The organism is Cellulomonas sp. Leaf334 (assembly GCF_001424195.1).
Taxonomy (GTDB): domain Bacteria; phylum Actinomycetota; class Actinomycetes; order Actinomycetales; family Cellulomonadaceae; genus Cellulomonas.
In genome coordinates, this window is sequence record NZ_LMOO01000001.1 from 1,762,669 (window position 1) to 1,818,057 (window position 55,389).

A 55,389-nucleotide genomic window follows, 5' to 3' on the forward strand; every position below is an offset into this window, starting at 1 on the left:
TGCAGCAGCGCCTCGATGATCTGCTCCGGCGTGAGGCCAACGTTCAGGGCCGCGTTGACGTGAACCTCCAGCTGCGGCTCGCAACCGCCGAGGGCGGTCAGCATCCCCAGCGTGACGAGCTGCCGATCGCGCGGCTCGAGGCCGGGGCGGGCGTAGATCTCGCCGAAACCCCAGGCAACCACCTGGTGTCCGAGTTCCGGGGCTACGTCCTGCAGGGCGTCGATCACGTTGGCGCCAGCGGTACCGTCTACGGCGTCCAGGACCTCGCGCCCGCGGTCGTACCGCTCGTCACGGGTCAAGGCTTCGGTCATCGGAATCGCTCCTTCAGTTGATGCACGTGCTACCAGGCGTGTGTGACGACAGGTTTCACCTGCGGTGGTGGCGGTCCATCGAGACCAGACCGTCCGGCAGGCTGCGTCACGGCTCGCACGCGGTCGCTTGTCACCGAGGCTAGGAACTAGAGCGCACTCGAAGTCAAACTCCATCTCGCGGGTCGGCGCGGCTCGAGATCCTCAGAGTCGTTGCGAGACAAAGCTCACGACGTGCCTGGTGAGCTGCACGCGGTGGTCGGAGAGGGAATGGTCGGTGGCGAACAAGGCGTGCTGAAGTCGGATGTGCCCCTGGCTGAACGCCTCGACGAGGGGCAGATGATGAATCCCTGCGCGCGTGACGGGATCACAGCTCGTGCCGATGAGGAGTACATCCCGGTCGGCGAGATCGGCGGCCAGCGCTCGAAGGGACCAGGTCTGTCCCGCGGCTTGCATCTCCCGGGCGAGGGTGGCTCCGTCGGTGCCGGTGAGCACCGGGGTCTCAAGCTCGAAGGCCTCTACATAGTCGTGATGCAGGGCGGGGTCGGCAGCGATCGCCGCTGCGACCGCGCCGAAGTCGAAGCCTGCGATCGACGCGGTCACGCGTACGGCGGGTTCCTGGGCGGCGGCCATGAGCGCGAGGAAGCCCCCCAGGCTGTGTCCGACGACAGCCACCCTCGTGGAGTCCAGCCCCGGCGACGTCTCGAGCTCGCCGCTCAGTAGCTGGGCCAGCACCTCCCGAGTGTCTGCCAGCGCGTTGGCCCATGACCACGTGCCGGGCATGCCCCAGCAACCGCGGTAGTGGAACACGAGCGTGGCAACTCCGGCCCGGCGCAGCGCCTGCGCGATGTCGAAGTTTCGCTCCCACCCCGGAAAGCCGTGCAAGAGCAGTGTGACGGGGTGCGGGCCGTCTCCGGGCGGGAGGTGGAGCACTCCATGAAGTGATTCGCCGGCGCTCGTGAGCACGACATGCTGCGTGGAGGCTGGTGTCCCGCCCGTCGGAGGGGGGTCGTTGCTGAGGTAGTCCGGCATTCCTGCTCCCTAGATGGTACCGATCGGTATCATCAAATCATGTGGAGCAGCAGTTCGGGAGCACAACGACGGTCGTCAGGAGTTAATCCCGAGGGCGTCGTCGAGCATCGCCGCAGCGGCGGCGCGCGCGTCGGCGCCCGCTGTCGAGCGATCGCCTTCGAGGAAAGCGACGGTAGTGGCGCCCTCGATCAGAAGGAGCAGCTGGCGCGACAGGCGGTTCGCCCGGTCCGCCTTCACACCTGCCTCGATGGCGCGACTGCGCAGGAGCTCGCGATAGCGCTGCAGGTGCAGCCGCCCGATCTCGCCGAGCTCGAGCTCACCGTCGCCGCGCGCGTCGGTCACGGCGTTCACGATCGTGCAGCCGCGGTAGCCAGGCTGCGCGTACCACTCCATGAGGAGGTCGAACACGGACAGGACGCGGTCAGCGCCGCCCGGCGCATCCGCGGTCTCGCGACGCAGCCAGTCATGGATCCGCTCGGACCGCTGGCCGACCACGCTGGCAGCCAGGTCGTGCTTGGACGAGAAGTAGCGATACAGGCTCAACTTCGAAGCGCCCGCCTCGGCCGCGATCTCATTGACCCCCACCGCGTGGATCGAGTGCCCAGCGAACAGGCGGTCTGCTGTGTCGAGTAGCCGCTGTCGCGTTTCGGCCGGGTCGATCCGTGCCCCTTTGGCCACGGGCATGGTGTCCTCCTGGGCTGCTCCGACGTGAGTACCGGTCTGTCTCATCATCGCAGCGTCGTGGCACCTGGCCCCGCGCCCACAGCGAAGCTGTGGTTCGTCGTCTTCCTTGCGTACCTGGCGTTGGGCGGCACCGTGCAGCTTCTGCCGGCCTCGCTCGGATCTCGTTTCGGCTCCAGCACGGCGTTCATCGGCCTCGCCGTGGGGATCGCCTTCGGGGCTACCGCGCTGTGCCGACCGATCGCCGGATGGGCGAGCGACGCCGGCGCGGGTAAGCAGGTGGTTGTCCTCGGTGCCGTGCTGACATCCGCTGGCGCCATCGGCCAGGCGCTGGCAGTCGCGGAGTGGCAGGTGCTGGCCGCGAGGATCGTGATGGGCGCGGGCGAGGCCGCGGTGTTCTCCGGTGCCTTGCCGTGGGTGCTCCATCGTGCGCCGAAAGAACGGCGCGGCAGCATCTCGGGAATCTTCGGCATGTCGATGTGGTCGGGTCTCGCTGCAGGACCGCTGATCGTGGGGTTGGCGCTGCACGCCGGGGAGCGGCTCGCTTGGGTCAGCGTCGCATTCCTCGGTCTCGCGAGTGCGGGGGTCGCGATCGCCACTCCCCGGGCGGGTGCGATCGACCTTCCACACCTTCGGATGCGATCCCTGTGGCCGCGCCGCGTCGGCGCCCCTGCCGTGCTGTTCGGCCTTGCCGCCTATGGCTACGGCACGATCTCAGCGGTGTTGGTGCTGTACCTCTCGGAGCGCGTCGGCGGGGCTCACCTCGGTCTGACCGTCTTCGCTGCTGCGTTCCTCGTCGCGCGGGCCGCAGGAAGCCGGGCCGTTGATCGCTATGGTGCCCACGCGGTTGCGGTCGGGACCCTTGTCGTGGAGGCCGCCGGCTTCGCAGTCCTGATCACGGCCAGCGGCGTGGTCGGAGCGCTGACCGGTGTCGCGCTCGTGGGCGCGGGCTGCAGCCTCGCCTTTCCGGCGACGGTCGGCATCACGCTCGCCCGAGCCGGCGATCGCTCGCCGGGTGTGGCGGTTGCGGCCGTCACCTCGTTCTGGGACGCCGGAGTGCTCGCCGCGGGGGTTGCTGGAGGACTGCTGGTGGTGCTGGTCGACTACGAGGCCGCGTTCGTCGCAGCGTTGCTCGCATCCTTGCTCGCCTTGGTAGCTGCGATCGTGCTCCGGCGAGCGAGGAGCGAAGGCTGAGTTGGCGGTGGTCGATCGGCGCGGCGGGTGCGTCCCGGTTCCGAGCACCGCGACGACTACGCCGGCGCCCTGGTGGCTCAGGACGACCGTGCCCGACACGAGCGCACGTGAAGTCCGGAGCGCCGTGACCGTGGGTCAAGTCCTTCCTTCTCACGTAGCCGCCCCGATCGGACCGGCCGATCGGGGCGGCAGAACGTGCTGAATCGTTGACCAGGTCAGCAGACTCCCGCTGCCCCGGCAGAGGCTAGGTCGAGCAACAGCCGCCCCCTACGCGGACGCGACTGCGGCGGCAGGAGCTCGCGGTGCGTCGATGCGGCTGCGGCTGCCGTAGAGCCGGGCGGCCAGCGCGGTCGTCCACGTCAGTGCAATGAGGCCGGTCACGGCGAGCTGGATGCTCGCATAGTCGGGCGAGCTGGGTAGCACCAGGAGGATCGTCGTGATGCCGCTCAGGACGGCGCGCAGAGGGGCGTGAGCGCGGATGGCATGCACCGTGGCAGCGCCGGTCGCGACGGCGAGCCCGAAGAAGGCCATGACAGCGGCTGCGATATGCACCGTGCCATGCCACGACATGGGCCCGATGCCATCCGGTGCGCCTGCCGGAAACCCCTTCGCCGGATCGGTGGGGAACAGCCCGGCGACGACGAAGCCGAGACCGAACACGAGCAGGCCGCTCGCGATGGTCCGGCGGCCGGCGACGCGGCTGCCGGAGTGGAGTACCGCGAGGCCGAGTGCCGCCACACCCAGCCCGGTGGCGACGAACGTGAGCATCTGGACCCAGCCCAGGTCGCCCGTGGACAGCTGGCTGAGGGCGTGCCGGCGTAGGTCGAACCCGTCACGGAGGACGCCTTGGAGGATCGCTGAGGCGAAGAACAGGGGCCCGGCGACCATCCCCGCGATGAGTAGCCGGCGGTCGTTCGAGCGTGCTGTGGTGCGTTCGGCCGTGCCGGTCATGGCTGAGGTCTTCCGTTCTGTCGCAGAGTGATGGGGATGGGAGGGGCGGTGACGCGGCTCGGCTGGTTGCCTGATGTGGCAGTCCCACCCGAGGCGAGTGCAGCTAGGCGCCAGGCGTGTCTCCGTCGAGCTGCTGGTCCCGTGCGGCCTTTCCGTCGAGCCAGAGAGTCTCGGACTCGTCGCGGTGCCCGCCGTCGGTGCCGACGTGCTTGCTGCTGATCGTCGGGCCCTTCTTGATGACGTGGACGAGTGCCATCGCGTGCCCGCGGCCGAGGCCGTAGTCGGTGGCGAGCCACTGGACGATCTCGCCAGCCTTGACCGACGGGCCGTCGAACCCGCGGTTCTTGGCCTCCTCGACGAGCTGGCGGGGCGTCTTTCCGGTCTTGACCTCGATGGTGTCGAGGTACGCCTGGAACGACATGGCGGTGTTCCTTTCTGCGGGGTTGGCCGAGTGCTGGGCAGCGCTCGGTGAGTCCTCTCGGACGATGACGTCCAAGCAGGGATCCAGATGTGGTCCGCGGCCGTCAGCCGGTGCTCGAGACGGCCAGCCCTAGCCGTGCGAGGTGCCAGGGCGGTGGACGGTGAGCTGGACGCCGCGTTCGAGCGTGCGCGACTCGAGGAGCGTGAGGTCGACGCGGGGCCCGGCGTACGTGTCGAACAAGCGTCGTCCTGCGCCGAGGACGACCGGGTGGCTGAGGATGCGGAGCTCGTCGAGCAGGTCGGCTGCGATCAGGGACTCGACGAGCCGGATGCTGCCGGCGACCGTGATGCGACCTTCCCCGCTCTCCTTCAACGCGGCGATCTCGTCGAATCCGACCACCTTCGTGTTGTGCCAGGTCGGTGAGCCGAGCGTGCTCGAGACGACGATCTTCTGCATCGAGTTGAGCTGGCGGGCGAGGGGCACGTCATCGCCGCGGTGGGGCCACGAGTCTGCGAACACCTCGTACGTGCGGCGGCCCAGCAGGAGGGCAGAGGCACCGCCCTGCTCCCGCGCCACCTCGGCGAGCATCTCCCCCCCGACCCAGCCGAAGTGCCACGTCTCGGGAGACTCGACGACCAGATCGAGACTCGCAAACAGCTCGGCCGTGATGGTCCTGGTCATCTCAGGCGCTCACCGCGATCGACCGGAGGACGGGCGCGACGGCGTCGGCCGGAAGCTGGTGGTCCCCGCCGGGGACGACGATCAGCCCTGCTCCGGGCACCATCTCCGCGAACGCCACTGCGCCGGAGCGGATCGACGGGAACGTCGTTTCGCCGACCAGAACCGTGACGGGGACGGAGATCGGCGCGTACCGCTGGAGCGCGTCGGCCCTGCCACCCATGGTGTCGCCCATGATTCGTGCGTCGTAGCGCAGCGTGCCGGCGAACGGCTCGACGGCGGCCATGAACGGCGACGCCATCATCTGGTCGACCATCTCCGCAGGGAGTCCGACGGCTTCGAGCGAGAAGTACCGAAGGGCGCCGAGCCGGTCCCCGTCGGCTGCGAACGCGTCGAGCCGCGCAATGTAGTCCGCGGGGATCGGCGGACGGCGGTCGTCGACGATGAATGGCGGTTCGAAGGCGGCGACCGCTGCGACCGGCACACCCGCGAGGGCAGCTTCGAGCGCGAGGACCGCACCGGAGGACTCGCCGAGCAGGATCGCGCTCCCGCCGAGGTGATCGACGAGTACGGCGATGTCCTCGATCTCGCGCTCGACGGCGTACGTCTCGGCGTCGGCGCTCTCGCCGCGACCGCGCCGGTCGTAGGTGAGTACACGCAGTCCGGTCGCGGCGAGCGCCTCGGCGCTTTGGGAGATGGCGCGGTACGCCGTCGCGCCGTGCACGAGGATCACCACGGGGGCATCCGCCGGCCCGAGATCGTCGAACGCGAGGAGAGTGCCGTCGGCGGTGTAGAGGAACTGGGTCATGAGAGAGATCCCTTCAACGAGGTGATGCGGTGACGTGATGTGCCTGTCACGACAGGGCTGTGCCCTTCTGCGGGGATGAGGGAGCGGGTCAGCGCGGCGGCGGAGATCCCTCCTGGACCATGACGTCCGATGCGTGGATGCAGATCATCCGCAGGGCGCCGCTGCCGGAGTTCACGAAGCTGTGCCACACCCCCGCCGGCACGACTGCGCAGTCGTCGGCCTCTGCGACGAGGTCGTGCCCGTCGATCGTGATGGTCGCCTGGCCCTCGAGAACGACCCACGTCTCGGTGTAGGGGTGGCGGTGCCGACCAGGGCCTTGGCCCGGCTCGTTGTCGATGAGGAAGAACGAGACGCCCGAACCGTGCGCCCGGCCCTCGAATCGAGCGGTCCGCGAGTCCGGCCGACGGAGGTCAGACACATGCACCACCTGCGGGACGGTCCCCCTCGTGTCCCGCAGCACTTCCAGTTCCGGTGAACCGTTCATTCGGCAACTCCTTGAGTCCATCGCTTCCACAGCCAGGCTGTGACGACACGATACGTATCGTGTGGCAGACACTAAGACGGCTGCGCTCGAGGTGTCAACACGACACGTTTCGTATCGTCAACTACACTGGTCCCGTGCCCGCAGCGAAGTCCGTCCCCAACGCGCAGCGTCGAAGCCTGGAGGCCCGGCGCGCGATCTTGGACGCCGCCATCTCCCTCATCAGCGAGCGCGGGTACGCCAACGTGACGATCGAGGCGATCGCGGCAGCTGCGGGCGTGGGGAAGACCACGATCTACCGGTGGTGGCCGTCCAAGGGGGATCTGTCGCTGGAGGCGATCAACGACCGCGTCGGCGAAGCCATCGACTTCCCCGACACCGGCGATGTCGAGGCAGATCTTCGTCATCAGCTGCTCGAGGTTGCCCGGGTGCTCGATGGTGAGATCGGAGTCGTCTTCCGCGGGGTCGTCGCAGAGGCTCAGAGCACGCCGAGCGTCGGCGCCGCGCTGCTGGACTCGATCATCGAACCCAGGACCCAAGCCTGCGAAGCACGGCTCGCCAAGGCGGTCGGCGACGGACAGCTCCGCCCCGACGTCGGCACGCGAATGATGGTCGAGCTGATCTATGCGCCGCTTTACTACCGGCTCTTGTTCCGTGTCGGCCCACTCCGCTCCAAGGACATCGAGCTCCTGCTGGACTACACCCTGTCGGGCCTTCGCCCCGTCCCAGCAGGCCAGTGAGCGTCACCCCGACGCTCTCGGGTCACGCGCCAGGCCCGGGCGGGAGAGCGTCGGGGTGCGGGTCGGTCAGGACCAGGTCATGTTGATCGCTCGCTGGAAGTTGACGTAGCCCGCACGTGCGAAGGCCTGTGCCATCGGGACGTTGCCCAGGTCCGTCGACGCCCGGATCCGCGGGACATCCTGGCCGGCAAGGATCCGCGTACCTTCGCTCAGCAGGTCGTCGATGTAGCCGTGGCCCCGGTGCGCGGGCAGGACGCCGACGTAGGCGATGATCGCGTGGTAGGTGTTCCGGGCCGGGACGACGAAACCGACCGGTTCGCCATCCTCGAGCTCGCCCACCTGCCACCACTCCCGCGGGCTGGAGAACCCGGCGAACTCGTCGTCGAAGTGCTTGGCGGCGACGTCCGCAGGCGACATCATCTCGAGGTCGGCCTGGCTGTGAGCGTCGAGCGTTCCCTGCAGGACCGGCTCCATCAGCGCCACCAGCTCGTCACGATCGCGCACCGACCGGAACCGCAGACGCCCGCTCGGGACCGGAACCGGGGACCCGGCCCGCCACTCCAGGCGAAGACGTTCGACGAGCGGCGTCGCACCGAGTCCCTCGAGGACGGACATGCGCGACTCGACGACGCGGCGCGCGGCTGGGTCGTCGCGCGCGGCCAGCGCGGTCCGCAGGAGGCGCGTGCCGATCTCGATGGCCGCGTCCCGGTCCAGGGTGTCGTCGAGGTCGAAGAAGTCCAGGACGTCCGGCGCCGCTGCTCCCGGTCGACCCCACCACGAGGCGCGGGCAAGGAGGCGGTCGTCGCGAACGGCGACCCACATCCACTCGGGGCGGCGTCGGCCCTCGGTCAGGTCGTCGGCGAGCTCGTCATCGAGGACGTAGGACAGCCGCAGGAACAGGTCGAGCTCGTCAGGGCCAGTGAGGGGTCGGACGACGATGTCGCCGGTCGTGTCGCTGATGTCGTGCTCCTCGGGGTGGTGGGCGTCAGGCGCGGTCGTAGGTCAGGACGCGCAGCCCGGACTCGAGCAGGGTCTCGTCGACCGGACGGAAGAGGTGGGGCTGGAACGGGCCGGCGAACAGCGGGATGCCGGAGCCGATGACGGACCGGTTCTGCTTGAGGACGAGGCGGTCGATCTCGGGGAGCAGCGAGTGCGCGAGCGTGCCGCCGCCGACCAGCCACAGGTCCAGGCCAGGCTCGGCCTTGAGCGCACGGACCCGCTCGAGGGCGCCGGACGCGACGATCTCGACGGCGGGATCCGGGCTCGTGGTCAGGGAGGTGGAGAAGACGAGGTGCCGCAGGTGCGGGTACGCGTCGGTCATGCCAGCGGCCAGCCCGAGCTCGTACGAGGCTCGTCCCTCCAGGACCGTGTCAAAGGCCCGCCCGGGGCTGTCGATGGCCATGGCCGCGCGTGCGGGTCCGGGCAGGGTCTCGGGGTAGTTCTCGATGATGAACTGGATGAGGTCTGGTGTGATCGGGAAGTAGTCCGCCCCGCTGGGGTCGCCTCCGTCCGGTCCGGCGATGTAGCCGTCGAGGGTGGTGGCGACGTAGTACACGAGCTTGCGCATGGAGTCCTCTCTGGGGTCTTTCCGACAGTTGTCGGAAACCCCCGAACGCTAACCGATGCGTCTGTCGTGGAGCGAATCACTTTGTCGCGCAAGCCTTCGCCTCGGCACTCGTCGACGCCAGGACGAAGTCAGCTGCGGCAGGCGGGGCTGGACGGGTCAGCAGCTCCCGCGTCCAGGTGTGGTCGGACGATCTCCACGATCGCGTCGTGCGTGACCACGTCCGCTGCGATGACCAACCCTCGACCCGTGTGCAGGGCGTCGCCCGCCAGATCGCTGACCACACATCCGGCTGACTCGCACAGTGCGACAGCGGCCGCGAAGTGGAGGTTGTCGCGGAAGTGCCCGTCGGAGACATAGGCCGCTCGGCGCCCGGCTGCCACCCACGCCGCGGCCAAGCTCGACGAGATGACGCGGGGCCCGAACCTCGCGCAGAACTGCGGGTCAGCGACGAGCTGTCCGCCGAGGAACGCCTGGTCGATCGGACCATCACAGCTGACGTCGACCAGCATCGAGGTCGAGCTCGGTCCGAGGGCGTGGTCGTGTCCTTCCACGCGGACGTACGACGCTGTCCCGTCGGTCCAGAACAGATCGGCGGCGATAGGGTCGATCACGGCTGCCGCGATGACCTGCCCCTGGTCGCTGAGCGCCACGTTGACGGCGCTCAAGGGTGTGGTGGCGGCGAAGTTGAGGGTTCCGCAGAGCGGGTCGACGAGCCACCGGCGCGTCGTGGACGCACCTACAGATCGTCCGAGCTCTTCGCCGTCGACGCTGTCGTCCGGGCGATGCTCGCGCAGCACGTGGAGGATGGCTCGCTCGGCGTCGATGTCGGTCTGCGTCGCGAAGTCGATTCCGCTCTTGGCGCGGCGCACGTGGCCCGTCCCGTAGTCGCGCTGGACGACGGCGGCACCGGCCTGAGCGGCGGCGATGGCGACTTCGGCGTCGGTGAGGCGCATCGAGCCAGCCTAAGGACCTGAGCGGTCACGCCGGCTGCGGGAGTCTCGTGGTGTGCCGGTCTCGATGGATCTGAAAGCCGTCGGCGTCACGTTCCAGCGCCGCGAGCACGTCGACGGCGTCGAAGGCCTCTCCCGGTGCCTGGGCGCCGGTGCCGTGGTGGCGTCCGTCGAGGAGGCGGATCGCCCCCTCGACGACGATCGGGGCGGTGACGGCGTAGATGTCGCGGCCGACCGCCGTGATGGCGCGAGTCTGCGCACCGCGGCGGACGAGGACGTCGACGACGAACCGCTGGTCCGAGCGTCCGTGCTCGTCGGTCGCGGAGGGCGGGGGTGTCGCCTCGTCGTGGAGGTCGTCCAGCGGAGCGGTGTTCAGGTAGGACCGGAGGTCGCCGACGCGGAGGTGGCGGTCGATCGTGATGGTCTCGGAGAACGGGAGCTCGACGACGGCCTGGGTACCCAGGGGTGCGGAGTAGGACCAGGTGCTGGTCGGTGCGGGGTCGGCCAGCGGGGTCAGCACCCCGTCGCGGATGACCAGCCGGGTCGCGGTGTTGCGGGCGCCGGTGATCCGGGTACCGGTCGTCGGCCACCAGCGATCCAGGCCGATCGCCACCTCGACCGCGTCCGCGTGGTGCTCGCCGTCGAGTGCCGTGGTGAGGAGCAGGTCGGCCAGACCGCCGTAGAACGCCATCGCGGGGACGACCGCCACGCCCGCGGACCGGGCCGGAGTGTCCAGCACGCGGTAGAGCGACTGCACGATCGGCTGCTCGGCCGTGACGTCGAGGTAGTGCGCGCCGACCTCGACGGCCGCCCGGGCGAGCGGGATCGCCGTGTCGAGGAACGGACCGGCGCAGTTGATCACTGCGGCGACCCCGTCGACTGCCCGCCGCAGGAGCTCTGGATCGTCCACCGCCACCTCGCGCCGGTCGAGCGCGGCGTGCCGTTGGGGTGCGGCGTCGAGGCGTTCGGCGCTGCGCCCGGCGAGCACGGGTGTGAGCCCGCGGCGCAGGAGCTCGTCGACGACGAAGCGCCCGGTGTGACCTGCGGCTCCGTAGACAAAGACTCGATCGGTGGTGTTCATGTGAACGATCCTGGGCGCCGCGCCGAGAGACGACGAGTGTCGCGAACGACACCTCACGTACAGTTTCGGACATGCCCCGGATTGCGCTCGTCATGCACCGCTCCTCGATGCTCTACGAGGCCGCGATCGCCGCGGAGATCTTCGGCGTCGACCGCTCCGAGCTCGCGCCCGGTGGTCAGTGGTACGACCTGGTGGTCTGTACCGCTGACGGCCTGCCGCACCCGTGGCTCCCGCACCTGCCGACGGCCTCCTACGCGGAGATCGCCCGGGTCGACTCCGTTGTCGTGCCGTCCTCGGACGACCTGGACGAGAATCCCGACCCCGACCTGATCGCGGTCCTGCGTCAGGCGCACGAACGTGGCGTGCGGATCGCGTCCCTGTGCACCGGGGCGTTCGTGCTCGCGGCAGCCGGGCTGCTCGACGGCAGGGTGGCGACGACGCACTGGATGCACGCCGAGGACCTGGCACGCCGCTACCCGCAGATCGACGTCCGTCCGGACGTGCTCTACGTCGACGACGGCGACGTGCTCACCTCCGCTGGCAAGACCGCGGCGCTCGACCTGTGCATCCACCTCGTGCACATTGACCTCGGCGCGGCCGCCGCGAGCGGGATCGCCCGCCGCCTCGTCGTGCCCGCGCACCGCGGTGGTGGGCAGGCGCAGTTCATCACCCCACCCGCGCCGCCCCGCAGCTCTGGCGGGCTCGCGCCCACGCTCGAGTGGGCGCGCGCCCGGCTCGACCAGCCGCTGACCGTGCGTGACCTAGCCAGCCACGCCAACCTCAGCACCCGTCAGCTTGCCCGACGCATGCTGGCGGAGCTCGAGGTTGGGCCCCTGGAGTGGCTGCACCAGCAGCGCATCGCCCGCGCGCAGGAGCTCCTCGAGCGGACCGACGCAACGGTCGAGCAGATCGCCGCCAGCTGCGGCATGGGCACGGCCACGACGTTGCGCCGACACTTCCACCGCGCTGTCGGCGTCACCCCCACCAGCTACCGGGCCTCATTCCAGCTCGCGTGACCGTCCGAGGCCGGTGTCGCACGCTCCGGCGGGCGCATGCGATCCAGCCGGTCGATACTCGCGACGTGAGCACCGCCGATAACCAGGGCAAGCCGCGCGTGGACTGGCGGGAGGTCGTCGTCGTCCTGCTTCTGTCGGTCACCACGATCCTCACGGCCTGGGTCGGCTTCCAGGCCAGCAAGTGGGGCGGGTCGATGTCGATCTCGTTCAGCCAGGCGTCCACGGCCAGGATCGAGGCAAGCCGCCTCGAGGGAGTCGCCAACCGCAAGCTCGACGTCCAATCTTCGCTGTTCGCCCAGTGGGTCGAGGCGACCGGCTCGCAGCAGGTCCCGGTCGCCGAGTTCCTGCAGACACGGTTCCCCGAACCGCTCGCAACCGCGTTCGACGCATGGATAGCGCTGGAACCCTTGAAGAACGCGGACGCGCCGCTGTCGCCGTTCGACATGCCCGAGTACGCCATCCCGGAGCTTGCACAGTCCGCCGACGCCGACCAGCGCGCAGACGCGAAGTTCGCGCAGGCCCTGGCGGACAACCAGCGCGGCGACAACTACACCGTGCTCACCGTGGCGTTCGCGTCGGTGCTGTTCTTCACCGCGATCTCCGAGCGGATGCGCACACCGCGAGGGCGCATGGTCCTGCTCGGACTCGGACTCGCTCTGTTCGTCGCAGCGACCGCACTGCTGCTGACGTTCCCGAAGCTGATCTGACGTCTGCCGCACGACAGTTCGCCTCTCCGCGACCCGAGCCGCCGATCACGATCCGAGGGTCGCCGGAGCGCGGCCCGTCATCCCCGAAGCGACACGTCGGATCCGCTGTGGGAGGGTCGAGAGGACAGTCGCGGCGACGGAGAGCGGGGGGCACCGCGATGGGGGTTCCGAGCACAAAGGCACCGCGCCGGCGGCGCAGGCGGCACTCGTCGGGTGCACGTTGGGCATCTGCGGCGGCAGCCGCAGTGCTTCTCGCGGTGCCGATGGCGATCGTCCCAGCCCAGACGGCCTCCGCGGCCGAGTGGGGCATCCAAAAGGTCGAGACCAGCGTCGGACCCTATGAGCCCGGCGACCAGGTCGAGTGGATCGTCGAGATCTCCTGCTCCGACCCCAACGCGACCGCCTGCGCGAACGCGGTGCTCACGGATCCACTGCCCGACGGCCTCGAGCTGGTCAGCGCATCGATCCAGAGCGGCCCGCCCGACGGCACCATCGACGTCGACACGGACAGCGACACCGTGACGGCGCAGTGGCCCAGCGTGCCCAACGGTCAGGGCGCGGAGATCCTCGTGACGGCGGAGGTCGACCCCGATCTCCCGTACAGCCAGAGCGGCGAGACCATCACCAACACAGCGACGGTCGTCGCCGATAACGCGGCCCAGGACCAGGCGAGCGACGACATCGCGCCCGTCGTTCCCCTGGTGCTCGACTCCGAGACCACCAAGTCCATCGACCCTGAGGGCGCACTCGCCGAACCGGGGACTCCAGCGACTATGACCCTCGGCTCGACCAACACATCGAACGATCCTGTGGACACGCTCGTCATCCAGGACCCAGTCGACCCGAGCGCCGACCCGAACCCGTTCACCCTGCTCCAGTACACCGGCACGGGGACCATCACCTACCCGCCGAACGCCGACACGGTCACGCAGGAGTATTGGGACGGCGACTCGTGGGAGACGCTTGACGACGCGGTGGACCCGGCCGACGTGCAGGGCGTGCGCTACACGTTCAGCGGCGACATCCAGCCCGGCGCCACCGCGACCGTCCCGGTCGAGGTGCAGCAGAGCGACGCGGTCGAGGACCTGACCGATGCGACGACCGTGACCAACGATGCGTCGTCGTACGTCACCCACGGCGACGACGAGTCGGTCCCGACGACGGCAGCCGACACCTACGTGATCACGCCGCCGAACAACAGCGTCACCGCTGCGAAGTCATTCGATCCGGCCACGGTGAGCGCGGGCGACCCGACCACCGTGACGATCGGCGCCACCAACACGGGCACGCCGGTCGACTCGATGAGCATCACCGAGCCCGCCCCGGGCACCGACAGCCCGTTCGAGGGCGACGACCCGCTGACGTTCACCGGGTTCGGCCCGTCGGGCGACGGGACCGGCGTCCAGTGGCCGGCCGACGCCGACGGCGCGACGGTCACGTTCACGTGCGCGGACGGCTCGACCCCGCAGCAGACGGCGACAGCCCCCGACACCCTGCCCAACCCGCCGACCGGATGCATCGTCGTCGGCTTCACCGTCGAGTTCACCGGCACGATCACGACGGGCGGCGAGGCGTCGATCCCGTTCACGGCGGACACCGACCCCGACCAGACGCCCTCCGACGTCACGCACGGCAACGAGATCGCCGCCGACGTCCCGAACGCGAGTGCGACCGCGTCGGCTGATCTCGTCACGCTGCTCGACCGGCTCGCCACCAACACCGACAAGCTCATCTCGCCGTCGGAGTTCCCCGCGGTGGACGGGCAGAGCGTGGTCGTCCAGCTCCCGTCACAGCTGCTGCCGTTCGGTCCGGACGGCTCGACGACGTCGGCCGACGAGGTCGTGATCCAGGACCCGACCGACCCGTCGAACCCGGGCGAGTTCTGGAGCAACTTCACGGCGACGTCGGTCCGGACCACCGACGTGCCGGCCGGCTCCACGCTGACGATCAACTACTGGGACGGCACCGCGTGGGTCCCCGCCCCGGGCTGCGGCCCTTACACGGGGCCCGCCACCGTCAGCTGTGACCTGCCTCCCGACGCGCAGGGTGTGCAGTTCGTGTACGACGCCGACGAGGGCTTCCCCCCGGGAACCCAGTTCCAGCCAAACTTCACCGCGTCGTACACCGGGCCAGAGGACCGCGACGACCCGATCGAGAACTGCGGAGCCTCGCAGGCCGAGTCCAGCACTGTCAGCCCGACGCCACCGGAAGAAGGGTGCGACACCGTCGACCCGTTCCCGGTGGACGGCGACGGCGACCTCGACTTCATCGACAAGACGTTCCTGGGCGCCCCGCCGGTGAGCGTCCTCGCGCGATCCGACGACCAGGCGACCGCTCAGATCACCTGGTCGACCAACGGCTTCGACGGCGTCGACCCGATGGTGATCACCGACGTCGCCGACCCCGAGACCACCGCGATCGCTGGCTCGTTCTACGACGCGTTCGACCTGGTCCGGGTCGAGGCGATCGACTCGGGCGTGGACCCGCTCCTCCAGTACGACCAGATCAACAGCGTCGAGCTGTTCGTCGACGGCGACTGGGTCGACGCCGCTGGTGACCCGTGCCCCTGCAACGGCTCGTTCCCCGGGTACACCTTGTCGCCCGCCGAGCAGGAGTCGGCCACCTCGGCCCGTCTCGAGTACGTGGAGTCACCCACCCGGGCCGTGACGGCCGACCCGACCCTGCCGCAACCGGGTGACGGGGTTGCGCGCTCGACCCAGGCGTCGGGCCGTCACATCGACCTGACGTTCGAGGTCAGGGACTACAAGCGCAGCAACCCGGCCGTGCCCGTCCTCGGCTCGACCAACGGCACGATCTACAACACGACCGACCCAGGCCTGGTGAATGACACGGCGCGCGGAACGGCGACGTTCCAGGGCGACGACTACACGGACACCGGCGAGGACGACGTCCTCATCATCGACCAGCCGCTCAACGTGTCGGTCGACAAGGAATGGACCGGCGGGCCCCTGTCCGTCCCGCCCGCCGGCACGCCGGCCGAGTTCTATCCGTCGACGAACGTCGTCATCACCGGCACGAACGCATCGGCCGCGAAGGTGGACCAGCTCCGACTGGTCGAGCCCGGCGCCGAGGACTCCGACGACGTCCAGGCGACGGCCGGCGTCCAGCCGTTCAACGCGTTCACGCTGACGCACATCGAGGTCACGCCGCCCCCGGGCGTCGATACGACGACGGTCACGCTGACCAATGCGGCAGGGGCGACCGCGGACTTCGACGAGGCCGAGGCGGAGGCGTTGTCGGCCGGTGACCTCGTCGGCGTCGTCGGCGTCGAGGTGTCCTACGACGGGCTGGTCCCTGCGGGTGCGTCGGGGAGCATGAACCTGACCCTCCAGCTGCGTGAGTTCGATCGCTACACCGACGAGCCGATCACCGTAGCCGCAGACAACCCTGTCCCCGACGTCGCCGTCGCGACCATCGCCGATCCGGGCGGTACGGCGGCCGACACGCGCCGGGCGGCGGACGGCGCCTCCATGGAGCTGCAGGACGCGGGCATAGACCTGCTGGTCGGAAAGGCGTTCGACCCCGTCCAGATCGTCGAGCCGAGCACTGGTCCGGTGACGATGACCCTGACCGGGACGCCCGAAGGTCCCTCTCGTGCGGTGGAGATGGTGCTCACCGACGACGATCCGCAGTTCTGGAACCAGTACGACTTCGTCGACTTCGACGGGGCAACACTCACCGCACCTATCGACCAGGTGCAGGTCGACGCCTTCGTGGGCGCGACCTACAGCGCGGGGCCGGACGGCGTCGTGGTCACCGGGGGCTCGTGGGAGACGGGCGAGCCGTCGGGCAGCTTCGTGCTCCCCGATGGCGTCGACGCGGCCGACGTCCAGGGCCTGCGGTTCACGTTCACCCGGGCGGACGGCGGCATCTGGGAGAACCCGGCCACCCCGACCCAGACCGTGCCGCTCACTGTCGAGCGACGCGAGGACCTCCGCACCGGCGGGCCGGTTCTTCCCGACCTCGCGGCCAACCCCCCGGCGCCGGGCGAGACCGCGCCGGGCGTCGCGAGCAACCAGGTCGACGGGACCGTGACCGGCGGGGACCTCGTGGTGGATCCGGACACCGGCGACCTGGTGCCGGTCTCCGGCGACGACACCACAGCGGCCGACATCACCTACGCACACGCGACGAACGGCGTGCAGATCGTCAAGACGTTCAGCGGGATCGCGACGGGCGGCACCGCGGCGCCCGAGGCCGCGTTGCCGATGGCCATCGAGATCACCAACACGGGCAACCGGGCGATCGTCGACCCCGTCGTCACGGACGACCCGATGCCGACCGACGCCGACGGAGCCCAGCTGCGGCTTGCCGACGTCGACGAGCCGTTCTCCTACGAGCTGGCCGGGGCCGCACCCGATCCGGCGACAGGACCGGCGATGCCGACCGACCCGGACGACGTGACGGTCGACCAGACCGGCGACCTCGAGGCGCTCACGTTCAGCTTCCCGCCCGGCACTGTGCTGGAGCCGGGCCAGGTGTACACGATCACCGTGCAGGTGCAGTTCCGGCTGGGGCTGCCGGCGAACAGCACGGTCGTGAACACGGCGGGCGTCACGGGCGACCGGCCGTGGGACCAGTGCGTGACCCGGCTGAACGCGCAGACCGGCGCGTGCGAGGCCGACGCCGACGTCACGACACGGCCCTCAGCAGTGCTGGCGCAGTCCAAGGCGGTCAAGGCGACCAACGACGACCAGCTCGACGTCATCGTGGACCCGGCCGCGCCCGACCAGTCCGTCCAGTGCACACCCGACGGCAACGGCTTCTACGTCTACCCGTGCACCCCTGTGATCGCGCCGGGACACGACGAAACCTGGCAGATCCGGGTCGAGAACGTGGGCAACCTGCCGCTCGACAAGCTCGTCATCTACGACCGTCTGCCAGCACCGGGTGACGCGGGCTCGTATGCCTCCGGCGAGCGTGGGTCGCAGTTCCGGCCGGTCCCGGACGTCGCCTACCCGCCGGCTCTGGTGAACGCACCGGCGGGAGCCGTCGCGACGTTCTCCTACACGACCGTCCAGGAATACTGCATGGACGACATCGACAACCCGGTGGCCGAACCGGTCTGTCCCACGGACGACCCCGCAACCGGCTGGGTCGAGTTGCCCCCGGGAGCGGACCAGGCGCTCTTCGACTCCATCGTCGCCCTCAAGATCGTCGTGACCTTCCCCGAGGACGCGCTCTTCCAGCCGGCGCAGACCGTGGCCCTCGAGGGCACGACGATGACCCCCGCAGTGCCCCCGGCCGCGGGAGACCGCTCCATCGCCTGGAACTCCGCCGCGGCCTCCGGCGTCGCCGTGACCGTGACGGGCCGGCAGGGCCTCCTGCCCACCGAGGGCACGAAGGTCGGCGTCGCGACGGCCACCGGCCCCCTCCAGGTCGAGAAGACCGTCATCGGCGACGGCGCGCAGTACGCGCCGGACGTGTTCTACCTCGACGTCGCGTGCACCTCGGCCGTGGGCACGTTCCTGGAGACGGCACTACCTCCCATACCGATTCAGATCACGCCCGGCACCCCCGTGACCGTGCCCAACCTGCCCTACGGCGCTCGGTGCACGATCACCGAGAACGCGAGCAACGGCCAGACCCAGCTGATCGTCGGGACGGTCACCATCGGCGAGACCCCGGACGTGACGAACATCGTCGCCATCAACCGGTACGACCTGGCCAGCCTGGTCGTCTCGAAGGAGGTGGTGTCCGACGCCGTGGACCAGGACGGCGACCCGGTCCCGTTCGGCCCGTTCGAGGTGCAGGTCGACTGCACGTTCCTGGGCAACCCGGTCTACGCCACCGGTTACGGGCCCGACGACCCGATGGTCCTGAGCCTCTCCGACGGCGACGAGGTCGAGCTCGACGGCCTGCCGGTCGGCTCGGAGTGCGTCATCACGGAGTCCGACACCGGCGGCGCGACCGAGATCGACGTGACGATCACAGAGGGATCGGCAGCTCCCGAGGTGTTCGACGGTCCGGTGGGCCAGGCCACGCTCGTGGGCGACCTCGCGGGGGGCCCGCGGAACACCGCCGAGATCACCAACACCTTCGACGTCGGCCTTCTCGACCTCTCGAAGGTCCTAGTGGGCGACGGCGTCCAGCGGTACGGCGCCGGACCCTTCCGCCTGCACGTCCTGTGCACCTTCGACGACGACGGCGACGGCGCCAACCCGCCGCGGGTCGTCTACAACAGCCCCGTCGTGCTCGGCGGTGCGGGACCGCTCGACGCCGAGATCTCCAACCTGCCGGTCGGTGCGTCGTGCCTCGTCACCGAGCCTCTCGACGGTGGTGCGACCTCTACGACGATCGATCCCCAGCTCGTCACGATCGACGCCGACGGTCCGGTCGCGGTCGTGGTGACCAACACGTTCGACACTGGTGGCATAACCGTCGACAAGGCCGTGGACGGCGCCGGGGCGGATGACTACGGCACGGGCCCGTTCGAAGTCTCCGTCGCGTGCACCTACGACGGCGAGCCCGTCGCGATCCCTGGCGGCTCGACGCGTCCGCTCGTCCCCGGCCAGCCGGTGGTCTATGACGAGCTGCCGGTCGGTGCGCGGTGCAGCGTGACGGAGACCCAGGACGGCGAGGCGACCGACACCACCATGACGGTCACGACGGCCGGTCAGGCTCCGGTCGAGTCGGACGGGACGTCCGTGGACGTCGTCGTGCCCCCCGTGACGGGCGGCCAGCCGACTGCGGTGTCGGTCCTGGTGACCAACACCTTCGACGACGGCGCGATCACGGTCGACAAGGTCGTCGACGGAGACGGCGTGGACCTGTACGGGGCCGGACCGTTCGAGGTCTCGCTCGCCTGCACGTTCGACGGTGCCGACGTCGACATCCCCGGCGGCGCGGTGCGCGAGCTGGTTCCGGGCACGCCGGTCGTCTACGAGGACCTGCCGGTCGGCGCGGAGTGCGCCGTCACCGAGACGGCGACTGGCGGAGCCACGACGTCCACCGTGTCCACCACGGTCGACGGTGGGCAGCCTGGAGAGGTCGTCGTCCCGGACGGCGACCCGGCGAGCGTCACCGTGACGAACACGTTCAGCGTGGGCGAGGTCCGGGTGGTGAAGTCCTTGGGCGGAGAGGACGCGGCGGCGCACCAGGGAGACATCTTCACGGTCTCGCTCGCCTGCACACAGGTCGTTGACGGCACGATCGTCCCGGTCGTGATCCCCGGCGGCACGACCCGCACCCTGTCGGCGGCGAACAGCTGGGTCGCGGTGTACGAGGACCTGCCGCAGGGCGCCGAGTGCCGGGTCGTCGAGACCGACGCAGGCAGCGCGGACAGTGTCACCATCGTTGTCGACGGGCAGGGCACGACGACCGATCCCCTCGACGGGAACCCCACGTCCGCCTCATTCGCGCTCCCGGTCGGAGACGACGTCTGCGCCCCGGTGGACGTGGTGAACACGTGGTCTACCGACGCGGGCACTGCCGTAGGTGCGTCCGGTATCGGTGCGGCAGCACGGGTCCAGACCGCGGCGCAGGATCCAGCATCGGACTGCGACGACGACGGCGGCGTACTAGCCGCAACAGGAACGGACACCCTGAGGCTGGTGACGTGGATCCTGCTGCTCATCGGAGCCGGCGTGATTCTCGTACAGGCGCGGCGGAGATCGCCTGCCCGGTGACGTCTCGGTAGCGCGTCCTGAGTGCCTCTGGACGCGCTGACCGTGCTCCTCCTGCTGCTCGGTGCCCTCGCTCTCGCGTCTGTGCCCCGGGACGGCTGACGGGGCGCGCGACCTCGTGGCGACGGCATGTCGCGAGCCGCCGACCGGGGGACGCTGCGACGATGCGGAGATGGCATGGAACGTCCTGCGGCGCGTGCTCCCGGACAGCCAGCGTCGAACGAACGACGACCTGACCGCCGACCTGGACATGCTCGCCGGGGACGTGTCGGCGAAGCGCTCGGCCTTCTGGACGATGCTCCTCCTCAGTTCCGTCATCGCGACGGCAGGGGTGCTGGCCGACTCCACCGCCACGGTCATCGGCGCGATGATCATCGCGCCGCTGTCGACACCGATCATGGGCCTGGCCCTGGGACTGGCCCGCGGTGCACCCCGCTCGGCCGTCCGGTCCGCGTGGATCGTGACCCTGGGAGTGGTCCTCGTCGTCGCGGTGGGTGCCCTGTTCTCGGTCGCCCTCCCCACCTCGTTCGACCTGCTGTCGAACGGTCAGATCACCTCGCGCACCTCACCCGGCCTGCTCGACCTCATCGCCGCCGTCGCCACCGGGTTCGCCGGCGCGATCGCGCTGGCCCGCCGGGACGTCGCGGCGGTCCTGCCGGGAGTCGCCATCGCCATCTCGCTCGTCCCGCCGCTCGCCGTGGTCGGGGTGTGCCTCGGCGACGGTGCACCCGGCCTGGCCGGCGGCGCGTTCCTGCTGTTCCTGTCGAACGCGGTAGCCCTCGTCCTCGCCGGCACCTTGGTGTTCGCGATCACCGGGTACGGGGTCGCCACCGTGGGCCAGGAGCAGCCGACCCGGCGCCGCACCTACGCGACGATCGTCGTGGTCCTGGTGATCGTCGCGCTCCCGCTCGTCGGGAACACCGTCTTCACCTACCAGGTCGCCCTGAAGTCCGAGCGGGTGGAGCGAGCGGCCGACGCCTGGCTCGCGGGCGTCGCCGGGGCGAACGTCACCCAGGTGTCGTACAGCGGCTCGCAGGTCGAGATCGACATCCGGACACAGGGTGACCTCCCGGACACCGACGTCCTGATCCGCTCCCTCGAGGACGCGGTGCCACGCGGGACGCCGGTAGTCGTCGTGACCAGCTTCGGCGACCGCCAGGAGGTGGGCCGGGTCGGCCCCGGCTGACCGACCCGGCGCAGTCGTCCGTGGGAGCAGGCGTCAGGGCGTGACTATCGAGAAGTCCTTGTCGCCCGGATCAAGGGTTGCAAGGAGCCGACCGAGAACAGATTCGTCTCCTTCGAGGCGGATCCCTGCGTCCTGGAGGGCGTCGACCGAAAGGCCACCTACGAGCGCCGGAAGAGCACGAACTGTCGTCGTCAGCGTGACGTCGGCGCTCCCGCGCTGAGTTGCGCTGCTGTACGTCAGGACCCCGTTGGCGAGGCGCAGCCTGTAGCGCTCATCCGTGTCGGTGAGCACCACGTCGATGGTGAGCGCCTCATCCCAGGCCCGCGGTCCGTCCACTTGGATCGCGATGGCGTCGAAGAGCATGTCCGGTGTGAGCGCGGAGATGACGTCTGCGGACGCCGAGACGGTGGGGGTGCCGAACTTCCCCTGGCGTAGTTCGGTGGCGCCGGAGAGGTAGATGTTGCGCCACACGCCGTTCTCGGCGCCGTAGCCGAGCTGCTCGAAGGTGTCGGCGAGCAGTTCGCGCGCCGCAGCGTGATCAGGTTCGGCGAAGACCACGTGGCTGAGGATCTCCGCGACCCATCGGAAGTCGCCCACCTCGAACGACGCACGGGCTTTGTCCACCACGGCGTCGGCGCCGCCGCCCAGCTCGACGTACCGCTTGCCCTGCTCTGTGGGTGGGTGCTGCCACAGGTGAGCGGGGTTGCCGTCGTACCAACCCATGTAGCGCTGGTAGATCGCCTTGATGTCGTGGCTGACGGACCCGTAGTAGCCGCGCGCGTGCCAGGCGTTCTCCAGCGCTGGAGGCAGCGCAAGCTCCTCGGCGATCTCGATCCCGGTCCATCCCTTGTTGATCAGGCGCAACGTCTGGTCGTGCAGGTAGGCGTAGAGGTCCCGCTGCTCGGAGATGAAGCGCACGACCCGCTCGTTGCCCCACGTGGGCCAGTGGTGGGAGGCGAACACGACCTCGACGTCGTTCCCGAACAGGTCGATGGTCTCGGTGAGGTACTGAGACCACGCGTGGGCGTCGCGCACCAGTGCCCCGCGCAAAGTGAGCAAGTTGTGCAACGTGTGGGTGGCGTCCTCCGCCGCGCACAGTGCTTTGTGCTCGGGGAAATAGACAAGAAACTCCGCCGGCGCCTCCGTTCCCGGGGCCATCTGGAACACCATCCGGACCCCGTCGACCGTCTCCTCCTGGCCCGTCGCCGTCACGCTCAGGGTCGGTGCGATGAGGGTGATGTTGCCCGTCGCGACTGTCTGCGCCAGGCCGGTACCGACGGCGCCTTGCGGCCCGCGAGCGAGCGCGGCGCCGAACATGTAGGCAGAGCGACGAGCCATCGCGGTCCCGGCGTAGACGTTCTCGGACGCGGCGTGCTCGGTGAACTCCTCGGGGGCGATGATCGGCACCCGGCCCGAGTCCACGTCCTCCTGCGACACCACGCCTCGGACACCTCCGAAGTGGTCCACGTGCGGGTGCGTGTACAGCACGCCGGTGACTTGTCGGTCGCCGCGGGTCTCCCGATAGAGAGCCAGGGCGGCAGCAGCCGTCTCCTCGGTCACCAAAGGGTCCAGCACCAGCACGCCCGTGTCGCCCTCGATGAACGTGACGTTGGACAGGTCGAAGCCACGCACCTGGTAGATGCCCGGAACCACCTCGAACAGGCCCTGGATGGCGTTCAGCCGCGATTGGCGCCACAGGCTCGGGTTCACCGTGTCCGGGGCGTCTCCGTTGAGGAAGTCGTACGTGTCGTTGTCCCACACGACGGTGCCGGACGCGTCGGTGATGGCGTTGGGCGTCCTCGTCGCGAGCAGCCCGCGAGTGGCATCGTCGAAATCCGTCGTGTCTGAGAATGGCAGGCTTGCGAGTAACTTCGCGTGCTGCTCGACGATCCCCTGGGAAGCTGACTTGGTCGAGGCGCCATCGCTGGGCTGGGACATTCGCGCTCATCTCCACGTTGAGGTCGTCAGGCTTTTCCGGACAGGAGGGCACCGCCGAGGTGGACCTGAAGCGCTCGCTTCGTGACCGTGGTGCGAGGGTGACCCGCTCCCAGCCAATCCCGGGACGAAAGCACGCGCAACACCGACCAGCAGGCACTGTTCTCATCGGCTCCTTCCGGCGGGTCGAGATCCGGCGTCTCGCGGTCCGAGTGGCCACTCGTGTCGCCGTCGGTGTCCAGCCGGCCCTCGCGCACGTCGGCGTCGAGGTTCGCCTGCACTTGTAGGGCGGCCCTGGGGCCCGGCCCCGCGGCGTCCCAGCCTTCGCGGTGCGCCACGAAGAGTTCCGGCGCCCCGAGGATCGACGCGACCATGGGGAACGACCGGCTGAGATGCTGTACCCGTGACTGAACTGCAGAGGTGGAGCAGACGGGTCGATCAGTTCTGGGAGACCGCCGATGACGATGACGCCGAGGCCGTTCTCGAGGGCATGAAGGCCCTTGTCGCGGAGCGTCCCGTAGGAGACCCGGCGGCGCTGCTGGAGTGGGCAGGCGCCCACGACTCCGTCGGCTTGGAGGCGGAAGCGGTGCCGCTCTACCGCCAGGCTCTGGCGGCCGGGCTCGACCCCGAGCGGGAAGCGCGAGCGATCGTGCAGCTCGCCAGCTCGCTGCGCAACGTCGGCGACCCGATCGCGGCGGTCGAGCTGCTCCGAGCTGCGCCAGACCACCCTGCCGTCGGGGCCGCACGTGGAGCATTCCTTGCCCTCGCACTCTTCGATGCCGGGCAGCCCGGCGAGGCGCTCGCTACCGCCCTGCATGCGCTGACGCCCACCCTGCCCGGCTACCGGCGTGCCCTGGACTACTACGCCTCCCAGTTGCCCACTTCTGGCACGTCGTCGGGGATGACGTCGGCCAGCTGATACGCCGGCGCCGCCGGTCAGATCACGATCGTCCAGCGAGGACACAGGACGACGAAGCGAGCTGCTCATCTCGATGGACCCCGACCCACGGACCCAAGGGTCGCCGTGTCGGGGCATCGGTCCGCATGAAGTCCTGAAGGGAACAGTTGCCTACGCGACCTGACGTCCGTACGAGTGCGGCGGCGATCTACGACCGCAGGTCGCTGGCCAGCCGTGCGCCGGCGTCGCCCACATCCCGGACCCATTGGCGTCGTTGCTCGGCGCCTACCTCGTTCGCCGACGCCAGGACGTGACGCTCGACGCGGGTCGGGACGTCCGCGGACCCGAGGTAGCTGCCCACGCAGCGCTCCCAGATCAGCGCGAGCGGATCGCCGAAGACCTCCTGCTCCCGGGCGGCGGGGGTGTCGGTGGTGTTCACGACCAGCAGGCGGCGAATCCGCAGCAGGGATTCGGGGTGCCCTCCTGCCGTCGACAGGGTGTACGCGACACCGGGAACCAGGACTCGGTCCAACCACCCGGTCAGGATCGCCGGCGGCATGCCCCACCAGTTCGGATGCACCACGACCAGCGCATCGGCGGCAGCGATCTGCGCACGGTGCTGGGCGAGGAGCGGGTCGCTGGACGCGGCCGCCAGCCTGAGCCCGTGACCGACGACGTACGACTCCTGCGGGGCCAGCAGGGGGTCGAAGCCCTCGGCGTGCAGGTCGTGAAAGTGCACCCGTGCGCCCTCGCACTCCAGTGCTGCCCGCAGCCTGCGTGCGAGGGAGTGGTTGAAGCTGTTTGGACGGGGATGTGCCACGAGGAGCACCACGGTCGGTTCCGTCATGTGGCAGCCGAGTCCGTGCTGAGTAGCTCGCGGGCCTGTTCCGCGGCGCGGACGATGCTCTCGCCGACGAAGTCCAGGAAGCGCGCCATATTCTCCAGCCGGACCCCAGCCGGGCTGTCGCGACCGAGCAGGCTCACGCCCTGCCGCGCGGTCTCGGCGAGCTGAGCGTTGGACCGCGCGGCCGCGATCATCGACTGGTACCAGACGTCCCCGTCGGCCACATACCGCTCCCGGCGGCCCTCTCCACGCTCCCGGACGACGAGGCCCTGGCTCTCCAGCAGCGCGATCGCCTTAGAGATGGAGGCGGGGCTGACCTCGACCCGCTCGGCCAGCTCCGCGGCGGTGAGACTGCCCGAGTCGGTGGTGTAGAGGCAGGTGAGAACCCCGGCGGCGATGCGGGGCAGCCCCGACTGCATGAACAGCGTGGTGAAGGTCTCCTCGTACTCCCGCACCGCGGCGGAGTCGCGTCCGTGACCCCGTGCCGGGGGCGACGCGCGGCCGGGCGCTGGTTGCCGCGGGCGTCGCGCTCGGCGCTCCGTGGCGCGGTGCGCGAGATCCGCGCGGTACCCGCTGGGACCGCCGTTCCGCAGCACCTCGCGGGTGATCGTCGACGTCGGCCGGTCGAGCCGACGCGCGATCTGTGCGTAGGGCAGGTCGTCCGCTAGGCCGAGCGCGATCTGCTGTCGTTCCTGCTGCGTGAGCCTGCCTCCCGGCATCGTCGATCCCCTCCCCGCTCCGCTGTGTCGCCACCTTAGCGTTCACTTCTCGTCCGTTGCAACGGTGCAACTACGGCAGCATTGCGTTAGTTCGTCTCTCGTTGCAACAGTTTGTAGGCGCTGATCTGCTAACATACATGTCCAGTGCAAAACTGAGTGTTGCGTGAGTGGTGAACGCACCGTAGCGTTTGCGATGTCGGAAACACCAAGAACTCACCGCCCAGGAGCTGATCACCGTGTACACGTTCGACACCCCCACCACCATCTCCCTCACCCTCGACGTCCCGGCGGGCGGGGTCCAGCTGATCGCTGCGGACCGTACCGACACGACGGTCGAGGTTCGCCCCGCGGACGCCTCGAAGAGCCGCGACGTCAAGGCCGCCGAGCAGACCGTCGTGGACCTCCGCGACGGTGCTCTGCGGATCAGCACCCCGGTGAAGCACCAGGCCCTCGGCCCCTCGGGGTCCGTCAAGGTCACCATCCAGCTGCCCGCGGGTTCCCGCATCGAGTCCCACGCTGGCGCCGAGCTGCGCGGCGTCGGCCGGCTCGGCGACGTCACGGTCACCAGCTCGTACGGCCCGATCGCGCTCGACGAGGCCGCGACGGTCCACCTCGCCGCCCTCGACGGCGACATCACGGTCGGACGTCTCGCCGGACCGGCCGAGATCAGCACCGCCAAGGGGGACATCCGCGTCGCCGAGGCCGTCCGCGGCACGGTGGTGCTGAGCACGCAGGCCGGGAACATCTCGATCGGCGCGGCCACCGGCGTGACCGCCTCCCTGGACGCCGGCACGTCCTACGGCCGGGTGCGGAACGCGCTGACGAGCACCGGCGGCACGCCGGAACTGCAGATCCACGCCACCACGGCGTACGGAGACATCGCCGCACACACCGTCTGACGCGCGTACTCATCACTCCCATCACACCGAAGGAGCGCCCATGTCCAGCCCCACCGCCGGGCCCGCGATCGAGGTCGCCGGCCTGCGCAAGTCCTACCGGTCCAAGGCCGGCGAACAGCTCGTGCTCGACGGCGTCGACCTCGTCGTCCCCGCCGGTACCGTCACCGCCCTGCTCGGCCCGAACGGCGCCGGCAAGACCACCGCCGTCGGCGTCCTGACCACCCTCCTGGCGGCCGACGCCGGCACCGTCCGCGTCGCCGGGCACGACGTCGCCCGAGACCCGGACGCCGTGCGGGCGTCGATCGGCGTCACCGGCCAGATCACGGCGGTCGACGAGCTGCTCACCGGTGCCGAGAACCTGCGCCTCATGGCCGAGCTGAACCACCTCGGCCGGGTCGCCGGCCGACGGCGCACGGCGGAGCTCCTCGAGCGCTTCGACCTGGCCGAAGCGGGGGCCAAGCCCGTGGCCACCTACTCCGGCGGCATGAAGCGCAAGCTCGACCTCGCCATGACCCTCGTCGGGTCCCCGTCCGTCGTCTTCCTCGACGAGCCGACCACCGGACTCGACCCGCGCAGCCGTCGCACCCTGTGGGACGAGGTGCGCGCCCTCGTCGCCGGCGGCACCACCATCCTGCTCACCACCCAGTACCTGGAAGAGGCCGACCAGCTCGCCGACTCGGTCGCCGTGCTGCACGCCGGCCGGATCGTGGCCGAAGGCACGCCAGCGGAGCTCAAGGCCGTGCACGACGCCGGCTCGCTCGACGACGTCTTCCTCGCACTCACCGAGCCGCCCACCCACGACGACACCGACACCACGAAGGAGACCGTCCGATGACCACCCTCGCCACGCTCGCCCCCGTCACGACGCGCCCGCGCCCGGTGGCGGATGTCCTGACCATGCTGCGCCGCAGCTTGCTTCGTGCGGTGCGCTACCCGGGGCTGACAGTGTTCCTCGTCGCCGGCCCGCTGGTGATGCTGGTGCTGTTCGTGTACGTCTTCGGCGGAGCGTTCGGCGTCGGCGTGGCTCCCGGTGTCACCCCGGGGGCCGACGGCCGTGCGGCCTACCTCGACTACATCACGCCGACGCTGCTGGTCATCACCATCGTCGGAGGTGCCACGTCCGTCGCCACGAGCGCCGCCATGGACGCAGCCGGCGGCATCATGGCGCGGTTCAAGACCATGGCGATCTCCTCGGGCTCCGTGCTGTCCGGCATGGTCCTCGGGTTCGTCGTCCAGGCGCTCGCCGCGCTCGTGCTCGTCCTCGGGGCAGCCGTGGCGATGGGATACCGGCCGGACGCCGACGCCCTGGACTGGGTGGCGCTGCTCGGCCTGTTCATCCTGCTCGGGCTCGCCCTCAACTGGCTGTGCGTCGCCATGGGCCTGAACGCGCGCAGCGTGGAGACAGCCAGCAACGCACCGATGATCCTGCTGCTCCTGCCCTTCCTGGGCAGCGGGTTCGTCCCGGTGGAGACCATGCCGACCGCGGTGCGCTGGTTCGCGGAGCACCAGCCGTTCACGCCCATCATCGAGACCGTCCGCGGCCTGCTCGCCGGCAACCCCGACAACTCGACCGCGATGCTGGCCGTCGGCTGGTGCCTCGTGATCGGCGTTGCCGGCTACGCCTGGGCGCGATCGCTTTACCGCCGCGAGCGGCGCATCTGAGACCTTCCGTCGAGCGCCGGGGGTCGAACCGGGTCAGTTCCGGTTCGATCCCCGTCGTCGAGGGAACCTCTCGTCCCGCTCGAACCTCAGCTCAGACGGCGGAGCAGGAGGCAAAATCGTCGCCCTCGGGGTCGAGGAGCACGTGCCAGGATTCTGACCGCTCTGACCGATGTGTGCAGGGCGCGACGAGCCGCACGAGCCGTTCGAGCTTGGCCTCCTGGTCTCGGTCGGTGGGGCTGATGTCGATGTGCAGTCGGAGCTTCGGTCGTGGGCTTTGACCAGCAGGACCACGAAGATGCAGGTGACAAGTGCCCGATGACCAGGCCGATCCGGGCTCGCCGACGACGCTCGACACTGTCGACCGGGCCCCCGCGGAGCCGTACAGAGGCAGGCGTCCGATGGCTGGAAGGTCGGCGAGGACCGCGGACTACTCTCCGACAGGGAGCCGCACGACGTCGAGGTAGAAGTCGCCGATACGGCGAACCGCCGTAGTGAACTCGTCCCAGTTCAAGGGCTTGGCGACGTAGGCGTTCGCGTGGGCGGCGTACATCCGCGCGACGTCTTCCTCGGCCTCTGACGTGGTCAGGACCACGACAGGGATGGAGGCCAACTCGGGCTCGGTCTTGATGTGCTCGAGCACCTCACGGCCGTTGACCGTAGGCAGGTTCAGGTCCAGCAGGATCAGTGACGGTCGCTTGACCGTGGCCTACGGTCCTCGGCGATAGAGGTAGTCCAGGGCGGCTTCCCCATCCTCGACGCTCGCGAGTGCTTGGGCGAGGCCCTGCTGGTCGAAGACCTCCTGCACGAGCAGCCGGTCGCCGGCGTCGTCTTCGACAAGTAGGACCGAGTCGGGCAAGGCGGCGGGAGCGGGCATGGGCACAGTGCGGGTCATCGCGGTCAGTCCTGTGGTCGGTTCGGGACGCGCAGTGGCATGGCCACAGGTGCAACGTGCCCGGTCAGCGTTCGGCGTCTGGCAGGTCCGCATCGTCGGCGAGGACTCCGGGGGCAAAAGGCGTCGAAAGGACGTGGAGCGGGCATCCGGGAGGTCGGTGCGTTGGGGCCAGAACCGGTCGTCGAAGTAGTCCTCAATGCGTCCGGGCATCGTCGCCCCTCCTTGCTGCGTCCGTGGCGCGGCCCATTCGAGCAGACTGCCCGGACCCGAGCTGGTCGTGGACAACATGCGGGCTGTGCCTGTACTGCCTGGAGCCGGGTCAGCCTGGCGCTGGTGTCCGCCGCCGGGGCGGGATGGATGCCAGGGCCTCACGACTGCGCCGGGAGTGCTCACTCTCTACGTCGACACCTGGAACCGACCTCCGCGGATTGGGCGTCATCGGGCTCGTGAGTCGCCGTCTCCAGCGAACGGTGCTTGGGTGTGGAGTCGGCCGTCCACGGCGAGGTCGACCAGGAGGTCCGCCAGTGCAGCGCGGTGCAGGGTGGTGCTCCGCGGTGGGGTGTGGGCGTCGAGGTCGACCCCTGGGTTGTCGGGCCGTCGACGAGGCGCGGCACGCGCACGAGGGTCCAGGCTCGGTCACTGTTCTGCCAGGCGGTGAACTCGCCGGCCCGATCGCGGGCTGCCCCGCGAGCAAGGGTGCGCACCAGGGCGCCGATCACCTTGTCCCGGTTGCCCTTGTGGTCGCCGGGGACGTCGAGCCCGGCCACGCTGACCCCGATGAACCGGTGCACCCCAGACTCGGTCATGGCGTCGACCAAGGTCGTGGCCACGGTCGTCTGCAGGGTGTGGTCGCGACCGCGAGGGCCGAGCGTGGAGATCACGGCCTGAGCACCCTGCAGCAACTCCGTGAGCGTCTCCCGCGCTCGGGCGTCTCCGATCACGGCGCGGATGTCGGGGCGTCCGGTGAGCTGGGCGCGGTCGCGGGCCAGGGCGTTGACGCTGTGTCCTCGGCGCAAGGCGCTGTCGACAAGGAGGGCGCCGGTGCGGCCGGTGGCGCCGAGGACGGCGATCCTCATCGGTTTCGCCCAGCGGTGGGCTGCCAGACGGCGCGCTCTCGATGGGCGAAGGTGGCGAAGTCGATCGGGTCTCGTCCCAGGACGGTGCGCAGGTCGTCGCTCAGGGAGTCGGCCAGGCCGAGGCGGGCCGTGGTGTAGATCGCGGTGGTGACCGCGACCATGCCCCAGGGCATGCCCAGCTTGCGGTGGGCGTGTCGGGCGTAGCGCAACACTCCTGGCCGGGCGTAGTGGATGGGCCGACCAAGCTCGGTTGTGAGTACGTCGGCGACCTCGGTGTAGGTCAGGGCTTGGTTCCCGGTGATCGTCCACGCCCGGTTCGCGTGAGCGTCGCGGTCGAGCAGGGCCGCGGCGGCGACGGCGCCGACGTCCTCGGCGTCGACGAACGCGGTCGCACCGCGGCCGGCGGGCACGACGATCTCGGCACGGTCGCGCACATCGGTCAGGTGGGTGGTGCTCAGGTTCTGGTGGAAGAACGAGGCCCGCACGAACGTCCAGTCGACACCGGAGGATCGCATCCATCTCTCGACGCTCGCGTGCGGGACCACGGGGTTCTTCTCTGCGCCCTGCAAGGACAGGAAGACCATGTGCCGCACGCCGGTGTCGAGAGCTGCGCCCAGGGCCGGCAGCAGGTCGCGCTTGACGTTGCCCAACGCTGGGGGGCGCACCACGAACATCGCGTCGACGCCGGCGAAGGCCGGCGCCCACGTGGCCTGGTCGGTGAAGTCGAACCGCACCGTGGGCGCACCGGCGATCGAACGGCCACCATGCGTGGCCGCACGCACGTCGGCGTTGCAGGCGAGCAGCTCGCTCAGTACGACGCTGCCCACGTTCCCGGTGGCACCGGTGACGAGCACGGTCATGTCAGTTCCCCCGTCGACGTATGCATCGTACATACACCGTTAAGGTTGGTGCCGTGGGGAGCGCAGAGCGGGATCCCGAGGTGTCCGAGCAGCTGGATCAAGCTCTATTGCGCCTGCGCCGGTTCTTCGAGCCGCCGCGCCAGCTCGAGCCTCAGGCCGGCTGGCAGGAGCACCCCCCGGTCGATCTGTCAACGCTCCTGGTCGTCGAGGCGCTTCTGCGAGGTGGCGACGCGGTTTCGATCGGAAAGATCGCGCGGGATCTGGGCGTCGCGCACTCGACCGCGAGCCGATTCGTCGATCGCGCAGTCAGCACGGGAATGGCGGAACGCACCGCTCGCGATTCCCGTCAGCAGGGCGTCCGACTGACGACGAACGGCGAGACGCTGGCCGAACGCGCACGCATGTTCCGGTGGTCACGCCTCGATGCACTGATCTCGCACTGGGACCGCTCCGACCAGACGGCCTTGGCGACACTGCTCACAAGATTTGCCGACGAAGTCGACGACGCGGCCGCCGGTGTCGATCGCGCTGTCTCTCGGGACGCGTGAGCGACCGCCCGGTAGCGGCCGTGCTATCGGTCAGCGCCGTTACGGTGGCGCTTCTTGGTTGCGGACTCACGTTGCGACAAGTTTCAGCACCGCTCTGTCCCGAGGTGGACTCCGCCCCGGTAGTCAGTGCGCTGTTGGTCGCCAGGTCCTGGTCAGACGTGCGACGGCGGCATGAGCGATGCGGTGCCGGGCGCCTTGAACGCCGCCATGTGTGCCGGCGCCCTGGGGCCGATCCCGGCGATCTCACCCACTGATCGGTCACCCGACCTAGCCGCTCGAGTAGTCCCGGCCCCGCGCGGCCGTGACATCGAGGCGACGCAGGACCAGGAGGGCGATGCCCGCGGACATGAGCTCGCCCGCGGCGAGGCCTACCCAGGTCCCGGTGGGGCCGACGTGGCCGAGGGCGAGCACGAGCGGGACCTTGACGAGCAGGAGGGTCCCGACCGAGAGGACGTAGGACGGTCGTGGTCGGCCGAGAGCCTGGAAGTACGCAGAGACCAGTGGTGTGACACCGGCTGCGGCGAACCCGATCGCCAGGATCCGTAGAGCGTCGACGGACTCGGAGCGCACGGCGGCGTCGTCGACGAAGGCGGCGGCGATGGGCTCGGCGAGCAGCGCGACGGAGCCGGCGGCGGCGGTGCTGTAGACGAGGGTGGCGCGCAGCGACAGGGTCCGGGCGCGCCGGACGCGTGCGGCGAGCCGGCGACCGGCGTTGTACCCGACGATCGGCTGCATCCCCTGGCTGATGCCGAGCTGAGGCATCGCGACGAACGTCTGGATGCGGGAGCAGATCGCGAACGCAGCCAGAGCCGCGGTGGCGACGGCCACCCGGGACAGCGTGGTGTTGACGACCACCACGAGCAGGGTGGCGCCGAAGCCGGCGAGGAACGAGGGGGCGCCGATGCCCACGAGGGTGCGGACCGTCGGGAGGTGAGGACGCAGGTCGGAGCTGCGGATGCGATAGGGCCGGTCCCGCTGGGCGAAGAAGAACCACATGCTCATGGCCGCGGAGACGGCCTGGCCGCCGACCGTGCCCAGCGCGGCTCCACGGACACCAAGGTCCAGCCCGAAGATGAGCAGCGGATCGAGGGTGATCTGGACGGCGACCGGGACGACCCACAGCATCGTGGCGAACCGCATCCGACCCTCGGCGCGCACCAGGCTGGAGAACCCGGTCGAGACGATCGCGCCGGCCAGGATGATCACGGCGTAGTCGCGTGCATAGGCGAGGGTCTCCCCCTGGGCGCCGAGCAACCGCAGGAGCGGCTCGAGCCCGCTCAGCCCGACCACGGTGATCGTCACGGCGGCGGCCCAGAACACGGTGAAGGCGTTCCCGGCGGCACGTGCGGCGGTGCTCGTGTCGCCGGCGCCGAGGTGCCGGGAGACGACCGAGGCTGCTCCGACGCCGAGGGCGGTCGAGACCGCGCCGAGCGCGAGGAGCAACGGGGCGACGAGGTTGACCGCCGCCATCGCGGTCGTCCCGACGCCGCGGGCGACGAACCATGCATTGGTCAGCGCGTAGATCCCGTAGACCCCGACCGCGATGGTGGTCTGGGTGCACGCGTGCCACAGCAGCCGCCCCACGGGCCGTTCACCCAGGGCAGCGGCGTCGAGCGTCCTCCGCGTCGGCGCGCCGGAGTCCCCGGTGCTCACGGTTCGGTGAGCATCCGCATCATCCGATCGATCTGCCCGCGCGCCCAGTCGTACTGGGTGGGTGTGGTGTGTCCGCGATAGACCGTCTCGATCGCCATGATCACGACCAGGTGCAGGCTGTACAGGCGCCGGCGCGTCTGCTCCCTCGGGGTGAGCTCCTCATAGCCATAGCCGCGCATGAACGCGGTCGAGTCGCCGAAGTCGGGCAGGTCGATGGCAGCGAAGCCGGCCTCCATCAGCGGGTCCCCGTACAGGGCGCGTTCGTGGTCGATGATCGTGAGGATCCTGCCGTCGCGGACCATGACGTTGGAGTCCCACAGGTCCCACTCGACGAACCTGGGCTCGGTGACGTCGTCGAGGACGTCGGCGTGCAGGGCGACGATCTTGCGGATGTCGTCGTAGTCCCGGCCGATGTCGACGTTGCGGGCCTCCCCGTCGGCCAGGTTGGCTTCGACGATGCCGGTGAACGCGGTTCGCCAGGACTGGTCGCCTGGGCCGGCGAGCGGTCCGAACCAGTCGCCGCGGATCGAGTTCAGCTCGCGGTTGGCGGCGCCGAGCGCCTCGTTGTACGCGTCGCGCTGCTCGGTGCTCAGGTCCTTGGTGATGATGCCGAAGTTGTCCGCGTCGACGAACGGCATGAAGAAGTAGTCGGCGTCGACCAGCTCCTGGCTCAGGTCGGCGTAATCGACCTGCGGGACCGGGACGTCGGTGCGTGCTGCGATCAGCGCCAGCGAGTCGAGCTCGATGCGCATCGCGCCGCGCTCGGCGGTCAGCACCGGCACGTCCCGCGGCGGCGCGATCTTCACGACCACGGCCCGTCCGTCACGCAGCAGGATCCGGTAGGCGACGTTGAACCAGCCGTGCCCCAGCTCCTCCAGCCACGTGTCAGGGTCGCCCGTGGGCACCTGCTCGGCGCCGTAGGCGCGCTCGACCATCGCCCGCAGCGTCGCCGGCGTCTGGCGGTTCTTGGTGATGCTCTCCATTGAGTCCTCATCCGGGTGCGGGGCTGTCCGGCCCTGAGACGCGCCTCGTCGGAGGCCGAATCGTGCGGCAACTCTAGGTCCGCGTCGGACACCATTCTGGTCACCAGGAGCGCGAGAATCGCGGTGCGGTTGACGCGCAGGAGCGCTCCACCAAATGCGCTGCCCTCGCGATGCGGATCGGGACCGGCCGTGACTCAGGCAACCGGTGCGGGCAGCCGGACGAGCTCGAGGTAGAAGCCCGTGATGTGTTGCACCACGGCGGTGAACTGGTCCCAGTCGATGGGCTTGGAGACGTAGGCGTTCGCGTGGGCGGCGTACATGCGGACGATGTCTTCTTCGGCATCCGACGTGGTGAGCACAACCACGGGGATCGGGGCCAGGGCAGGGTCTGTCTTGATCTGCTCAAGCACTTCGCGTCCGTTGACCTTCGGCAGGTTCAGGTCGAGCAGGATCAGGGCTGGGCGTCTCGCCGAGGTGTGAGCGCCGCGCCGGTAAAGGTAGTCGAGCGCTTCTTCGCCGTCGTCGACCATGACGAGTGCTGCCGCGTGCCCGTGGTGCTCGAAGACTTCACGGACCAGCAGCTGGTCGCCGGGATCGTCTTCGACGAGCAGGACCGAGCCGTCGGGCATGGGGTTCATGGACACATGATGAGGCTTCGAGGCGCTGCCTCGCGGCCACTTGGTCAATGAGTGGCGGCCCGCACGTCGACCCCGCGCTAACTAGCGTGGGCATCCAGTAGAGGTACCACGCTCGCCGTCAGGCAACCTGTTGTGCATCTCGACAGATGGCCCGCACCACCACCGCCGACCTTCCCCACTCGGTCATATGGTGGCAGGGATTTGTTCGGGCTCAGCGAGCCACGAGCGGAGGGAAGTCGTACGTTCCGTCGAGCACTGCGGCTCCTGGGATGTACAGCCGGAAGACCAGCCGGTACTGCTCGGACGGGGCGGGCAGCCAGTTCGCGCGGGCGAGCGCGTCGGTCGGTTCTGCGGCGCTGATGGTGAGGGTGAGCGAGCCGTCGTCGGCGTACCGGATGCCTGGCGTGCGGTCTCCGACGGAGTACCGGTCGATCGAGTTGGCCACGAGGAAGTACCGGGGGATGTCGTACATCGTGATGGACCAGAAGGCGCCGACGGGCGGCGGCGTCGGGAAGGTCAGCGTGGTGGTGGTCGAGCCGAGCAACGGCGACCCGTCCGGCAGGGCGAACGCCTGGGCGTAGACGGCCTCGTAGGCGTGGTTGCCCCACAGGCCGAGCCGGCACGCGACGGCGCGGTCGATGATGCGGGCGGTGGGGTCGGCGATCTTCCACCGGTCCTCGTCGATCGTGCCGAGCCCGAGGGCATGCACGTTGTAGTCGAACAGGTGCAGCCCGACGATCCACCCGTTGACTACTGGTGACGAACCGTGGTGCGTGAGGTACTCGAGCCGCTCGATGCCGGGCGCGATCGGAGCGTCGGCCGCTGCGAGCACGGCGGCGTACGCCGAGTCGTCGTCCGACCCCGGGGGCGGGAACGCGGCAGACCACGCCCGCGCCTCGGACCAGAACCGCGCATCGTCGTCGAGCCCGTGGCCCAGTTCCGCGAACCCGGCGCCCGTCCCCTCGGGCGGAGTGAGGACGAAACCGTCCTGGAGTGCGACCACGGCGGCGATGTCGTCGGGCCCGCCGCAGGCGATACGGCCGACGATGGTCACGACGTTCGTCGACGCCGCGATCTGGGGCACCCCCTCGGGCAGCTCGCTGTCCCAGCCGGGCGGCACGACGACGAAGCGTCCCGCGCTGTTGCCGGTCGCGCGCGTGCCGACGTAGGCGATGTTGTTGGTCCAGGCGTCGACGAACTGCAGCACGTAGTACCGGTCCCCGGTGGCGGGGACGTCCAGCATCACCGGACCGATCGACAGGTCGAGCTGGGCCATCGAGTACACCGTGTCGTTGTTGATCGTCACGAACGTGTCCTGCGGCCCGGCGAGGTTGCGCGAGTGGGAGAACGTGTTGAACGGTGCGGGCGGGTTGGAGCCGACGCCGGTTGTTGTGTACCTGCGGACCTGCCGCAGGTTCTCCACCAGCGGGTAGTAGTAGAGGTACGCCTCGGTCCCCGGCTCGCTCACATCGCTCATACCCCGACGATAAGGGCGCACCGTGCGTCGTGAGATCCGGCGGACGCAACTAGTCAGCGGCTACGAGTGCAGTTCAGGCGCGGCCGTCTAGGGCGATCCGGGTGCACCACAACCTGGGCGCAGGATGACCACGTGGCAGTGCGGCCGCCGCGCGCTGACCGCTACGAGCCAGTAACGTCGCAAGCACCGCCGGGGTGACGCGACGAGCAAGGTGCGCGGTCCGGAGTGATCGGCTCGACCTCCCACCGTCGCGACTCCGCGCCGTCGGCGCGCCCGGTTCGCGTCGTCTCGCCCGCCAGGGGGTTTCATGGACGCGTTCGTTACTCGACACCCAGAAGGCGGCTCGGTGCGAGTGCGTCCCTCGGTGTGGGTCGGGCTGGCCGTGGTCGCGGGCTTCGCGGCATTGGTCGCGCTCGATGACGTCTTGCCAGGAAGCCAGGACGGTGAGATCACTGATCCGACGCTCGCGTTGGTCCGAACACATGTCGTGCCGCTGAGCATCATCGCGGTTCTGATGGTCGTGTTCGTGCGCTGGTCCGGCTGGGGAAGGGCGGTCTCGCGGGAGGACGCTGATCACCGGGTTCCCCGGTGGTGGTGGGTCTTCCCCGTGTGCTACCTCGTCGTGGTGGCCGGCACCATCAGCGGAGTCGACTGGGACCTGTCGGCGAGCTACCTGCTCGTGGGTGTGGCGAGCTTCTTGCTGGTCGGCCTCACGGAGGAGCTGGCGGTCCGTGGCATCTTGCTGGTCGGCGCGCGCGGCTCCATGCCGGAGATCGGCGCGTTCTTCCTCACCTGCGTGGTGTTCGCCCTGCTGCATTCTCTGAACCTGCTGCACGGGGCACCGCTCGGTGGCGTCGTCGTGCAGGCCGCGTTCGCCGGGTTCTTCGGCGCCATCTACTACGCCGTGCGTCGGGCCACCGGGTTCCTGTGGGCGGCCATCGCTGTGCACGCGCTGAACGACTTCGCATTGTTCGCCGCCAACGGTAACGCTGACAGCACAGCCAGTGACATGCCGCCGTGGGCTATTGGCGCTGCCGTCGTCCTCGGCGTCGCCGCAATAGGGCTGGTCGTATCCATTATTCGCGAGAGCCGCAGAGCCCGGACCGCCGCCGCTCCTGTGGCGGGAAGGGCACGAGCCTGAAACTCTGGCGGCACGCAGGGGGAGGAAGTCGAATGGCGTCGGTCGATGCTGGTCAGGTTCGGGTCCCGGTCGAGCACCGCTTCTTCGGGATGGACAGGCGCACCTTCCCGCACGCCCTGTTCGTCGTGGCGGTGTTCCTGATCGCCACGGTCATCATCCCGCGAATCGACGACGCGGTCGCCTGGGACGATCCCATCCAGGCCGGGGACCAGGTGGCGATAGCCGGAGACGTCACGTTCACCCCGACGACGGGGTGGAACCTCGAAGAGGGTGAGCGGGTCGGCGGAACCGTCGGCCAGAGCGGCCAGGTCGTCCTCGTGCACGACTCGGTCACCCTCTCGATCGTGGCGGACTCATTCGACGGCACCCCAGCGGAACTCGTCACCCAGATCGCGAAGGTCACGAGCTCGACCGGCGACCCCACGTTCCGCGTCTCAGGTGACCAGAGCACCATTCCGACGGCGGACGGGCAGGTCGGTGTGACCCAGGCCTACAGCAGCGTGCAAGGCGACGGCGTGGTCGCGGCGTTCGTCATCGACGGGACCGGCGTCGAGGTCACTGCCTACGGACCACCAGCGCAGATGGCCGCTGCTGCCGATGACCTTCACGGCATGATCACCAGCATCGGCACCAGCCAGACCGACGGGAGCGCATCGTGACCACGACCTCCACGCCCCCCGCCGGGCAGGTGGACGACGAGGCGCGTCGACGGCAGGCCGCCGCTCTGGAGATCTCCGGCTGGGGCGAGAAGTTCACGTTCGTCCAGCCGCACAACCTCTGCTTCTGGGTCTACCTGGCCATCACGGCCGTCGGCATCGTCCAGATCTGGTCCTACTTCGGCCCCAACGTCGCCTTCTACGCCGAAGCCCTGGCGATCAGTGCGGCACTCACCTTGATCTTCTTCGCCGCCTGGTGGCTGTGGTTGCGACACATCGACCGCTGGGAGCGGCAGCCCCTGGGCCTGGTCGTCGCCGCTGCCATCTGGGGGGCCATCCCCGCCACGTTCGCGTTCGCCCTGACCGTGAACACCGCGATGCTCAGCCTCTACGCCAAGCTCCAGGGCCAGGAATGGGCCTCGAAATGGGCAGCCGGGCTGACCGCACCCTTCACCGAGGAGTCCGCCAAGCTGTGCGGCTTCATCCTGCTGCTCGGCCTGGCCCCGAGACTGATCCGCACCGCCAACGACGGCCTGGTCATCGGGGCATTCATCGGCCTGGGGTTCGCCGCGTTCGAGGACTTCCTCTACGAGGCGAACTCCTTAGGCACCGAGTTCGGCACCGACCCCCTCGGCCACGCGGTGCAGATGTCCTTCACCCGCTTCGGCGCAGGCTTCGTGTCCCACCCGCTGTTCAGCGCACTGGTCTGTTGCGGCGCCGTCTACCTCATCGGGACCATCGCCCAGCCCCGACGTGTCGGGCGCGGTGTGGCGTTCATCCTGGCCGGCATGTTCCTGCACTTCACCTGGGACGACGCCGGCGCACTGGGGGGCAACGGACCCGGGGTGTTCCTGGTGTGGATCCTGTCCGCCACGGTCGCCTTCGTCCTGCTCGCGGTCGCGTTCCGCCTGGCCGCACCGGCGGAGCACCAGTTCGTCCGCGACATCCTCGGCCCCGAGGTGCGGGACGGTCATGTGACGGCCGACGAGCTCGACGCCGTCGTCGACCGAAAGGCCCGCAAGAGGTTCAAGAAGTCGGCACCGAACCGGCGTGCCAAGCGAGCGCGCAGGCATGTGCGCCGGGCAGTGCTCGACCTCACGCACGACGTCGCCGACGCCGGCGGCGGCGACACACCTAGAGTCGCTCATGCACGCGACGAGGTAGCCCGACTACGCAATGCTGCCCAAGAGTCCGTCGCGGGCCGGTAGGCCCCGCCTACTAGATGCAGGTGTGGTTGCGCTCGGTGCGTTCAGGCTCGCAGAGAGATGAGTCTCCGAGCCCCTGGGCCGTCTCCGATGGCACGGGCCAGCAACGGCCCGGAGTGGCCACCGCGGTGATCGACGCCCAGTGCAAGGACGACGTCGAGTCCGTGCCGTGGCTCGCACAGCTGGAGGCGAACCTGGAAGCGAGTACATCGCGGCGCACGACCATGGACTCCACCGGTGTGCGCTCATCGCCCGGTGCTACGCCATCGGCCCGGTGACGGTCACCGCTTCACCCACGGTCCGGTTCCTGCTCCAGATCCTGGCGATGGACGACTTTCTCGCCAACCCGCAGTAGCGGGATGGCGAGGCGAAACTCCGCGAGTAGCGTCGGTGGACGTCGGCCCCGCACACCACCCCCCCTTCGTGTGCGGGGCCGGACCAGGTCGCCTGCGATTCGCCGGTTGCACTGCCCACCAAGACGTCGGGCTCGTGGCGTGAGCGCGGAGCGGCACCCGAGCCGTCCTACATCTCGACTAATACTGACTAGGACAGGTCGAGCTAGTCGTCGTCCCCGGGTCCGTCCTCCTGCTCGGTCGGGTGCGGTGGGAGCCCGGAGTGCAGCCACTTGATCATCGTCGCCATCGGCTTGCCGCGGCGCGTGATCGTGATCCTCTCGTCGCTCGCGACGACGTGATCGACGAGCGTGCCCAGCACCTTCTTGGCCTCTCGCAGTTCCACGCGTGGGGCAATGAGCAGCAGCCAGTACCGCCTGCCGAGGTCATCGCGGTCGACCTGGTCCACGACAGCGCGGTGGTCACCGCTACCACGGGCATCGCGGACAGTGACGACCTTCCCTATGGGCAACCTTTGCACCGACTCTGGTAGGTCGATCTCGTGGACTCGGACCCACCTGCCGGGTCGGGCGTTTCGCGGCAGCTTTGCCTTGACAGCAATCACTCGGCGTTGTCCTTTCGCGGGCCCCCGGGCGCAACGTCGAGCCGCTCGATCCAGGTGACGGTTCGCTGGACCCACCAGCGATAGGCGTCCGACGAGGCATCTGGATCGGTGAAGTAGCACGGGCGCTCACCGATCCGGATGATTCCGTCGCCCAAGAGTGAATCGACATCGACGAGGGCTACCCACTGGTGGTCGTAAGGACCTGTACTCGATCCTGGGCCCGGCGTTCGGAGGAGGAGTCGCCGATCGAGGTCGAGGTAGTAGACGGTGGTCGACGCGCTGCGGATCGCCCACGTGCCCTGCGCGTGGCGAGTATCGAGGGTCGCTTGAGCGTTGGGCTCGGAGACGGACTCGGGCGTCCTTCCGGCTTGCCCCTCCTCGTTGTTTGCGCGAGCGACAGCCTGCGCAGTCTGTGGCGGATCGACTGCTAGGGCGGGCGGAGTCGACCCGTCGGAAAGCTGACCGCCAGGCGCCTCGTCAGTGTTCACCTGCACCTCGCCCGACACTGGTGTCGTCGACTGACCGGCCCGAGGCTGTGGGGCGTGGGCCGTCCACGAGTGCCGGGTCCCCGGGAGGCCAGTTCTCTTCGATCGTGATGAGCCCCTCCCGCTCGGCTCGCGCGAGGCGTTCACGGAGCCGCCGCTCATCGCCTCTGGTACCACCAGGAATCATGAACAGGCGCGGGTTGAACACCAGCGATCGCGGTTTCCTGTTGTCGGTCGGCTCCGCGACGAGCGGCGCGCACTTGGCTCTGCGGTGCCAGATCATGGCGTCCACGGCTCCACCATGTTGGCGCCACAGAGGGCACAGAAGCGGTCGATCGACGAGTGGGGATGGGTACACGCCTGCTGACGTCGGTACGTGCGGACGACCGACGCCACGAGCCGAAGCGCCAGGCGTGGGCTCAGGTGTCCGTCGTCCCACAGGCTGTGGGACGAACCGGAAGCCAGTTCGAGGGTGACTTGCTCCGGCGGCGCCTCCCACGGATCCAGGTTGGGGTCCTCATCTGGAGCGACGACGACGCGAAACCGATCGCCGCGGTCCCTGAGGTAGTAGCCGAGCCCGTCGCACGAGCCGCTCACCACCCATGGTCCGCCGGGGACAACCTCGCGCGCTTCGATCCCGAACTCGAGAGCCGCCTGCTCGAGTTCCTCGTTGGAACCGCCGTCGTCTTCGGGCTGGGTGGGGCCAGCGGTCTCCATGATTTCCGCCAGGCTGAGTCCGTCCGCCGGTGGTCTCTGACACTGGCAGGGCAGGCCCCCGTGGATGGGTGTGCCTGGGGTCGGGTGACACGCGCAGCCGCACTGCGCAGCTGCGTCGAGGTCGTGCAGTCCGTCCGGGATCCGCTCCAGGAGCGCACGCGTGCGCTGGATCTGGTCGGTGCGCGCCCACTCGCTCTCGGCGCGGAGCTCCGCGAACAGTTCCTCGCGTTGCCGTCGAACGTCTGGTTCGAGCGGCGCGGACTGCCGACGTACGGGCTCGATCGTCATGATCGACCTCCTCTGGCGTCTTCGGCCGAAGGTTCTTCTGCATCGACGAAGGACCCTTGGATCTGGGCTTCCAACTCCTCGATAGCCGGGAGGGCGCCGATTGCGTTGGCCAGTTGCGACGGATCCGTGATCGTCTCGACCAGTTCGCGTAGCTGTGCCACGCGGACGGTTCGCGCCGCGTACCAGGGGTATACGGCGATGACCGCAGCGGGACGGTTCCGGTAGGTGATGACGACGAGTTCTCCGGTCGCCACGACGTGCTCGAGTAGCCGGGCGGCGGGGCGACGGGCTTCGGTGACCGAGACGGTGATCATGTCGGCCGGTTCTCAAGACGGGTGATGGACTGCACCGGTGTGGTCAGCCGAATGGTCTGAGAGGCCCTCGGGTTGAGCGGTTCGAGGTAGAGGACCGCTGGCGCACCGAGGACGAGGCCGGGGGCGATCTCGCCGTCGGTGGTGATGTGTCCGACGTCGAACAGCGCGATCCGCTCTTCAGGCCGCCGCAGCTCGGCCCACCAGTAGCCGGGTTCTGCATCGCCGTCTGGCGGCAGTCGCGTGACCGTCGCGGCCAGATCGGGATCTCGAACCTCGATCAGATGGCGCGCACCGGAGGCGGTGACGAGCAGGACCGCACCCACCTCACGTGTGGCGTCCACGTCGGTCATGGCGACGGCGCGGTGGGTCGCGGGCCGCGCACGTGCCACGCCACATCGAACAAGGAGGCAGTGGCGCCCGCCGAGGCCCGGTGCCGTTGCGACCACGCCTGCCTCGCTTCAGCATGGCTGGCAAACCGCGCTCCCAGCCATGCCACCGGTTCCTGCTCGGTCCGGGGCGCCCCGAGACGATGGGCAATCTCGTTCTCGACCGCTTCGTAGATGAAAAGGGACCGGATCAGTTCGACGGCCTCCGGTCGGGGCGCTCGCGCAAGCTCGAGCAACGAGATCGGCAGGGGATCCTCGGCGAGTTCATGGGCGACGTACCACCAGGTCAGTCGATCGGGGGCGGTGGTGTCCAGGTACAGCAAGACGTTCGCGAGGTGCGCCGTCGTCATCTCCCGGACGATGTGGGCCTGCCCTGCCACGTCGACCCAGATCTCACTCTGGTCGAACACGTCGTCATAGCTGGCTTGCCGGGGAGCGGAAGTGAAACTCCCGAACCGCGGTCCGTCCTTCGCCGCCGACTCGTCGCGCGGGCGACCCTCGCGACCTCCACCAGCCGCCGGTGGTTCGCCAATGAGGACATCGCCGCTGATGTAGAGATCGACGGGAACCGGGTGGCCCAGGACAGCGGAGAACGCCTCACGTGCAGCGTCCGAACAGTCACCGAACCGCTCGGCTGTTGTCACCAGCGACGGCTCGTCTGCCACGACCGACCATCGTCCCGACGACGTGTCCCACCCAATGGCGGCGCGCACGCTGGTGTTCACGACGAGTCCCCACGCACGAGGCCGGCGCTGCCCGGTGGGATGTGCTGCTCCCATGGCTCCGGCGTCGGGTCACCACCGCGGAAGGCCGCCCGAACAGTGACATCAGGTGTTTGACCCTGGCGTACCTGAATGAATGTGCGCGTTGCCGATTCGTAGCCATAGCGCCAGCCACGTCGGAACTCGAGCCGCGCCTCGCACTTCAGGATCACGAACGCCATCAGCCAGAGCGCCGGGGCGATGATCGCGAGAAGCGCATCGCCCGTGGACCAGAGCACGCCAACCTGCAGGAGGCAGACGACCCCGAGGACCCAGGCCTCACCCCACCAGATCCAGGCTCGGCGCGCGTTTGATGAGCCGCCCAGCGAGGGACCGCCCTCGTTGGCTTCAGTCATGCTCGGCCGGTCCGTCACCTGTTCTCCTTGCCGCAGCATCCGTCGCAGTCGTGCTGGGCGAACTCATCACCGACGCTGGTGCCTCGCGTTCGCCGGGCGTAGGCGAGGGCGTCCAGGTCCGGGTGGTGGATTCCGTGACCGCAGATGCGCTCGAGCAGGCCGAGTTCGGCGTGCCACGCCATCGGAGCTGACTGCAGCGGGTGGCGCGATGGCCGGTGGATGAGGCTGGCATCGTCGTCGGCGCACTTCGCCGGGTCGTGGGTCCCGAGGACACCGTCTTGAACGCGGACTTCGCTGCGCCGTTGGACGAGGGGACCTTCTCCCATAGGGATCAGAATCGTGCGGCGGAGCAGTAACCACTCGGTGCTGCGCCAGAGGCCGGTCATGAATCCGACTTGGTCGACCAGATCAACGACATCAGTTTCCGTGCCGCCGTGCTCATGCACGTCGAGTGCTGCTCGGCGGATGTCGTCCACCGTCGCGTCGAGCGGGTTGCCACCATGGGCGGCGCACCAGACGAGCCACGCCTCGCCGGCGGCCAGCATCCTCGACTGGAGGCCTCCGGGCGAACTGCCAGTCGCTTCCACGTCTCGGCGAGGTCTGTCCATCTGGCATCCCCTTCCAGCGCTTGCGCATGTGACTCATAGTCCGGTGACTCATCGTACACATCAAGGTTCGCAAGGGGGTAGACCGCCAGCCTTGCCCGAGTTGCCGCGCGGGCGTGGCTAGACGTTGCGGTACACCTGAGACGTGACGCATAGTCCGGTGACTGATAGTCCGGTGACTCATCGACCTTCGCGACATAGCGTCGCCGGCGTGCCGGATCCTGATCGTCAGCTGGCCCAGCGGCAGGCGTTCGGGGCGCGGCTCCGAGCGCTCAGAGCCAAGGCCGAACTGAGTCAGGAAGAGTTGGCCCACGCAGCCGATCTCGACCGCACGTACGTGAATGCCGTCGAGAACGGTCGACGAAATCTGTCACTGCACGCCATGTGGCAGTTTGCAGACGCGCTCTCGGTCACGCCTGAGGCGTTCTTCCGCGTTGATCTCGCGACGGCCGCGGAGAGCTAACCCGTAGGGCAACAGAAGGCCACCTCCGGATGCCGGCAGCCAGGCATGCCAGCCGCTACCGTTCGACCGTGCTCACCGCCGCCACCACACCCGTGCCCGAGCTGTGGACACCCGAGTGGTGGGCGGTGTTCCTGACTTCCCCAGGGTTCGCCGGACTGGCCGCCACCCTCGCTGCCCTGACCACCGTCGCCACCGTCATGTTTCGGGGCCGGATCGACCGTCGCCTCGCCGCAGACGCACGCCTCGCCACCGAGGACGCCGACCGGCACACCCGCCAACGCGAGCTCGCCGACCGGGAAGCCGAACACTGGTGGGAGATGTACTCCTGGGCGATCAAGAACATGCCAGCCCTGCGCGCCGAACCCGTCTCCTCCCTGGCCTTGTTCCACGCGCTCGCGGACCAAGCACCCACCGACACCGAGACCGCTCTACTGTTGGTAGCCATCGAGATGCTCGACAGCGGGAGTACCCCATGAGCGAGACCGAACCGAGCAAGGCGCCCAAGGCCACCACCGCCACGACCGGCGCCGAAGACCGCGTCCTGGCCGAGATCCGTGCCCAAGCCGCGGCAGCCAGGGACACCCCCGTCATGGAGACCCGCCCGTCCCGGCGCGGAGGAATGGCAAGCGTGTACGCGGCCGTCACACGGGCACGTCAAGAAGCGAACCCTCAACCGTTGGACCACCCGATCAACGATCCCGCACGGCTCCGGGCACTCGGCTTGGGCGGCGAGCACACCCCGGACACCCCGGGACGCCCTGTTGCGAACGAACCGTTGTCCACCTGGACGCAGGACGACCGCGCCGCCCTGGACGACCTGCGTCAGTCCCTGCGTACTCGTCTGCACATCTGAGCCGAGGCTCCCCCGTTGGCCGCGCAGATCCAGACGGTTTGCGCACTCCTGGCACTCAGCGCTCGCGCAGCGGAGGTTCTCGACTGGTGAGCTATAGGGAAACCGGAGTTCTCCGACGGCGACGGATGGCCCCGGTTTCCTGAGACTCTCCTACGGGTGTACCCAATCCGCTGTGCAGTAGCCCTTCGTGACCCGACTTGCGGAGGGCATCGCAGTTCCGCCGCCCCACTCGAGGGTGGCGGACGCTTCTGTTCGCAATACGAGCCCTTGCCCCGTGGGGTCGGCGTCGTTCGCTTCTTGGGCGAAGACGTAGGTCCAGTCGTCAGTGCTTGACAACTCCCAACCCGCAGCCTGCTTTCCGCAAGCGTCGCTGACGACGGCTCTTGCTTCCTCCACATGGGCAGCCATGTGCTCGTCCTGAGTGAGTGTCGGTACCGGGTCGGGCTGACCGTCCTGCCAGAGCCACCAGGTACCCCACCCGAGGAAGGCCAGCAGGCAGATCCCGCCGCCGAAGAAGAGGGTCGTGCCCGCCCTAACGAGGCGTTCCTGGCCACCGGGCCGGCTGAGCGTCGCGACGATCACCGCTGCAAGCGCGACGGAGGCCGCTACGCCCCACGGCCAGATGGGCTGGCTGAACTTCGAGCAGATGAACCATGCCGGAAGGAAGAGGACCAGCGACCAGCGGGCGAAGCGTCCTGGGGCTGCCCTGAGGGCCGCGCGCTCGCCGGTCGGCGCTGGTGCGGTCATGGGTGGTCATCGGCATCCGAGCGGACCGACGTGAGCGGCCTGTTGCGGGTCGCCTGCGAAGCTCTGCTCATCTCTATCGGCAGTCACCATCCACTCGACGTCAGACCCTGAGCCGAGGCGACGACGAAGAGCGAGCCGATTGACCCACATGGCGCGCGAACACTGGCAAGACGTTGCTCGGGCTCTCGGTGATCGGCGCACGTCGAGTTGGCTAGCAGGCAGAGATTCTGTGAGGCGCAAGGACCCTTCTCCATCCTAATCAGGTAGGCAAAGGCACAGCGGCTCGGCGCCCGAAGTCGCCGAGATCCCTCGCACTGGTCGCCGGGAGGCGGGGGCGCAAAGCGACCCGTCCTGACTGCCTCGTTAGGGCGCGAGCGTACGCAAACGCAGCCTCGTTCAGCTCGAACTCGCTATCGCCGCCGAGGGTGCGCAGCGTGTGCCGCACGACGCGCGGGGCGTACGCAGATTCCAAACCGATCAGTTCACCGGCCTCGGCCCACGTCCTGGCGCCAGCGAGGCGGGCGACCGCGAGCCCGAGGGTTGCGCTGCGCATGGGTAGCTCTGGGTGTTGGGCGTGCCGCCACCGCTCCGGCAGCCAATCGACGTCCGCCAGGGTCGGGACAGCGTCAGGTTCGAGGTGCACGAGCGTGAACACGTCGCGGTATATGCGTGAGAGCTGCGCCGATGCTCGGCCTCGCTCGTGAAACCAGCGCCATGCGATAGGCGCGACGGGCGAGTGCGACGGCACGTGGTCCCAGATTCGCGCCTCGCCCCACCCGGAGACCGGGGCGACCAGGGCGTCGAAAGCATCGGTCGCGTCGAGCACCGTGGGTGCCTGGAGGACTGGAGCGCCGGCTGTCACTGCCGCTAGCAGCTGGGCGGCGCGCGGCGGCGGAGTTAGCAGGGGCCGGCGCGACCACAACCCGTCGATCGGTGCCGTCGCGGCGGCGTACAGGGCACAAAGGGCTTGGGCGCTCGCTAGGTAGGTTGCACCGGCGACCGGGCGACCCCACAAGGAAAGTTCGCCTCCACGTAACGCATCGAGCAGGACGCTTTGGAGCTCGAGTTCAGTCGCGGTGAGCTGCCGCCCCGTGGGCAGCTCGGACCAACGGGCGCCACACTGACACGCGCGGCCGGTTGCAATGTTCGTGCGGGCCGCGCGGCGAACGACGAGGTCGGGTCGGCGGCCGCAGCGAGTACAGGCGTCGGTGAGAAGTGTCCCGTGCCATTGGCACCCGAAGGCCCAAGCCAGTTGCCAGTAGTTCATCCACGGGCGTCCTTCGTTGACGCACGCTGGGCAGACTCGCGTTCCACCCATGAACAGCCACTGAGCACGCTGCGCGTCCCGGTGGGGTGCCGCGGATCTTGGGCGACGAAGCATCGACAGGTCGATGGCGGCAAATGATTCGATGAACAGGGCGCGGACGTCGGGCTCGTCAAGATCGAGGGCATCCATCACGCGGCCCAGTGCAGGCGGCTGAAGGAATAGCGGTAAATAGGGCAGCGTGTGCCCACTGGGGCACAGTCCGAGATACCGATATAGGGTGCGCGGGCGCAAGGGCATTCTCTCGCATATGCGCAACAGATACCCGGCGAATGCTTCGCCGGGTACGGGCGGGAGATCAACCGGAATCACGGTGGGATCTCCCCCTCATCGTGCGGCCATCGCCGCCAGACCTCTGCAACCGGGATCGTTCCAGCGACGTGCCGGTCAAGTCGATCGCGGCTGTCCGGACTAGCGTTGCGCCGTCCAGCCAGTTCACCAGGCAACGTTGCAATGTACTGGCACGCCCAACGTTCCAAAAGCCATTGCCGTACCGCCGTAATCGGCTCGGTCGCGAACGCTGGCCAAGTTGTCGTGGCGGCGGCGACAACAGAGCCATCGTTAAGGACGCGAGCGGCCCGTTCCGCGAAGTCAATGTGGCGGTCGGCGATGCGTTCGCGCGTCCGAGATATCGCTGACCAGAACGGACCGTCTGCGCCCATGTACTCGAAGTACGCAGCAAGATGGCCCGCCTGTGCGCCTATCGCGACGGGTAGTCGCAGTGCCTTGGCCGTGTCGCGCCACGCTGCAGGGTCCGGAGGCATTGCCGCACACACGGCTGCCAGGACGCGAGCACGGTCGAGGGGGACCAGGCCGAGCGCGTCGAACACGTCTGGTGTGATCTCGCTGATCGGAACGACCTGTGGAAGGTGAGTTCGGCCGCCGCAGGCGTGCTTCGCCGGTGGCGCCACAGGCTGCCCCGCGGTCGCGACCGCCAGACGGTGTGCCGCTGCGACTTTGTCCGGTCCGGAACCGTAGGGGTCGAACATCGGTGGCCTGGACGGTCGTGGACCGACAACGTGCTGGCGAAGGACTGCGTGCCGAACCTCGGAGTGCTCTGCGGCTGCTGCAGGGGACAAGGCATAGAGCGTGTGCGCAGCGGCCATGAGGTTGCCGAGGTCTTCGGCATCTGCATTGATGAAGCCGCCGGTGATCAGCGCACTGGCTCCTCCGCGACCGCGGTGTAGCCATTCGGCCCAGCGGAGGACGTCGCGACAGGCTGATGCGGCCGAGCCAACCTCGCACGCTGCATCGATGAGTTTCATTAGCGCTGCCTGAGTTGTCAGATGTGCGGAACTCACGATCCCGGCGCGGGGCCGGAGCGCGAGCCGGCACGCGCGCGTGGCCGAGGTGCCATGACCCAGAGCAACACCCCGAGTTCCAGCCGCGAATCGCACAGTCTCCGGGGTCACTAGACCCCCGCAGCGAGGGCATCGGGTGTGGACGTACTCAAGGTGCCTCGTGCAGGCGAAGATCAGGCCCGTGCGCCACCGGAGATCCCAGTGTCCCCCGAGAACGCATGACGCACAGAACACGCCGCCGTCGATCAGCGATGGCGCAGCTGTCGCGGTTCCGGCCGACCCCGCCACTCCGGGACCACCGAACAGACCGCCCGGGAAGCGCCACATCGTCATCTGCTTGATCTGGTCGGGCTCCATGGCGAACAGAAACCCAACGGCTTCTACGACGTCATCGCTGGGAAGGCCGGACAGGCCATGCAGGTCGTTGGGGAAGGGGAGCGACGACCACCGTCGGCCCGACTGCATGAGCGCGCGCACGCTGGAGAACACCTCTGTCACGCGGAGGAAGTAGCCGCCGAGCTGTTCCCATGGTTGCGGTGGGAGGTCGATCGGGATCATGTCGCCCTCGGAGAGGTCCGGGTGCTCAGCATCGGGCTACCGGAGGCGGCCGGCATCGTCGGAAGCTTCTCCATGCGTTGCCGGATCGCCTTCTCGTATGCGAGACGCGGCTCCCAGATGGTGTCTAGTGCAGCTTCTCGAAGCACGTCGTACGTGCCGCCGAACAGCCCGCTAGTTCGCTCGTACAGCAGGTCACGAAGGTCCTGTGCCCTCAGGCCATCGACAGGGTCCTGCCGGATGAGGTGGAACTGCTGGATCAGAGCGCTGGTCGACCGGTCCCAATCGGCCCGCCGACGCGCAGCGCTCAGCTCGAACTCCGACGAATGCGGCCTCGCCCGCCTCTTGATCTGTCGAGCCGACGACCCTGCGTCGTCGTCGGCACCAGCAAGCAGAGCGCTCTTCGACATTGGCGCGAGGCCGATGAAGATGAGTGAGCATGGCATGCCCGACAAGAGGGTGTTGATCCCGTCTGGAATCCGTCCAGAGCGGTCTGGACGCAAGTTGTGAGCGTTGTCGATGAACGCCGCGCGAAAATCCATTCGCTCAGCGTTGTCGCGCAGATCGGTCATCCGAGCGTGCACTTTATCGGTATTCCCGTAAGGGAAGCAGAGGAAGTCCTGAACGTTGCGGACGATGTCGTTCTCGCCCCAGTGGCGACCGATCTGGGTGTAGGCGAAGGGTCGACGCGCTCTTTCAGGGTTCGGCCAAGCCGGGTCCGTCATTGCAGTGTGCCACATGGTGAGCGCTTCGAACATGGTGCTGGTGGTCTTTCCCGCCGTTTCAGGGCCCTCGAGAATGATGCAACGTTGTTCGGTGTTTGCTCCCCTATTGGTGTCGATGAGGCGAGGAATCGCCGTGCGCATATCCAATCCCAGCCGGGTCTCCACGAACGGCTGCGTCTGGGTGCACAAAGCGGCAAGCGCCGGATCAGAGCACTCCGGATCCTCGAGCACGCACGAGCCGGCGTGGCCGTCGAGATGCTTGTTGCGAGTACGTGCGTCGTAGTCGGCCCAGATCTTGGGCCACATAGTGAGGCTCAGCCATCGATTCATCGGGTCGTCACTGCTCCCAGGCAGGGCGGCCTTCGATGCGGTCTAGCTCCTGGCCTATGAAGTCGTCCTCGGCGTCCTCTTCGAAGTTGTCAGGATCGACGTACCAACCGTCGCCGTCGAGATCGATGGCCTGTTCGAACAGTCCCGTGTCGAGGCCATCCATGTTGGCGCGGATGTACCGATGGAAAGCGAGGCCAAGCCGCTCCTCAAACTTGCGATCACGCTTCGGCGCCTCGACGTACTCCTGACCCAGCAGCAGCGATAGCGCTTGGTCCTTCTGCTTCTGGGACACGGTCAGGTTGGGTTCCGGGTCGCCGGCGGCACGGCGCGCGATCGCCTGCTCGAACGGCACCGCGGACCGGACCTCCTTGCGGTAGGTCCAGACCATGTAAACCCGGCCGGTCCAGGGATCCTCCACATAGACCCGGGTTGGGTCATACGGGTCGAACATGACGACGAGGTCGGGACCGATCGGGCCGCGCTGGTGATCCTTGAGGCGCATCAGAGCCTCTCCGTCGTATCGGTTGTGATTGAGTTCGATCCCCTTCTCGCTGGCACGGATGGTCACCCGGGGAAGGAAATCAAAGATGGTCAGCGGGTTCCGAAGTACCGACGGCGCGCCACCGTATCGGACGAATCGACGGTATTTCTCTGCGGGGCAAAGAAGTTCGCCTGGGCTTTCCTCGTCGGGCAGTCCCCCATGCGGCGCGTAGTTGTACTGGTGGATGATTCGGCGATCGAGGTCCAACTGCAGTTGCCGCATCGTGCGGCCTGCGAACTTTTCGGCATCCTTTCCTCGGTGTTCCGGGCGACCCCCCTTCGCCCCAGGAAAGGCGGGCGTCCATGACGAAAGGGTCCTATGCCATGATTCAACATTCCCCTTTTGATGCCCTTTACCCGGGGCGCAGAAAAGGGAGTGGATGCCGAGGCGTGTGGCGAGCGATGAAATGTAGAAGTTGTCTTCCAGCGCTCCTCGGTCCATCGCGATGGTCTGGATGGCACGAGGGCCCGGAAGCACTATGGGCCTGCCTGACTTGCTGTTCGGGGTGACTTCAGGAAGCGCGATCGCCGCTGGCACCCCGTGCCAGTACCGGGGGATGCCCGGTGGGGGCGCGAGTGCGGGTGGGGCGGCGTTGAGCGCCCGGAAGAAGGCGACGCACACGTCCCGTGCGGTGGCCGGCAGGGGGACGAGCATCGCGCACAGCACGAACTTGTCGTAGACGTCGATGAGAGTGACGCACTCCATGCTGAACCAAGGCGCGACCTGGGACGTCCCGTAGACGTCGATGCGGGTCAGGTCACACTGGATCAGTTCGCCAGGTCGCGTCGCGGTGTACTGCTTCCACATCTGTTCCTTCGGCGATGAGAGCCGGTTCTCGCGCGCGCGGGCGGTGCCGTCAAGGCCCTTCCCGGCGCGCGCGATCTTCCACAGCCGCGTGTATCCGCTCTCGGGGAAGCCGTCTGGTGCTGAGATGCCAGCGACGTCAAGCCTGGAGCGGAACATCGCGATCTGGAACCGCAGCGATGAGTCCGGCTGGTGGCGCTGGGCCAGCTCCTCGGCGAGGGCGCGCGCCACGGGCATCATCTCCCTGGATGCGCGAGCGACGATATCAAGCTCATTCAGCTTGTCTGCCGGAATGAGGCATTCGATACCGTCGCGGCAAAAGTCCTTCAACTTTGGGTGCCAGTATTTCGGAACCCAATGTGGAAGGGACTTGTCTGGGTTCTTCTTGAGTTCCTCGACCTTATTGTGGATCCGCTCATTGAGACTGTTGGTCAGCGCGGGGTCATATTCCGGTCGGGGCACGTGGTCTTCCCGCGGTGCGTGGAGCATGCCGCCCGGGTCACCATGTAGCACTTCGAGCATGTGAGCGGCCGTGACGCGGAGCCGGTGTTGTTCCACCTCTTCGAGCAGCGGAAACTTCGGGTCGCGGATGAAATCCCAGTACGGGCCGCGCGGGGGCGTCGGGACCGCCTCCTGGAGCTCGGGCATCGCTTCGTCGTACGGGACGAGGTCGTGGCTGCCGTCGCGCTCAAGTACCGCGTAGGGCTGGTCTCCATGAAACTCGATGCCGAGGTACGTCACACCTGCGCCCTCGCTGAACCGAGTCCCAGGTCGCAGCGCGATCGCTTCGTCGTTCATCGGCCAACCACCTCCCAGGTGTGCCGGACGGGCGGCACCAGACCGCCGAGATGCATGACGGTCGTGTCCTCGAGGTAGTCGTCGAGGTCGAAGGTGTACTCCCTACGCCACAGCCTCGCGGTTGCCCGGGACGTTCCTATCCAGTCGCCGCCCTCCAGGTTCGCCAACGTCCAGAACGACAGCAGGTCAGGCGCAGCCGGACCGAGCTGCGGCTCGCCGGTGAGCGTCTCGCGCTGCCCCATCAAGTACCGGAGGTTGCGCTGCCTGGGCAGCGAGATGTCGTCGAGCCCGACCTCATGACGCCACCCGAACATCTCGCAGACTAGGGAGATCAGGTCGTACTGAAGACGGCGGCGCTCATGCAGGAATCGACGAGCCCCGACGCTAACGATTGTGATCTGGCCGTTGTACCTGAAGATGAAGTCTGGATAGGCGTACACGTACCGTCCGCTGAACACCTCCCACTCAAGCCGCAGCACCTGGGCATTGATGTCCAGGACGCCGGCCCACTCGAGCTCGCGAAGGTGTGCTGCTTCCAAGAGCGACTCGTGCCAGACCCGATAGAAGCCTTGCGGGTCCAGGATTGGGTACATGCCCACGTAGTTCTTCATCGTCGTGTAGGCAGGCGGTCGCCGGACGGGGACGAGCTCACGCATTGGTATGCGTTCGACATCGACGACGCTCAGTTCCCGTGCCAGCTCGCGTGGACGGCCGATCATGCGGACCGTCGACGCGATCGCCCGAAGCACAGCGACGCGACGTGCCCCAGCGACGAGTTCATCCAGGAAGGCCCACGCCCCCCGACTGGGCGGCTGTCGCACGAAGATGCTGCGGCGTCCGCGCTTGGCAAGGATGAGCGGCGGCGGCTGGTAGACGCCCCTGATCCACGCGCCTCCACGAGCGTGGTCCCGCACGATGGACGAGCGCATAGTCAAGCGCCTCCTCGAAGTCGCGGCTAGTCGGGTGGACTCGGGAGTCCGTCATGGCTAGGACGAGCCCGTCCGGCCTCGACCACTGGCGTCGCCCCGCGTGCTAGGGGGCGCGAGGCGGGCGACCTGAACTTCGCCGCGCGTGCGGGCCCGGTGGCGCCGCCCGCCGAGGTAGCCCCCCTGCTCGCCGGATCCGACCCGGAGAACCTCAAAGCACTCCGCGCCGTGCGTGCCACTGATCCCTGCGTACGCGATCGCCCTCACAAGTCAGAGGGTGCAGGGGGGCACCGTTGTCTTCAAGAGACTAGACAGTGGGGTATAGGTCCGGGCGCGCATGAACCTGCACGTCAAGCGGCTGCGTCTCTAATCGCGAAACAATACGTCTCATCGCGAAGCCGGAGGTCGTGGGCCCGAACGCACGCACCACGGTCAGCTCCTGGGACTGCTGAGGCGGTGTTCAGATCCAACCTCGAGGTCGGTTCAGACTGGCCCCAGCGCCGAGCGGCGCCGGTTCAGATCCTGGGCGCTCGGCAGCACCTGCTGTAAACCGAGGCTCTGCCTAGTTTTCGCAATCGTGCAGATACGTTTCGTAGGTAGCGGTTTGTCGAGATGCGGGCTCTACTTTGCACAACCCCCTTCGCGCTTCGCACACGGCGATGTGGCATGGCGCGGACGCAGCTGCGTAAGCGATCCCGACTATTCCGATACGACGCTCGGTGTTGGCGAGAGGTTCCGCGAGGTTACTCGGCGGGGGCGTCGAACCCTGTGGCGCGGATCGGTCGGGCTGGGACGCCGGCCACGATGGTGTTGGCGGGTACGTCCTTGGTGACGACAGCGCCGGCGCCGACGACCGCGCCGTCCCCGATCGTCACGCCGGGGACGATCGTTACCCCTGCGCCGAGCCAGACCTTGCGGCCGATGACGACGGGCGCGGGAAGCATGTCGGCACGCCGGGCGGGGTCTTCCGCGTGGTTGAGGGTGACGATGGTGCTGCCGTGGCCGATGAGGGTGCCGTCCCCGATGGTGATGCCTCCGGCGTCCTGGAACATGCAGCCCATGTTGACGAAGACGTGCTGGCCGAGTGTGAGGTTCTTGCCGAACTCGCAGTAGAACGGGGGGAAGACTGTCACTGACTCCGGGACGGGTCGGCCCGTCAGCTGCGCGACCAGATCTCGGACTTCCTGCGGTGTGCGGTAACCGGAGTTGAGCTCCGCGGTGATCCGCAGGGAGTCCTGTGCCGTCTGGTGCAGGAAGGTGTGGTGTGCGGAGCCACCCTCGATGACGGCTCCGGTCCCTACGTGGTCGAGGAAGTCGTGAAGGTTCATCTGCCGTTTCCTGAGGTCCATGGGGGTTGTCACGAGGACGTGTTGGCGTGCGGGAGGTCTGCCCCCCAGGACGCGAGCAGGCGGAGGCGGTCGGCCGACGGGGACCCGGGTTCTGCGGTGTAGACCATCAGCACCTGGCCGGGCTCGGCGGTGATGGCGAGCTCTTCGTAGGCGAGGGTGAGCTCACCGACCACGGGGTGGTGGAATCGCTTGGTTCCCGCTCCGTGGGTGCGCACGTCATGTGCACCCCACAACCGGCGGAAGGTCTCGCTGCGTGTGGAGAGTTCGCCGA

At 68.6% G+C, this 55,389-nt stretch carries 58 protein-coding genes (2 of these 58 cut by a window edge); 17 read left to right on the forward strand and 41 right to left on the reverse strand.

Features of this window, described 5'->3' with window-relative positions; genetic code table 11:
• The 3 genes from ASF78_RS07950 to ASF78_RS07960 all read right to left on the reverse strand — a co-directional run.
• Positions 1 to 311 carry the 5' portion of a carboxymuconolactone decarboxylase family protein gene (locus ASF78_RS07950; protein ID WP_056586499.1) on the reverse strand. Its footprint begins 94 nt before the window's first position, so only the first 311 of its 405 coding nucleotides appear in the window; the start codon lies at positions 309 to 311; its stop codon lies beyond the left edge, outside the window.
• Positions 312 to 512: 201 nt separating this feature from the next.
• Positions 513 to 1,340 carry a S9 family peptidase gene (locus ASF78_RS07955; RefSeq protein ID WP_056586502.1) on the reverse strand — a complete coding sequence of 276 codons (828 nt, stop codon included), beginning with the start codon at positions 1,338 to 1,340 and terminating at the stop codon, positions 513 to 515.
• A 75-nt stretch (positions 1,341 to 1,415) separates the two neighbouring features.
• The gene (locus ASF78_RS07960; RefSeq protein WP_056586505.1) at positions 1,416 to 2,024 is read right to left on the reverse strand and encodes a TetR/AcrR family transcriptional regulator; all 609 of its coding nucleotides are present in this window, start codon (positions 2,022 to 2,024) and stop codon (positions 1,416 to 1,418) included.
• A gap of 24 nt (positions 2,025 to 2,048) precedes the next feature.
• On the opposite strand from ASF78_RS07960, the gene ASF78_RS07965 reads away from it, so the two are divergent.
• The gene (locus ASF78_RS07965) at positions 2,049 to 3,215 is read left to right on the forward strand and encodes an MFS transporter (RefSeq protein WP_056586508.1); all 1,167 of its coding nucleotides are present in this window, start codon (positions 2,049 to 2,051) and stop codon (positions 3,213 to 3,215) included.
• Positions 3,216 to 3,482: 267 nt separating this feature from the next.
• Here ASF78_RS07965 and ASF78_RS07970 read toward each other — a convergent pair whose 3' ends face one another.
• The 5 genes from ASF78_RS07970 to ASF78_RS07990 form a co-directional block, all read right to left on the reverse strand.
• On the reverse strand, positions 3,483 to 4,166 hold the full coding sequence (locus tag ASF78_RS07970) for a DUF998 domain-containing protein (protein ID WP_082494856.1): 684 nt from the start codon (positions 4,164 to 4,166) through the stop codon (positions 3,483 to 3,485).
• A 103-nt stretch (positions 4,167 to 4,269) separates the two neighbouring features.
• Positions 4,270 to 4,587 (reverse strand): DUF4287 domain-containing protein, encoded by a 318-nt coding sequence (locus tag ASF78_RS07975; RefSeq protein ID WP_056586510.1) that lies wholly within the window; start codon positions 4,585 to 4,587, stop codon positions 4,270 to 4,272.
• Positions 4,588 to 4,716: 129 nt separating this feature from the next.
• Entirely contained in the window at positions 4,717 to 5,268 is a 552-nt protein-coding gene (locus tag ASF78_RS07980) for a dihydrofolate reductase family protein (RefSeq protein ID WP_056586513.1), read from the reverse strand.
• A 1-nt stretch (position 5,269) separates the two neighbouring features.
• Complete coding sequence (locus ASF78_RS07985; protein WP_056586518.1) at positions 5,270 to 6,073, reverse strand: alpha/beta fold hydrolase; 804 nt, start codon at positions 6,071 to 6,073, stop codon at positions 5,270 to 5,272.
• Between the two features lie 88 nt (positions 6,074 to 6,161).
• Positions 6,162 to 6,491 carry a cupin domain-containing protein gene (locus ASF78_RS07990; protein ID WP_235518443.1) on the reverse strand — a complete coding sequence of 110 codons (330 nt, stop codon included), beginning with the start codon at positions 6,489 to 6,491 and terminating at the stop codon, positions 6,162 to 6,164.
• 200 nt (positions 6,492 to 6,691) lie between these two features.
• Here ASF78_RS07990 and ASF78_RS07995 point away from each other — a divergent pair, with 200 nt between their 5' ends.
• Positions 6,692 to 7,294 (forward strand): TetR/AcrR family transcriptional regulator, encoded by a 603-nt coding sequence (locus ASF78_RS07995; RefSeq protein ID WP_056586524.1) that lies wholly within the window; start codon positions 6,692 to 6,694, stop codon positions 7,292 to 7,294.
• A gap of 66 nt (positions 7,295 to 7,360) precedes the next feature.
• Here ASF78_RS07995 and ASF78_RS08000 read toward each other — a convergent pair whose 3' ends face one another.
• From ASF78_RS08000 to ASF78_RS08015, 4 genes are all read right to left on the reverse strand, one after another.
• Entirely contained in the window at positions 7,361 to 8,116 is a 756-nt protein-coding gene (locus ASF78_RS08000; RefSeq protein WP_200940527.1) for a GNAT family N-acetyltransferase, read from the reverse strand.
• Between the two features lie 163 nt (positions 8,117 to 8,279).
• Positions 8,280 to 8,861 carry a dihydrofolate reductase family protein gene (locus tag ASF78_RS08005; RefSeq protein WP_056586529.1) on the reverse strand — a complete coding sequence of 194 codons (582 nt, stop codon included), beginning with the start codon at positions 8,859 to 8,861 and terminating at the stop codon, positions 8,280 to 8,282.
• A gap of 128 nt (positions 8,862 to 8,989) precedes the next feature.
• Entirely contained in the window at positions 8,990 to 9,814 is an 825-nt protein-coding gene (locus ASF78_RS08010; RefSeq protein ID WP_056586532.1) for an inositol monophosphatase family protein, read from the reverse strand.
• Positions 9,815 to 9,839: 25 nt separating this feature from the next.
• Positions 9,840 to 10,892, reverse strand: coding sequence for a trans-acting enoyl reductase family protein (locus tag ASF78_RS08015; RefSeq protein ID WP_056586535.1), 1,053 nt, complete (start codon positions 10,890 to 10,892; stop codon positions 9,840 to 9,842).
• A gap of 71 nt (positions 10,893 to 10,963) precedes the next feature.
• On the opposite strand from ASF78_RS08015, the gene ASF78_RS08020 reads away from it, so the two are divergent.
• From ASF78_RS08020 to ASF78_RS08035, 4 genes are all read left to right on the forward strand, one after another.
• Complete coding sequence (locus ASF78_RS08020) at positions 10,964 to 11,908, forward strand: GlxA family transcriptional regulator (RefSeq protein ID WP_056586538.1); 945 nt, start codon at positions 10,964 to 10,966, stop codon at positions 11,906 to 11,908.
• Positions 11,909 to 11,973: 65 nt separating this feature from the next.
• The gene (locus ASF78_RS22590) at positions 11,974 to 12,615 is read left to right on the forward strand and encodes a hypothetical protein (protein ID WP_162243341.1); all 642 of its coding nucleotides are present in this window, start codon (positions 11,974 to 11,976) and stop codon (positions 12,613 to 12,615) included.
• 263 nt (positions 12,616 to 12,878) lie between these two features.
• The gene (locus ASF78_RS08030) at positions 12,879 to 20,264 is read left to right on the forward strand and encodes a DUF5979 domain-containing protein (protein ID WP_162243342.1); all 7,386 of its coding nucleotides are present in this window, start codon (positions 12,879 to 12,881) and stop codon (positions 20,262 to 20,264) included.
• A gap of 169 nt (positions 20,265 to 20,433) precedes the next feature.
• Complete coding sequence (locus ASF78_RS08035; RefSeq protein WP_056586548.1) at positions 20,434 to 21,447, forward strand: TIGR00341 family protein; 1,014 nt, start codon at positions 20,434 to 20,436, stop codon at positions 21,445 to 21,447.
• A gap of 33 nt (positions 21,448 to 21,480) precedes the next feature.
• Here the strand turns inward: ASF78_RS08035 and ASF78_RS08040 are convergent, their stop codons facing one another.
• Complete coding sequence (locus tag ASF78_RS08040; protein WP_056586551.1) at positions 21,481 to 23,385, reverse strand: alkyl/aryl-sulfatase; 1,905 nt, start codon at positions 23,383 to 23,385, stop codon at positions 21,481 to 21,483.
• A gap of 26 nt (positions 23,386 to 23,411) precedes the next feature.
• Positions 23,412 to 23,756: a hypothetical protein gene (locus ASF78_RS08045; protein WP_056586553.1), complete on the reverse strand. Its 345-nt coding sequence runs from the start codon at positions 23,754 to 23,756 to the stop codon at positions 23,412 to 23,414.
• 29 nt (positions 23,757 to 23,785) lie between these two features.
• On the opposite strand from ASF78_RS08045, the gene ASF78_RS08050 reads away from it, so the two are divergent.
• The gene (locus ASF78_RS08050; protein WP_369816310.1) at positions 23,786 to 24,301 is read left to right on the forward strand and encodes a tetratricopeptide repeat protein; all 516 of its coding nucleotides are present in this window, start codon (positions 23,786 to 23,788) and stop codon (positions 24,299 to 24,301) included.
• Positions 24,302 to 24,488: 187 nt separating this feature from the next.
• Here the strand turns inward: ASF78_RS08050 and ASF78_RS08055 are convergent, their stop codons facing one another.
• Positions 24,489 to 25,127: an NAD(P)H-dependent oxidoreductase gene (locus ASF78_RS08055; RefSeq protein WP_056586556.1), complete on the reverse strand. Its 639-nt coding sequence runs from the start codon at positions 25,125 to 25,127 to the stop codon at positions 24,489 to 24,491.
• Complete coding sequence (locus ASF78_RS08060; RefSeq protein ID WP_056586559.1) at positions 25,124 to 25,843, reverse strand: helix-turn-helix domain-containing protein; 720 nt, start codon at positions 25,841 to 25,843, stop codon at positions 25,124 to 25,126. Before ASF78_RS08060 ends, ASF78_RS08055 begins: the two co-directional genes overlap by 4 nt.
• Before the next feature lie 236 nt (positions 25,844 to 26,079).
• Here ASF78_RS08060 and ASF78_RS08065 point away from each other — a divergent pair, with 236 nt between their 5' ends.
• From ASF78_RS08065 to ASF78_RS08075, 3 genes are read left to right on the forward strand one after another with little or no spacing between them, the layout of a single operon-like run.
• Positions 26,080 to 26,742 (forward strand): DUF4097 family beta strand repeat-containing protein, encoded by a 663-nt coding sequence (locus ASF78_RS08065; protein WP_056586561.1) that lies wholly within the window; start codon positions 26,080 to 26,082, stop codon positions 26,740 to 26,742.
• Between the two features lie 40 nt (positions 26,743 to 26,782).
• The gene (locus ASF78_RS08070) at positions 26,783 to 27,577 is read left to right on the forward strand and encodes an ABC transporter ATP-binding protein (protein WP_056586564.1); all 795 of its coding nucleotides are present in this window, start codon (positions 26,783 to 26,785) and stop codon (positions 27,575 to 27,577) included.
• Positions 27,574 to 28,404, forward strand: a complete 831-nt coding sequence (locus ASF78_RS08075) for an ABC transporter permease (RefSeq protein WP_056586567.1) — start codon at positions 27,574 to 27,576, stop codon at positions 28,402 to 28,404. Before ASF78_RS08070 ends, ASF78_RS08075 begins: the two co-directional genes overlap by 4 nt.
• Positions 28,405 to 28,495: 91 nt before the next feature.
• On the opposite strand, the gene ASF78_RS22595 is transcribed toward ASF78_RS08075, so the two are convergent.
• From ASF78_RS22595 to ASF78_RS08090, 5 genes are all read right to left on the reverse strand, one after another.
• Entirely contained in the window at positions 28,496 to 28,759 is a 264-nt protein-coding gene (locus ASF78_RS22595) for a VOC family protein (RefSeq protein ID WP_235518445.1), read from the reverse strand.
• 72 nt (positions 28,760 to 28,831) lie between these two features.
• The gene (locus tag ASF78_RS23380) at positions 28,832 to 29,089 is read right to left on the reverse strand and encodes a response regulator (RefSeq protein WP_369816319.1); all 258 of its coding nucleotides are present in this window, start codon (positions 29,087 to 29,089) and stop codon (positions 28,832 to 28,834) included.
• A gap of 21 nt (positions 29,090 to 29,110) precedes the next feature.
• Positions 29,111 to 29,506, reverse strand: a complete 396-nt coding sequence (locus tag ASF78_RS23385) for a hypothetical protein (protein ID WP_369816311.1) — start codon at positions 29,504 to 29,506, stop codon at positions 29,111 to 29,113.
• A gap of 179 nt (positions 29,507 to 29,685) precedes the next feature.
• Positions 29,686 to 30,372: an NAD(P)-dependent oxidoreductase gene (locus ASF78_RS08085; RefSeq protein WP_056586569.1), complete on the reverse strand. Its 687-nt coding sequence runs from the start codon at positions 30,370 to 30,372 to the stop codon at positions 29,686 to 29,688.
• A complete protein-coding gene (locus ASF78_RS08090; protein WP_056586572.1) occupies positions 30,369 to 31,232 on the reverse strand; it encodes an NmrA family NAD(P)-binding protein in 864 nt (287 codons plus the stop codon). Before ASF78_RS08090 ends, ASF78_RS08085 begins: the two co-directional genes overlap by 4 nt.
• Before the next feature lie 80 nt (positions 31,233 to 31,312).
• Between ASF78_RS08090 and ASF78_RS08095 the strand changes: the two genes are divergently transcribed.
• On the forward strand, positions 31,313 to 31,780 hold the full coding sequence (locus ASF78_RS08095; RefSeq protein WP_162243343.1) for a MarR family winged helix-turn-helix transcriptional regulator: 468 nt from the start codon (positions 31,313 to 31,315) through the stop codon (positions 31,778 to 31,780).
• Between the two features lie 267 nt (positions 31,781 to 32,047).
• Here ASF78_RS08095 and ASF78_RS08100 read toward each other — a convergent pair whose 3' ends face one another.
• From ASF78_RS08100 to ASF78_RS08115, 4 genes are all read right to left on the reverse strand, one after another.
• Complete coding sequence (locus ASF78_RS08100; protein ID WP_082494859.1) at positions 32,048 to 33,433, reverse strand: MATE family efflux transporter; 1,386 nt, start codon at positions 33,431 to 33,433, stop codon at positions 32,048 to 32,050.
• Positions 33,430 to 34,416, reverse strand: coding sequence for a phosphotransferase family protein (locus ASF78_RS08105; RefSeq protein WP_056586576.1), 987 nt, complete (start codon positions 34,414 to 34,416; stop codon positions 33,430 to 33,432). The genes ASF78_RS08100 and ASF78_RS08105 overlap by 4 nt, the downstream gene beginning before the upstream one ends.
• Before the next feature lie 194 nt (positions 34,417 to 34,610).
• Positions 34,611 to 35,054 carry a response regulator gene (locus ASF78_RS08110; protein ID WP_056586580.1) on the reverse strand — a complete coding sequence of 148 codons (444 nt, stop codon included), beginning with the start codon at positions 35,052 to 35,054 and terminating at the stop codon, positions 34,611 to 34,613.
• A gap of 211 nt (positions 35,055 to 35,265) precedes the next feature.
• Positions 35,266 to 36,531: a DUF1254 domain-containing protein gene (locus tag ASF78_RS08115; RefSeq protein ID WP_056586582.1), complete on the reverse strand. Its 1,266-nt coding sequence runs from the start codon at positions 36,529 to 36,531 to the stop codon at positions 35,266 to 35,268.
• Between the two features lie 307 nt (positions 36,532 to 36,838).
• Here ASF78_RS08115 and ASF78_RS08120 point away from each other — a divergent pair, with 307 nt between their 5' ends.
• The 3 genes from ASF78_RS08120 to ASF78_RS08130 are packed head-to-tail and all read left to right on the forward strand — an operon-like array spanning position 36,839 to position 39,536.
• Positions 36,839 to 37,672 (forward strand): CPBP family intramembrane glutamic endopeptidase, encoded by an 834-nt coding sequence (locus ASF78_RS08120; RefSeq protein ID WP_082494860.1) that lies wholly within the window; start codon positions 36,839 to 36,841, stop codon positions 37,670 to 37,672.
• Between the two features lie 32 nt (positions 37,673 to 37,704).
• Positions 37,705 to 38,331: a hypothetical protein gene (locus tag ASF78_RS08125; protein WP_056586590.1), complete on the forward strand. Its 627-nt coding sequence runs from the start codon at positions 37,705 to 37,707 to the stop codon at positions 38,329 to 38,331.
• Entirely contained in the window at positions 38,328 to 39,536 is a 1,209-nt protein-coding gene (locus ASF78_RS08130) for a PrsW family intramembrane metalloprotease (RefSeq protein WP_056586593.1), read from the forward strand. Before ASF78_RS08125 ends, ASF78_RS08130 begins: the two co-directional genes overlap by 4 nt.
• A 555-nt stretch (positions 39,537 to 40,091) precedes the next feature.
• Here the strand turns inward: ASF78_RS08130 and ASF78_RS21900 are convergent.
• From ASF78_RS21900 to ASF78_RS08175, 8 genes are all read right to left on the reverse strand, one after another.
• Entirely contained in the window at positions 40,092 to 40,490 is a 399-nt protein-coding gene (locus ASF78_RS21900; RefSeq protein ID WP_162243344.1) for a type II toxin-antitoxin system prevent-host-death family antitoxin, read from the reverse strand.
• Positions 40,487 to 40,978: a hypothetical protein gene (locus tag ASF78_RS22600; RefSeq protein WP_162243345.1), complete on the reverse strand. Its 492-nt coding sequence runs from the start codon at positions 40,976 to 40,978 to the stop codon at positions 40,487 to 40,489. Before ASF78_RS22600 ends, ASF78_RS21900 begins: the two co-directional genes overlap by 4 nt.
• 276 nt (positions 40,979 to 41,254) lie before the next feature.
• Positions 41,255 to 41,980: a hypothetical protein gene (locus ASF78_RS08150; protein WP_056586605.1), complete on the reverse strand. Its 726-nt coding sequence runs from the start codon at positions 41,978 to 41,980 to the stop codon at positions 41,255 to 41,257.
• A complete protein-coding gene (locus ASF78_RS08155) occupies positions 41,977 to 42,294 on the reverse strand; it encodes a type II toxin-antitoxin system Phd/YefM family antitoxin (protein WP_056586608.1) in 318 nt (105 codons plus the stop codon). The genes ASF78_RS08150 and ASF78_RS08155 overlap by 4 nt, the downstream gene beginning before the upstream one ends.
• A complete protein-coding gene (locus ASF78_RS08160; protein ID WP_156374073.1) occupies positions 42,291 to 42,644 on the reverse strand; it encodes a hypothetical protein in 354 nt (117 codons plus the stop codon). The genes ASF78_RS08155 and ASF78_RS08160 overlap by 4 nt, the downstream gene beginning before the upstream one ends.
• Positions 42,641 to 43,405, reverse strand: coding sequence for a hypothetical protein (locus ASF78_RS08165; RefSeq protein WP_156374074.1), 765 nt, complete (start codon positions 43,403 to 43,405; stop codon positions 42,641 to 42,643). The genes ASF78_RS08160 and ASF78_RS08165 overlap by 4 nt, the downstream gene beginning before the upstream one ends.
• Positions 43,402 to 43,815, reverse strand: a complete 414-nt coding sequence (locus ASF78_RS08170; protein WP_056586618.1) for a hypothetical protein — start codon at positions 43,813 to 43,815, stop codon at positions 43,402 to 43,404. Before ASF78_RS08170 ends, ASF78_RS08165 begins: the two co-directional genes overlap by 4 nt.
• Positions 43,812 to 44,342, reverse strand: a complete 531-nt coding sequence (locus tag ASF78_RS08175; protein WP_056586620.1) for a hypothetical protein — start codon at positions 44,340 to 44,342, stop codon at positions 43,812 to 43,814. The genes ASF78_RS08170 and ASF78_RS08175 overlap by 4 nt, the downstream gene beginning before the upstream one ends.
• A 271-nt stretch (positions 44,343 to 44,613) precedes the next feature.
• Between ASF78_RS08175 and ASF78_RS08180 the strand changes: the two genes are divergently transcribed.
• The 3 genes from ASF78_RS08180 to ASF78_RS08190 all read left to right on the forward strand — a co-directional run bounded on the left by ASF78_RS08180 (position 44,614) and on the right by ASF78_RS08190 (position 45,718).
• On the forward strand, positions 44,614 to 44,865 hold the full coding sequence (locus ASF78_RS08180; RefSeq protein WP_056586622.1) for a helix-turn-helix domain-containing protein: 252 nt from the start codon (positions 44,614 to 44,616) through the stop codon (positions 44,863 to 44,865).
• 68 nt (positions 44,866 to 44,933) lie between these two features.
• Positions 44,934 to 45,341 carry a hypothetical protein gene (locus tag ASF78_RS08185; RefSeq protein ID WP_056586625.1) on the forward strand — a complete coding sequence of 136 codons (408 nt, stop codon included), beginning with the start codon at positions 44,934 to 44,936 and terminating at the stop codon, positions 45,339 to 45,341.
• Positions 45,338 to 45,718, forward strand: coding sequence for a hypothetical protein (locus ASF78_RS08190; RefSeq protein WP_056586628.1), 381 nt, complete (start codon positions 45,338 to 45,340; stop codon positions 45,716 to 45,718). Before ASF78_RS08185 ends, ASF78_RS08190 begins: the two co-directional genes overlap by 4 nt.
• Positions 45,719 to 45,868: 150 nt before the next feature.
• Here the strand turns inward: ASF78_RS08190 and ASF78_RS08195 are convergent, their stop codons facing one another.
• The 8 genes from ASF78_RS08195 to ASF78_RS08225 all read right to left on the reverse strand — a co-directional run.
• Positions 45,869 to 46,465, reverse strand: a complete 597-nt coding sequence (locus ASF78_RS08195) for a hypothetical protein (RefSeq protein WP_056586630.1) — start codon at positions 46,463 to 46,465, stop codon at positions 45,869 to 45,871.
• Positions 46,466 to 46,724: 259 nt separating this feature from the next.
• Positions 46,725 to 48,101 carry a TniQ family protein gene (locus ASF78_RS23390; RefSeq protein ID WP_082494863.1) on the reverse strand — a complete coding sequence of 459 codons (1,377 nt, stop codon included), beginning with the start codon at positions 48,099 to 48,101 and terminating at the stop codon, positions 46,725 to 46,727.
• On the reverse strand, positions 48,098 to 49,648 hold the full coding sequence (locus tag ASF78_RS22330; RefSeq protein WP_156374075.1) for a hypothetical protein: 1,551 nt from the start codon (positions 49,646 to 49,648) through the stop codon (positions 48,098 to 48,100). Before ASF78_RS22330 ends, ASF78_RS23390 begins: the two co-directional genes overlap by 4 nt.
• Positions 49,645 to 50,700, reverse strand: coding sequence for a hypothetical protein (locus ASF78_RS08205; RefSeq protein WP_156374076.1), 1,056 nt, complete (start codon positions 50,698 to 50,700; stop codon positions 49,645 to 49,647). Before ASF78_RS08205 ends, ASF78_RS22330 begins: the two co-directional genes overlap by 4 nt.
• Positions 50,701 to 50,707: 7 nt before the next feature.
• Positions 50,708 to 52,843: a Mu transposase C-terminal domain-containing protein gene (locus ASF78_RS08210; RefSeq protein ID WP_056586639.1), complete on the reverse strand. Its 2,136-nt coding sequence runs from the start codon at positions 52,841 to 52,843 to the stop codon at positions 50,708 to 50,710.
• Positions 52,840 to 53,772, reverse strand: a complete 933-nt coding sequence (locus ASF78_RS08215) for a hypothetical protein (RefSeq protein WP_056586642.1) — start codon at positions 53,770 to 53,772, stop codon at positions 52,840 to 52,842. The genes ASF78_RS08210 and ASF78_RS08215 overlap by 4 nt, the downstream gene beginning before the upstream one ends.
• Positions 53,773 to 54,512: 740 nt before the next feature.
• The gene (locus tag ASF78_RS08220) at positions 54,513 to 55,097 is read right to left on the reverse strand and encodes a DapH/DapD/GlmU-related protein (RefSeq protein WP_056586644.1); all 585 of its coding nucleotides are present in this window, start codon (positions 55,095 to 55,097) and stop codon (positions 54,513 to 54,515) included.
• 29 nt (positions 55,098 to 55,126) lie between these two features.
• Positions 55,127 to 55,389, reverse strand: the final stretch of a protein-coding gene (locus tag ASF78_RS08225) for a helix-turn-helix transcriptional regulator (protein WP_056588365.1). The gene runs 613 nt beyond the window's last position; the window shows 263 of its 876 coding nt (coding positions 614-876); the start codon falls outside the window, past its right edge; its stop codon occupies positions 55,127 to 55,129.

Excerpts from the sequence above, each read along its gene's own strand:
- ASF78_RS08150 (WP_056586605.1), bottom strand. The coding sequence starts at position 41,980 with ATGACGATCGAGCCCGTACGTCGGCAGTCCGCGCCGCTCGAACCAGAC.
- ASF78_RS08090 (WP_056586572.1), bottom strand. The coding sequence starts at position 31,232 with ATGACCGTGCTCGTCACCGGTGCCACCGGGAACGTGGGCAGCGTCGTA.
- ASF78_RS08105 (WP_056586576.1), bottom strand. The coding sequence starts at position 34,416 with ATGGAGAGCATCACCAAGAACCGCCAGACGCCGGCGACGCTGCGGGCG.
- ASF78_RS07975 (WP_056586510.1), bottom strand. The coding sequence starts at position 4,587 with ATGTCGTTCCAGGCGTACCTCGACACCATCGAGGTCAAGACCGGAAAG.
- ASF78_RS08000 (WP_200940527.1), bottom strand. The coding sequence starts at position 8,116 with ATGTGGGTCGCCGTTCGCGACGACCGCCTCCTTGCCCGCGCCTCGTGG.
- ASF78_RS08215 (WP_056586642.1), bottom strand. The coding sequence starts at position 53,772 with ATGCGCTCGTCCATCGTGCGGGACCACGCTCGTGGAGGCGCGTGGATC.
- ASF78_RS08210 (WP_056586639.1), bottom strand. The coding sequence starts at position 52,843 with ATGAACGACGAAGCGATCGCGCTGCGACCTGGGACTCGGTTCAGCGAG.
- ASF78_RS08075 (WP_056586567.1), top strand. The coding sequence starts at position 27,574 with ATGACCACCCTCGCCACGCTCGCCCCCGTCACGACGCGCCCGCGCCCG.
- ASF78_RS08110 (WP_056586580.1), bottom strand. The coding sequence starts at position 35,054 with ATGAACCCCATGCCCGACGGCTCGGTCCTGCTCGTCGAAGACGATCCC.
- ASF78_RS08160 (WP_156374073.1), bottom strand. The coding sequence starts at position 42,644 with ATGACCGACGTGGACGCCACACGTGAGGTGGGTGCGGTCCTGCTCGTC.
- ASF78_RS07960 (WP_056586505.1), bottom strand. The coding sequence starts at position 2,024 with ATGCCCGTGGCCAAAGGGGCACGGATCGACCCGGCCGAAACGCGACAG.
- ASF78_RS08040 (WP_056586551.1), bottom strand. The coding sequence starts at position 23,385 with ATGTCCCAGCCCAGCGATGGCGCCTCGACCAAGTCAGCTTCCCAGGGG.
- ASF78_RS07985 (WP_056586518.1), bottom strand. The coding sequence starts at position 6,073 with ATGACCCAGTTCCTCTACACCGCCGACGGCACTCTCCTCGCGTTCGAC.
- ASF78_RS08205 (WP_156374076.1), bottom strand. The coding sequence starts at position 50,700 with ATGAATCGATGGCTGAGCCTCACTATGTGGCCCAAGATCTGGGCCGAC.
- ASF78_RS08085 (WP_056586569.1), bottom strand. The coding sequence starts at position 30,372 with ATGAGGATCGCCGTCCTCGGCGCCACCGGCCGCACCGGCGCCCTCCTT.
- ASF78_RS08045 (WP_056586553.1), bottom strand. The coding sequence starts at position 23,756 with ATGGTCGCGTCGATCCTCGGGGCGCCGGAACTCTTCGTGGCGCACCGC.
- ASF78_RS08190 (WP_056586628.1), top strand. The coding sequence starts at position 45,338 with ATGAGCGAGACCGAACCGAGCAAGGCGCCCAAGGCCACCACCGCCACG.
- ASF78_RS08120 (WP_082494860.1), top strand. The coding sequence starts at position 36,839 with ATGGACGCGTTCGTTACTCGACACCCAGAAGGCGGCTCGGTGCGAGTG.
- ASF78_RS08010 (WP_056586532.1), bottom strand. The coding sequence starts at position 9,814 with ATGCGCCTCACCGACGCCGAAGTCGCCATCGCCGCCGCTCAGGCCGGT.
- ASF78_RS07955 (WP_056586502.1), bottom strand. The coding sequence starts at position 1,340 with ATGCCGGACTACCTCAGCAACGACCCCCCTCCGACGGGCGGGACACCA.
- ASF78_RS08015 (WP_056586535.1), bottom strand. The coding sequence starts at position 10,892 with ATGAACACCACCGATCGAGTCTTTGTCTACGGAGCCGCAGGTCACACC.
- ASF78_RS07980 (WP_056586513.1), bottom strand. The coding sequence starts at position 5,268 with ATGACCAGGACCATCACGGCCGAGCTGTTTGCGAGTCTCGATCTGGTC.
- ASF78_RS08155 (WP_056586608.1), bottom strand. The coding sequence starts at position 42,294 with ATGATCACCGTCTCGGTCACCGAAGCCCGTCGCCCCGCCGCCCGGCTA.
- ASF78_RS07970 (WP_082494856.1), bottom strand. The coding sequence starts at position 4,166 with ATGACCGGCACGGCCGAACGCACCACAGCACGCTCGAACGACCGCCGG.
- ASF78_RS22330 (WP_156374075.1), bottom strand. The coding sequence starts at position 49,648 with ATGATCCCGATCGACCTCCCACCGCAACCATGGGAACAGCTCGGCGGC.
- ASF78_RS08035 (WP_056586548.1), top strand. The coding sequence starts at position 20,434 with ATGGCATGGAACGTCCTGCGGCGCGTGCTCCCGGACAGCCAGCGTCGA.
- ASF78_RS08115 (WP_056586582.1), bottom strand. The coding sequence starts at position 36,531 with ATGAGCGATGTGAGCGAGCCGGGGACCGAGGCGTACCTCTACTACTAC.
- ASF78_RS08020 (WP_056586538.1), top strand. The coding sequence starts at position 10,964 with ATGCCCCGGATTGCGCTCGTCATGCACCGCTCCTCGATGCTCTACGAG.
- ASF78_RS08175 (WP_056586620.1), bottom strand. The coding sequence starts at position 44,342 with ATGCTGGCCGCCGGCGAGGCGTGGCTCGTCTGGTGCGCCGCCCATGGT.
- ASF78_RS08060 (WP_056586559.1), bottom strand. The coding sequence starts at position 25,843 with ATGCCGGGAGGCAGGCTCACGCAGCAGGAACGACAGCAGATCGCGCTC.
- ASF78_RS08195 (WP_056586630.1), bottom strand. The coding sequence starts at position 46,465 with ATGACCGCACCAGCGCCGACCGGCGAGCGCGCGGCCCTCAGGGCAGCC.
- ASF78_RS08055 (WP_056586556.1), bottom strand. The coding sequence starts at position 25,127 with ATGACGGAACCGACCGTGGTGCTCCTCGTGGCACATCCCCGTCCAAAC.
- ASF78_RS08220 (WP_056586644.1), bottom strand. The coding sequence starts at position 55,097 with ATGAACCTTCACGACTTCCTCGACCACGTAGGGACCGGAGCCGTCATC.
- ASF78_RS08005 (WP_056586529.1), bottom strand. The coding sequence starts at position 8,861 with ATGCGCAAGCTCGTGTACTACGTCGCCACCACCCTCGACGGCTACATC.
- ASF78_RS23385 (WP_369816311.1), bottom strand. The coding sequence starts at position 29,506 with ATGCCCGGACGCATTGAGGACTACTTCGACGACCGGTTCTGGCCCCAA.
- ASF78_RS08125 (WP_056586590.1), top strand. The coding sequence starts at position 37,705 with ATGGCGTCGGTCGATGCTGGTCAGGTTCGGGTCCCGGTCGAGCACCGC.
- ASF78_RS08030 (WP_162243342.1), top strand. The coding sequence starts at position 12,879 with ATGGCGATCGTCCCAGCCCAGACGGCCTCCGCGGCCGAGTGGGGCATC.
- ASF78_RS08070 (WP_056586564.1), top strand. The coding sequence starts at position 26,783 with ATGTCCAGCCCCACCGCCGGGCCCGCGATCGAGGTCGCCGGCCTGCGC.